General features: G+C 30.4%; 44 protein-coding genes and 1 other RNA gene. 18 read left to right on the forward strand and 27 right to left on the reverse strand.

Features of this window, described 5'->3' with window-relative positions; genetic code table 11:
- Positions 1–269: 269 nt before the first annotated feature.
- Both Q0T35_RS09195 and Q0T35_RS09200 read left to right on the forward strand, forming a co-directional pair.
- A complete protein-coding gene (locus Q0T35_RS09195) occupies positions 270–2,096 on the forward strand; it encodes a tetratricopeptide repeat-containing sensor histidine kinase (protein WP_293916948.1) in 1,827 nt (608 codons plus the stop codon).
- A gap of 19 nt (positions 2,097–2,115) precedes the next feature.
- Positions 2,116–2,778: a response regulator gene (locus Q0T35_RS09200; protein ID WP_293916949.1), complete on the forward strand. Its 663-nt coding sequence runs from the start codon at positions 2,116–2,118 to the stop codon at positions 2,776–2,778.
- Between the two features lie 44 nt (positions 2,779–2,822).
- Here the strand turns inward: Q0T35_RS09200 and dinB are convergent, their stop codons facing one another.
- Complete coding sequence (gene dinB, locus Q0T35_RS09205; RefSeq protein WP_366519847.1) at positions 2,823–3,911, reverse strand: DNA polymerase IV; 1,089 nt, start codon at positions 3,909–3,911, stop codon at positions 2,823–2,825.
- A gap of 295 nt (positions 3,912–4,206) precedes the next feature.
- Here dinB and Q0T35_RS09210 point away from each other — a divergent pair, with 295 nt between their 5' ends.
- Complete coding sequence (locus Q0T35_RS09210; protein WP_295842721.1) at positions 4,207–5,154, forward strand: polysaccharide deacetylase family protein; 948 nt, start codon at positions 4,207–4,209, stop codon at positions 5,152–5,154.
- Positions 5,155–5,309: 155 nt separating this feature from the next.
- Here Q0T35_RS09210 and pth read toward each other — a convergent pair whose 3' ends face one another.
- The 9 genes from pth to Q0T35_RS09260 all read right to left on the reverse strand — a co-directional run bounded on the left by pth (position 5,310) and on the right by Q0T35_RS09260 (position 18,287).
- Positions 5,310–5,876, reverse strand: coding sequence for an aminoacyl-tRNA hydrolase (pth, locus tag Q0T35_RS09215; protein ID WP_295842723.1), 567 nt, complete (start codon positions 5,874–5,876; stop codon positions 5,310–5,312).
- A 40-nt stretch (positions 5,877–5,916) separates the two neighbouring features.
- On the reverse strand, positions 5,917–6,651 hold the full coding sequence (locus Q0T35_RS09220; protein ID WP_293916954.1) for a glycosyltransferase: 735 nt from the start codon (positions 6,649–6,651) through the stop codon (positions 5,917–5,919).
- Positions 6,652–6,672: 21 nt separating this feature from the next.
- Positions 6,673–8,061 (reverse strand): DUF6056 family protein, encoded by a 1,389-nt coding sequence (locus tag Q0T35_RS09225; RefSeq protein ID WP_295842730.1) that lies wholly within the window; start codon positions 8,059–8,061, stop codon positions 6,673–6,675.
- Positions 8,062–8,116: 55 nt separating this feature from the next.
- Complete coding sequence (mfd, locus tag Q0T35_RS09230) at positions 8,117–11,431, reverse strand: transcription-repair coupling factor (protein WP_295842773.1); 3,315 nt, start codon at positions 11,429–11,431, stop codon at positions 8,117–8,119.
- A 776-nt stretch (positions 11,432–12,207) separates the two neighbouring features.
- Positions 12,208–13,551, reverse strand: a complete 1,344-nt coding sequence (locus Q0T35_RS09240) for a lipase family protein (protein WP_295842732.1) — start codon at positions 13,549–13,551, stop codon at positions 12,208–12,210.
- Between the two features lie 259 nt (positions 13,552–13,810).
- Positions 13,811–15,136 (reverse strand): lipase family protein, encoded by a 1,326-nt coding sequence (locus Q0T35_RS09245; protein WP_295842734.1) that lies wholly within the window; start codon positions 15,134–15,136, stop codon positions 13,811–13,813.
- 433 nt (positions 15,137–15,569) lie between these two features.
- Positions 15,570–16,640, reverse strand: a complete 1,071-nt coding sequence (locus Q0T35_RS09250; protein WP_295842736.1) for an endonuclease — start codon at positions 16,638–16,640, stop codon at positions 15,570–15,572.
- Between the two features lie 317 nt (positions 16,641–16,957).
- The gene (locus Q0T35_RS09255) at positions 16,958–18,064 is read right to left on the reverse strand and encodes a CapA family protein (protein ID WP_295842737.1); all 1,107 of its coding nucleotides are present in this window, start codon (positions 18,062–18,064) and stop codon (positions 16,958–16,960) included.
- Positions 18,065–18,104: 40 nt separating this feature from the next.
- Positions 18,105–18,287: a hypothetical protein gene (locus Q0T35_RS09260; RefSeq protein ID WP_293916967.1), complete on the reverse strand. Its 183-nt coding sequence runs from the start codon at positions 18,285–18,287 to the stop codon at positions 18,105–18,107.
- Positions 18,288–18,332: 45 nt separating this feature from the next.
- Here Q0T35_RS09260 and Q0T35_RS09265 point away from each other — a divergent pair, with 45 nt between their 5' ends.
- The 4 genes from Q0T35_RS09265 to Q0T35_RS09280 all read left to right on the forward strand — a co-directional run bounded on the left by Q0T35_RS09265 (position 18,333) and on the right by Q0T35_RS09280 (position 25,012).
- Complete coding sequence (locus Q0T35_RS09265; RefSeq protein WP_295812941.1) at positions 18,333–19,151, forward strand: DUF6427 family protein; 819 nt, start codon at positions 18,333–18,335, stop codon at positions 19,149–19,151.
- A gap of 298 nt (positions 19,152–19,449) precedes the next feature.
- Positions 19,450–22,035 carry a DNA mismatch repair protein MutS gene (mutS, locus tag Q0T35_RS09270; RefSeq protein WP_295842738.1) on the forward strand — a complete coding sequence of 862 codons (2,586 nt, stop codon included), beginning with the start codon at positions 19,450–19,452 and terminating at the stop codon, positions 22,033–22,035.
- Positions 22,036–22,358: 323 nt separating this feature from the next.
- A complete protein-coding gene (locus Q0T35_RS09275; RefSeq protein ID WP_293916969.1) occupies positions 22,359–23,930 on the forward strand; it encodes an FGGY-family carbohydrate kinase in 1,572 nt (523 codons plus the stop codon).
- Positions 23,931–23,965: 35 nt separating this feature from the next.
- Entirely contained in the window at positions 23,966–25,012 is a 1,047-nt protein-coding gene (locus Q0T35_RS09280; RefSeq protein WP_295842741.1) for a hypothetical protein, read from the forward strand.
- Between the two features lie 289 nt (positions 25,013–25,301).
- Here the strand turns inward: Q0T35_RS09280 and ssrA are convergent.
- Positions 25,302–25,703: a transfer-messenger RNA gene (gene ssrA / locus Q0T35_RS09285) on the reverse strand.
- A gap of 433 nt (positions 25,704–26,136) precedes the next feature.
- On the opposite strand from ssrA, the gene dnaN reads away from it, so the two are divergent.
- From dnaN to trpS, 9 genes are all read left to right on the forward strand, one after another.
- Positions 26,137–27,252 carry a DNA polymerase III subunit beta gene (gene dnaN, locus Q0T35_RS09290; protein ID WP_293916973.1) on the forward strand — a complete coding sequence of 372 codons (1,116 nt, stop codon included), beginning with the start codon at positions 26,137–26,139 and terminating at the stop codon, positions 27,250–27,252.
- 87 nt (positions 27,253–27,339) lie between these two features.
- The gene (gene pheT, locus Q0T35_RS09295; protein WP_295812929.1) at positions 27,340–29,760 is read left to right on the forward strand and encodes a phenylalanine--tRNA ligase subunit beta; all 2,421 of its coding nucleotides are present in this window, start codon (positions 27,340–27,342) and stop codon (positions 29,758–29,760) included.
- Positions 29,761–29,772: 12 nt separating this feature from the next.
- The gene (locus tag Q0T35_RS09300; RefSeq protein ID WP_295842743.1) at positions 29,773–30,549 is read left to right on the forward strand and encodes a Rossmann-like and DUF2520 domain-containing protein; all 777 of its coding nucleotides are present in this window, start codon (positions 29,773–29,775) and stop codon (positions 30,547–30,549) included.
- Positions 30,539–31,066, forward strand: a complete 528-nt coding sequence (locus Q0T35_RS09305; protein ID WP_295842776.1) for an HAD family hydrolase — start codon at positions 30,539–30,541, stop codon at positions 31,064–31,066. The genes Q0T35_RS09300 and Q0T35_RS09305 overlap by 11 nt, the downstream gene beginning before the upstream one ends.
- 439 nt (positions 31,067–31,505) lie before the next feature.
- Entirely contained in the window at positions 31,506–33,005 is a 1,500-nt protein-coding gene (gene cls / locus Q0T35_RS09310; RefSeq protein WP_295812924.1) for a cardiolipin synthase, read from the forward strand.
- A gap of 217 nt (positions 33,006–33,222) precedes the next feature.
- The gene (gene ileS / locus Q0T35_RS09315) at positions 33,223–36,618 is read left to right on the forward strand and encodes an isoleucine--tRNA ligase (protein WP_295842746.1); all 3,396 of its coding nucleotides are present in this window, start codon (positions 33,223–33,225) and stop codon (positions 36,616–36,618) included.
- Between the two features lie 2 nt (positions 36,619–36,620).
- Entirely contained in the window at positions 36,621–36,998 is a 378-nt protein-coding gene (locus tag Q0T35_RS09320; protein ID WP_293916980.1) for a TraR/DksA C4-type zinc finger protein, read from the forward strand.
- 5 nt (positions 36,999–37,003) lie between these two features.
- Positions 37,004–37,645 carry a lipoprotein signal peptidase gene (locus tag Q0T35_RS09325; protein ID WP_293916982.1) on the forward strand — a complete coding sequence of 214 codons (642 nt, stop codon included), beginning with the start codon at positions 37,004–37,006 and terminating at the stop codon, positions 37,643–37,645.
- A 128-nt stretch (positions 37,646–37,773) separates the two neighbouring features.
- A complete protein-coding gene (trpS, locus tag Q0T35_RS09330) occupies positions 37,774–38,739 on the forward strand; it encodes a tryptophan--tRNA ligase (RefSeq protein ID WP_293916983.1) in 966 nt (321 codons plus the stop codon).
- Between the two features lie 181 nt (positions 38,740–38,920).
- Here trpS and Q0T35_RS09335 read toward each other — a convergent pair whose 3' ends face one another.
- From Q0T35_RS09335 to lnt, 16 genes are all read right to left on the reverse strand, one after another.
- Entirely contained in the window at positions 38,921–39,589 is a 669-nt protein-coding gene (locus tag Q0T35_RS09335; protein WP_293916985.1) for a head GIN domain-containing protein, read from the reverse strand.
- A gap of 102 nt (positions 39,590–39,691) precedes the next feature.
- The gene (locus Q0T35_RS09340; protein WP_295842748.1) at positions 39,692–40,051 is read right to left on the reverse strand and encodes an arsenate reductase family protein; all 360 of its coding nucleotides are present in this window, start codon (positions 40,049–40,051) and stop codon (positions 39,692–39,694) included.
- Between the two features lie 725 nt (positions 40,052–40,776).
- Positions 40,777–41,493, reverse strand: a complete 717-nt coding sequence (locus tag Q0T35_RS09345) for a hypothetical protein (RefSeq protein WP_295842750.1) — start codon at positions 41,491–41,493, stop codon at positions 40,777–40,779.
- A 5-nt stretch (positions 41,494–41,498) separates the two neighbouring features.
- Positions 41,499–42,128, reverse strand: a complete 630-nt coding sequence (locus tag Q0T35_RS09350) for a hypothetical protein (RefSeq protein WP_295842752.1) — start codon at positions 42,126–42,128, stop codon at positions 41,499–41,501.
- The gene (locus tag Q0T35_RS09355) at positions 42,103–43,503 is read right to left on the reverse strand and encodes a hypothetical protein (RefSeq protein ID WP_295842754.1); all 1,401 of its coding nucleotides are present in this window, start codon (positions 43,501–43,503) and stop codon (positions 42,103–42,105) included. Before Q0T35_RS09355 ends, Q0T35_RS09350 begins: the two co-directional genes overlap by 26 nt.
- Before the next feature lie 675 nt (positions 43,504–44,178).
- Entirely contained in the window at positions 44,179–45,348 is a 1,170-nt protein-coding gene (locus Q0T35_RS09360) for an AAA family ATPase (protein WP_295842755.1), read from the reverse strand.
- Positions 45,349–45,444: 96 nt separating this feature from the next.
- The gene (locus Q0T35_RS09365; protein ID WP_295842778.1) at positions 45,445–45,600 is read right to left on the reverse strand and encodes a winged helix-turn-helix domain-containing protein; all 156 of its coding nucleotides are present in this window, start codon (positions 45,598–45,600) and stop codon (positions 45,445–45,447) included.
- A gap of 71 nt (positions 45,601–45,671) precedes the next feature.
- A complete protein-coding gene (locus tag Q0T35_RS09370) occupies positions 45,672–46,160 on the reverse strand; it encodes a Fic family protein (RefSeq protein WP_295842757.1) in 489 nt (162 codons plus the stop codon).
- Positions 46,161–46,374: 214 nt separating this feature from the next.
- Positions 46,375–47,745, reverse strand: coding sequence for a tRNA uridine-5-carboxymethylaminomethyl(34) synthesis GTPase MnmE (gene mnmE, locus Q0T35_RS09375; RefSeq protein WP_295842758.1), 1,371 nt, complete (start codon positions 47,743–47,745; stop codon positions 46,375–46,377).
- Positions 47,746–47,765: 20 nt separating this feature from the next.
- Positions 47,766–48,368 carry a peptide deformylase gene (def, locus tag Q0T35_RS09380; protein WP_295842759.1) on the reverse strand — a complete coding sequence of 201 codons (603 nt, stop codon included), beginning with the start codon at positions 48,366–48,368 and terminating at the stop codon, positions 47,766–47,768.
- A gap of 16 nt (positions 48,369–48,384) precedes the next feature.
- On the reverse strand, positions 48,385–48,846 hold the full coding sequence (locus Q0T35_RS09385; RefSeq protein ID WP_293918980.1) for a hypothetical protein: 462 nt from the start codon (positions 48,844–48,846) through the stop codon (positions 48,385–48,387).
- A 21-nt stretch (positions 48,847–48,867) separates the two neighbouring features.
- On the reverse strand, positions 48,868–49,824 hold the full coding sequence (ftsY, locus tag Q0T35_RS09390; protein ID WP_295842764.1) for a signal recognition particle-docking protein FtsY: 957 nt from the start codon (positions 49,822–49,824) through the stop codon (positions 48,868–48,870).
- A gap of 90 nt (positions 49,825–49,914) precedes the next feature.
- Positions 49,915–50,067: a DUF4295 domain-containing protein gene (locus tag Q0T35_RS09395; protein ID WP_293918982.1), complete on the reverse strand. Its 153-nt coding sequence runs from the start codon at positions 50,065–50,067 to the stop codon at positions 49,915–49,917.
- Positions 50,068–50,079: 12 nt separating this feature from the next.
- Entirely contained in the window at positions 50,080–50,262 is a 183-nt protein-coding gene (gene rpmG, locus Q0T35_RS09400; RefSeq protein WP_055425117.1) for a 50S ribosomal protein L33, read from the reverse strand.
- A gap of 16 nt (positions 50,263–50,278) precedes the next feature.
- Positions 50,279–50,518, reverse strand: coding sequence for a 50S ribosomal protein L28 (gene rpmB, locus Q0T35_RS09405; protein ID WP_293918984.1), 240 nt, complete (start codon positions 50,516–50,518; stop codon positions 50,279–50,281).
- Positions 50,519–50,613: 95 nt separating this feature from the next.
- Positions 50,614–52,263: an apolipoprotein N-acyltransferase gene (lnt, locus tag Q0T35_RS09410; protein ID WP_295842766.1), complete on the reverse strand. Its 1,650-nt coding sequence runs from the start codon at positions 52,261–52,263 to the stop codon at positions 50,614–50,616.
- A 47-nt stretch (positions 52,264–52,310) separates the two neighbouring features.
- On the opposite strand from lnt, the gene Q0T35_RS09415 reads away from it, so the two are divergent.
- Both Q0T35_RS09415 and Q0T35_RS09420 read left to right on the forward strand, forming a co-directional pair.
- A complete protein-coding gene (locus tag Q0T35_RS09415) occupies positions 52,311–52,889 on the forward strand; it encodes a rhodanese-like domain-containing protein (protein WP_293918987.1) in 579 nt (192 codons plus the stop codon).
- A gap of 23 nt (positions 52,890–52,912) precedes the next feature.
- A complete protein-coding gene (locus Q0T35_RS09420; protein ID WP_295842770.1) occupies positions 52,913–53,650 on the forward strand; it encodes a hypothetical protein in 738 nt (245 codons plus the stop codon).
- Positions 53,651–55,233: the final 1,583 nt, after the last annotated feature.

The following is a 55,233-nucleotide window of genomic DNA, read 5'->3' on the forward strand; positions in this document are numbered from 1 at the left end:
TTAGCAGAAAAAATACTCAAAATTCCATAAGAAAAATGGATGTCAGCGGGGAAACTGCTCAAAATCCTGTACGGTAATCATGAATAAAATATAAAAAAGATCAATAAAAATTATTTAATTTCCATTATTAAAATTTTAAATGGTTTAATACTAAAGACAAGGTATCCCTTGTCTTTTTTTTATTAATTTACTTTTATATTAAATAATAAAATATAAATATTATAATTACATAATAAGTTTTAATATTCTAAGTTTATAATTTTATATTCATGGATAAAATGATAGATTTTATAAAATTTTTATTTTATGCAATTATTATATTGATGAATTTAACATCTTGCAAGGATAGTAGTATAATAAAAAATAAGCGAAATCATAAAATATCAACCAAATCACAAAAAAAAAACAGTATTATTAATAATGACACTATTCCATTTGACTATAAAGAAATATTTAAGCTCAAAAAAAATAAAAATATTTCAAAATTAGCATATATTTATTTCAATATGGGGCTTTATTTTTTAAATAAAAGTAAAAGCGACAGCGCGTTCTATTATTTTAATCATTCTAAAGAAGCTTTTTTAATTGAAAATAATTATAAATTTATTGGAAAAAGCTTAATAAACATAGCTATTACACAAGCTAATGAAGGTGATTATATCGGTAGCGAAGAATCTGCAGTTGAAGCGTTAAGATATATTAAAGATTTACAAAATAACACTTTATTATCTGCCGCATATAATTGTTTAGCAATTTCTAAAACAGAATTAAAAGATTATGACGAAGCTATAAAGTATTACAACATGGCTTTACAGTCTTCTACTAATAAAATATCTTCTATAAATATTAAAAATAATGTTGCAGTTGTTAACATAAAAGCTGGAAATTACATAAATGCTATAAAAATATTAAATAATCTAAATAAAGATCCTTTTTTAAGCAATCTCCCCCTTCATCAAGCTCGAATTATAGATAATTTAGCTTATGCTAAATGGCTACTTAATCCTTATTTTAAAGCAGATAAAGATTTTTATTATTCCCTTAAAGTAAGAGAACAATATTCAGATTTATTAGGACAAATTGCCAATCATTATCATTTATCAGAATATTACGAAAATAATAATGCTAAAAAGGCTATTTTTCATGCCAATAAAATGTATGATATAGCTTTAAAATTAGGAAATCTAGATGATCAGCAAGTAGCTATAAAAAAAATTATCCCGATAACCTCACAATCTAGTAGTATAAAATATTATTTCAATTTATACGAAAAAATAAGCGATTCGATAAATTCAAAAAGAGTTCAAGCTAAAAATAAATTTGCTTTAATGAGTTATGAGGTAGAAAGAAATAAAGAAGAAAATGCCTCATTAAAAGCTGAAAATGCGCAAAAAAGTTACCAACTATTAAAGCAGAGTGTGATATTTGGATCTTTATCTTTCTTAGCAATTTTAATTTTGGTGTTTTTAATATTCTGGTATCAAAGACGAAAAGCCAAATTCCGACAAGAAAAAACAGAAGAAGTGCATCGTACTAAATTAAAATATTCTAAAAAAATTCATGATGAAGTTGCTAATGGAATTTACTTCCTTATGGTGCAATTAGAAAATAACTCTGATATTAGACCTACTAAAATAATTGACGAATTAGAATTATTATATCAAAAATCGAGAGATATCTCTCATGATGCAGAATTTAATCTTGATTTAAAAGATGATTTTTCAATCACTTTACGAAATATGATAAAACCATATGGAGCTAAATATACCAAAATAATATTGATTGGAAATGAGCCTCATATTTGGGAAAATATATCAATCAATAAAAAAGAAGAGATATATTATATATTGAAAGAGTTGATGACTAATATGAAAAAACATAGTAAAGCGGATATTGTGACTTTGAAATTTAAAAAAGAAGATTCTACAATAATTATAGAATATTCTGATAATGGTATTGGTCTGTCCGGCTCTTTCATTAATTCCTATAAAGATTTAACAGATATAAAAAAACGATTAAATCCTATCCAAGGAAGTTATTTTATTGATAGTGAAAAAAAAAGAGGTTTTGCTATAAAAATTATTATTTCAATATAATTTATAACAACCATTAATAATGTTTAATAAAATTCTAATTTCAGAAGATTTCGATAGTTATAATATAGGCATTAAAAAAACTGTTGAAGAATTAAAAATCCCAATCATTGACCAAGCTTTTTATTGTGACGAAGCATTGCTCAAAATTAAACGAGCTATTATTGATCATGAACCCTATGAGTTATTAATTACCGACCTATCTTTTGCTTCAGATTATAGGAAACAAAAATTAGAGGGAGGAGAAGATTTAATACAAGCTGCAAAAACTGAACAACCTAATCTTAAAGTAATTGTATTTTCGATTGAAAATAGATTCCACAAAATTAAATCAATGTTCGATAAATATAAAATCAATGGATTTGTAACCAAAGGAAGGAGCGATACTAAAGAATTACAAAAAGCTATCATATCTATAAATCAAAATGAATCTTATATTTCCAACGTTAATTACAAATCATTTCAAAATAATTTATATGAATTAAATGATTATGATGTTTACTTATTAAAATTACTTTCACAAGGATTTACCCAGAAAGATGTAGAGCAGCATTTCAAAGAAAAACAAATAGTCCCCAATAGTGAAAGTTCAATAGAAAAGCGTCTTGCCCTACTTCGGGCTTCTTTCAATGTTAAAGACACCAAACAATTATTAAGTCTAGTTATTGAATTAGGAATTATTTAAAATAACTATCTTTAAAAATATAATATTTTATTATAAATTTTTAATTAAAAATTTTCAAACTCATTAAAAGGAATTTTTAATTGATAGTTTTTATTTATCTCAATTTCAGGTTCTGTATCAGAACTTTTAATACTTAGTCCAATTAATCTTACTTTTTTATTTAGATCGACTAAATGCAATAACTCTAATGCCGATTTATACAAAGCTGTATAGTCAGATATAATAGTTGGATAAGTTTTACTTCTGGATATTACTTTAAAATCTGCATATTTAATTTTTAAAGTAACGATTCTTCCTTTAAAAGAATTTTTATTCATTCTTTTAATAACATCTCTTGAAACCGTTTCTAATTCTATATATAATTTAGGCAAAGAATTTGTATCTTCCATAAATGTATTTTCAGAGCCAACCGATTTTCTTATTCTGTTAGGATTTACCTCACGGTAATCTTGAGCTCTTGAATTTAAATAATAGATCTTTCCATGCTTACCAAACAATTCGATCAGTTCATCTTCTGTTTTCTGTTTTAAATCCCACCCTGTATTAATTCCTATCTGATGCATTTTTTCAGCAGTTTTTTTTCCAATACCAAAAAAATCCTCAATTTTAAGTTTCTCCACGAATTTTTCCGCCTTTTGTGGAGTAATTATAAATAAGCCATTGGGTTTGTTATAATCGGAAGCTATTTTTGCAAGAAACTTATTAAATGAAACTCCAGCTGAAGCCGTTAGATCAGTTTCTATAAAAATTTTATCTTTTATCTCTTTAGCAATATCCATAGCAAACTTCATATTTTTAAAATTGTTGGTTACATCCAAAAAAGCCTCATCTAAAGATAAGGGTTCTACTAAATTTGTATATTGTAAAAAAATATCTCTTATTTGTCGAGAAATTGAACGATAAACTTCAAACCTAGCAGGGGTAAAGATAAGATTAGGACATCGTTGTAGAGCCTGTTTAGAGGACATTGCGGAATATATTCCAAATTTTCTTGCTTCATAGCTAGCAGCTGCCACTACACCTCTTTCTCCTGCAAACCCAACAGCTAGAGGTTTACCTCTGAATTCTTCATGATCCCTTTGTTCTATCGACGCATAGAAAGCATCCATATCTATATGAATTATTTTACGCACAATGACAAAGTTACAAAAGGCATTTGTTTAATTAAAATCAATAAAATATTTCATTATTAAATTACATCTTAAACATTTACCATTATAAATATAGTAAATTCAAATTTTATATAAAATTATGAAAATTGAAATACACATTATAAAATAACAACCTAATAATTAATATTTTTTTATAATTTTGTACAATATAATTACAAAAAAACAAAACAAATATGGCATGATTTATGTTATGCTAATTTCTTGATTAAATTTTAATTTAATTAATATTTTAAAATTTTAAAACTACTGATAACATATGAAATTATATTGTTTCATCCTACTCTTATTTATAGGACTATTAAGTTGCACTAAAGACAATAACGAGATAAAAAATAAACCTAAAGAATCCCATATTTCCAATTCTGATCTCAATTCTTCTTCAAAAAAAACAGATAAAACAAAAAATCATAAAACAGATGATTCATTAATTCAAATTAAAAATCCTCATAAATTAGATAAATCCACAAAAAATAATAAGGATTCTTTAAAACTAAAAACGCATAAAGGTTTAGCCAAGGATTCTTCTAATAAATACTATGTGTACCTATCATTAGATGACGGTCCTCAATTACCTGGTACTAATAACTGCAGAAATATATTGGAAAAATATAATATTAGAGCTACTTTCTTTATGATAGGTCAGCATAATTCGGGAATAGTACAAGAAAAATTAGTGGATTCTATTAATAATAACCCTTTATTTATAGTTTGTAACCACAGCAATTCTCATGCAAATAATAAATATTCCTTATTTTATAAAAACTCTAAAACAGCATTACAGGATTTTATTACCGCGGAAAACAAATTAAAACTGAAACATAAAATCGCTCGACTTCCGGGTAGAAATACTTGGGCTGTAAATCACGAAATTAAAGGTGAATCATCTGCATTTAATGTAGCAAAAAAACTTGACTCAATAGGTTATTCAGTTTACGGTTGGGATTTGGAATGGAGATTTGTTCACACTAATATACCAGTTGAGAGTGCTACTGAAATGATAAGAAAGGTAAAAAATACTTTAAAATACGGAAAAACTCACAGTCCAAATTCTATTGTTATTTTGGTCCACGACAGAATGTTTAATAAACCGCAGTACGCAGATTCTTTACAAAAATTTATTTCTGTCTTAAAGGAAGATAAGCATTACATATTTGAAACTCTTGATAATTATCCCTCTTTATCATCCGTCGAAAAAAATAAGTAATATTTATAAACTTAATCAGACCTGATAACTGAATATTTCGGTATTAGTTTTATTAAATTAATTAGTCATGAATTTTTATTAAAAATATTTTGATCTTATTTTTTGGAAATTCTTATAAAAAATTAGTATCAAATATTTTTTCTAATAAAATTGATTTATTTACCGTTGTATTGATTCATCGTATTGTTTATACCTGAAAAAATGAAAGACATTACTGCTTCCACACTTTTATTTATTCTATCACTAAGCATCATTTTCTCTTTCTCATCCCACTCTCCTAAAACATATTCAATTTGTTTCCCTTTTAAAAAATCATCACCTATTCCAAAACGAAATCGTGGATATTGCTTCGTTTGCAATAGTTCTTCAATACTTTTTAACCCATTATGTCCAGCACTGCTTCCTTTAGATTTAATTCGTATTGTACCAAAAGGTAGGCTTAAATCATCACAAATTATCAAGCAATTTTCTAGTTTAATTTTTTCTTTTGTAACCCAGTACTTAACTGCATTTCCACTTAAATTCATATAAGTATTCGGTTTAAGAATAAATGTTTTTCTTCCCTTATATGATGTTTCACAAAGTTGTCCGAAATTGGCAGATTTAAAATTACCTTCTAACTGTACAACTAATCTTTCAACTATCAAAAAGCCTATATTGTGTCGAGTATTGTTATATTTTTCTCCTATATTTCCTAAGCCTACAATCAGGTATTTATTCATAAAATTTATATTAAATATCTAACAATATATAAGAAGAGCATTATGCTTTCTTATAATATCTTTTTATTCTAAATAACTCAAAAGGGAGCTTCAATGAGTAAGAAAATTTAACTTTTGAATCTCCAACATCTCTCCAAGCTTCTAAAGGAATTTCTTTTGCTCTTATTTCAACATTGTCTTTACCTACAACATTTATAAATTTAAAGAAAATTTCGATATCAAAACTCCAATTTGAAATAAATGGATCTGTAAAAATATTTTTAGCTACTTCATTTGAAAATGCTTTAGCTCCACACTGAGTATCATACACAGGTAAATCTAACATTGTACTGGATAAGGTAGCAAAAATTCTTCCAATTAGATGTCTATGCAATTTTCTTTTAATATGGGAACCGATTCTCCTCACTCTTGAGCCGAATACAAATATAATGTTTTCATTCAGATAGGAACATACACGACTATATTCTTCTACTGAAGTAGCAAGATCGGCATCCAAATACCCAAAAATATCAAAATTTTTCCAATTAAAAGCTTCATTAATACCAGTAAAAATGGCTGCTGCTTTGCCTGCATTCTGTTTTTTATCTACTACTAAAACTTTTTCGGGAAATTTTTGATACAAATCATTTAAGATCTTTAATGTTTGGTCTGAGCTACCATCATTAACAAAACAGAAAAAAAGGTTATTTTCTTCAACAAGACTTTTTTCAAAATCTTTAACTGGCAACCTGAATTCTTCATTATAACAAGGAACAACTACACAATTAGTTTTCATGGTTTATGTATTATATGTTTATTATTTTTTTATGATCGCTTTTTTATTAAAAAATTCAGCCATAGATGCGTTATAAAAATGCTTCGGATCTTGGCTTATATCTGAATGATAAATGATTTGCGGTTTTGCTTGTAACGGAGGCAAATATAAAGTATCCTCCTTTGAGCTTTGTATAATGTTATATCTTTCATGAACTTCTTTATTATATTTCTGAGCTTTACCGCTTAATATATCTTCATATGCGTTATAAATATTATTACTAATATCATAAACATTTTTATCGCCTATGACAAAAGTATAACCTAAAACTATAATTAGCAAAATAATAATACTTAAAATCTGTGGTACCTGTAATTTTTTAGTTAATGGACAAGAAACTAATTTGTAACATACTATCATTATTAAGATCAAAACCGCAAAAAAAATCACATTTACTGTTCGTAAAGGCGGATAACTTCCTAAACTATATATACTGGGGAAACATCCAATAAAAATTATAACAAAAAATAAGGGAATATAAATTAAATAAGGCAATGTCAACATCTTTAATTTAATATTCTGTAAGGGCTTTCTTAGATTATAGAAAGTCAGAAAAGTAATTATAAAGGAAATTAATGCATATCTAAAAATTAATACAATAGTTTTTCTTAACGATTTTAAAAAAAATTCTGATAATGACAATGGATTGATTATAGAATGAGATCGCTCATAATTCCCAGGTGCAATGAGTATAAAAAATGTCAAAAGAACGGTCCAAGTAAAAAGATAAAAATGTAGAGTAAAAAATCTACGAGTTGTATAATAATTATAGCTTAAAAAAAGAAAATTATATAGAAGTAAATAAATCATGGATATTTCATTACAACCAACTATCAGAAAAATTAGAATAAAAAGACTTATTGTTAAAAAGATCTTATTTTTTTCTGCAATCTTAGCAGAACAACCTATATACATTAAAAAAAAAATGTTCCCTAAATGATAAGTAGCAGAACCTGAAAGCCAATAAAAAGCAGAATCAATTCCTGGTAATAAGAAAATATACACAAAAGATAATAGTGAAGCAAGTTTTATCGATAAAATTTTCTTCTTTGTTATTTGATAAAACATAAAATATGAAGCGTATATAAAAAATACGATCATACATATGGATATTATTTTATAACCGAAAAAATAGCCCCAATGAATAGGATTGGTAATTAATACAGCGGTTGCAGTATATCTACTTCCCCAATGCATATATTCATAATATTCTATATTAAAAAAAGAATCTTTAAATAATTTTATCGCATAAGCATAATCATCTGCTGATGGTTCATTATAAAATGAAAGAAATAGCAGAGGAAAGGTCGCTACAATTAGTAATAAGATTAAAAGCTTATCAAAACTATTAAATAAGCGTGATTGAAACATAAACTTTTAAAATATAATAATAAATGCGAAGATACATTTTTTATACGGACTTCTTTCATGAATTGATAAATGTATTGATACTCACCATAAAATCTAAAATGTCATCCATTTTCATTATATTATCTTTTCTTAAATAAAGCTGTAAAGTATCGTTAATATTTTTTTGTTTTAAAGATGCTTCAGATGGATTATTTTGCAAAAATTCAAGAACCTTTTTAAAAATATCTGATTGATAATATTTAGATTGCGCATTCATGGGAAAATATGCTAATAAAACTCCATTCTTAATTAATAATTTTTCAAATCCTAATGATTTTGAAATCCATTTTAATTTTACACTCTTTAATAATTCCTGGGTTTGTTTAGGTAATTTTCCAAAACGATCGATAAGCTCATTTTTAAAATTAATAAGCTCATCTTCGTTTTTAATTTCTGATAATTTTTGATAAAGAGAAAAACGTTCCTCTACTTTATTTATATATTGATCCGGTATTAACAATTCGAAATCCGTATCGATCTGCACTTCTGACACAAAATCCTTTTTCTCATTTTCTTCGACAAACAAATCAGAAAATTCATCTTCTTTTAATTCTTCAATAGCTTCATTCAAAATTTGTTGATACGCTTCAAATCCAATTTCAGCAAAGAAACCACTCTGTTCAGCCCCAAGCAAATCCCCTGCTCCTCTTATTTCCAGATCTTTCATTGCTATATTAAATCCGGAGCCTAAATCAGAGAACTGCTCTATAGCTTGTAAACGCTTTCTAGCTTCAGAAGTTATGACATCTAATGGCGGTGTAATAAGATAGCAAAAGGCTTTCCTATTAGACCTTCCTACTCTTCCTCGCATTTGATGCAAATCTGCTAAACCAAATTTCTGAGCATCATTGATGAAAATAGTATTTGCGTTAGGAACATCTAATCCGGATTCAATAATTGTAGTTGAAATTAAAACATCGTAGTTTCCCTCCATATAATCTATCATTATTTTTTCAAGTTTTTTTCCTTCCATCTGTCCATGTCCAATGGCTATTCTAGCCATTGGTACCAAACGTTTAATCATGCCGGCGAGTATGTCTAAGTTTTCTATTCTATTGTTAATAAATAAAATCTGCCCATCTCTATTAAGCTCATAAATGATTGCGTCTCGTATTTGTTCTTCATTAAAACCTATAAGCTGCGTTTGAACGGGTTGCCTATTAGGCGGTGGAGTCTTAATTACAGACATATCTCTAGCTGACATTAATGAAAATTGAAGAGTTCTAGGGATAGGAGTAGCAGTTAATGTTAATGTATCTACCGTCGTTTTTATAGTTTTTAATTTATCTTTTACTGAAACTCCGAATTTATGTTCTTCATCAACAATCAATAAACCTAAATCTTTGAATTTAACATCTTTTCCTATTAATTGTTGAGTGCCAATAATAATATCTATTTTACCCTCCGCCAGAGATTGTATTATTTCTTTTTTTTGCCCAGCTGTTTTAAAGCGATTTAAATATTCAACACGAACCGGAAAATCCTTTAACCTGGAAACAAAAGTTTTATAATGTTGTAAGGCCAATATGGTTGTCGGTACCATAATAGCGCTTTGTTTTCCATCTGTTGCTGCTTTAAAGGCAGCTCGTATGGCAATTTCCGTTTTACCAAAACCTACATCTCCACAGATAAGCCTATCCATAGCAATAGGTTTTTCCATATCATTTTTCACCTCCTGTGTAGCTTTTTCTTGATCAGGTGTGTCTTCATACATAAAAGAAGCTTCCAGTTCGTTTTGCAAATAACCGTCAGGCGAAAAAGAAAATCCCGGTTTTGTCTTCCTATCCGCATATAATTTAATAAGATCAAATGCTACTTCTTTAACTTTCCTTTTTGCTTTATTCTTAAGATTTTTCCAAGCTGCCGAACCTAATTGATTCAGAGTAATTTCTCCGCCCTCTTTACCTGAAAATTTGGAAATTTTATGTAGTGAATGGATGTTTACATAAAGAATATCATTATTTTTATAAACGAGTTTAATGGTTTCTTGTAAATTATCATCATTTTTTATTTTAACCAATCCCATAAATTTACCAATCCCATGGTCGATATGCGTTACATAATCTCCGACTTTTAAATCGGTAAGTTCTTTTAACGTTAAAAACTCCGATTTCGAAAAGGAATTACGTAAATTATAGCGGTGATATCTTTCAAAAATTTGATGATCTGTATAGATTTGGAATTTAGAATTATGATCTACAAAACCTTTATTCACATTTGCAATAAATCCGGTAAAAGGTATTTCTTTTTCTATTTCAGAAAATATATCTTGAAGTCTACTTTCTTGCTTTTCTGACTGAAATGTTATGAAATTTTTATATTTTAATTTTTCTTTCTCAAGCAAATCTTGCCCTAATAATTCAAACTGTTTATGAAAACTGGGTTGTTCCGTTTGATCTAATCGAACTGATTTAAATTCTTTAAAATATGGAACGGATGAAAATTCAATACAAGAATGAGATTGTAATTTGGAAATAAATTCATCCGGCTGTATATATAAATCATACGGTTCACTTCGTTTTATAGTTTGCGATAAGGTAGCATAGATTTCTTCTGCTTTATTAAATTTTTTTTCTATGGTTGATAATGATACAGATAAATCTTTTCCTATAAATAGGGCATCGGAAGGTAAATAATCTAAAAATGATACTTTTAGCGTTTCAAGATTAGAAGCATCTATATTTGGGACGATCATAAATTCATCAACTTTTTCTTCAGAAAGCTGAGTTTCAATATTAAATTTACGTATCGCTTCCACTTCATCTCCAAAAAATCCTATACGATAAGGTTTTTCGTCAGAATAGGAAAATACATCCAAAATACCTCCTCTCAATGAAAATTCTCCTGGTTGCGTTACAAAATCGGTTCTTTTAAAGTGAAAGGTAAATAAAGTTTCATTAAGAAAATCCGAATTTATTTTTTCACCTACTTTTATCTTTAAGCTTATCGATTTTAGTTCGGATTTAGTGATTATTTTCTCTGTGATCGCATCAGCATAGGTAATAATAATCTTAGGGCTTTGCATTTGCGTTATACTGTTTATAACTTCAGTTCGTAAAACCACATTTGCATTTTGTACTTCTTCAAGTTGATAAGGAATTAAATGTGAAGTTGGATAAAACAAAACTTTTTCTTTACCAAAAATGCCCTCTATCTCATTCAAGGCGTAAGCCGCTTCTTCCTTATCTGAAAAAACCATAAATATAGTTTTATTCAACAAGTTAAATAAATAACTGCTAAAGATATTAATATAAGAACCTGCAGATCCTAATACAGATATATTAATGTTACTTTTATTTTCTAAAAAAATTTGTACTTCCGAACTTAAAATACTCTTTTCTAAAATCGGAAAAATTGAGTGTATAATAGAATTTGTTTTCAAAACAACGTAAAGGTACAAAATTTGTTAAAAAATTAATTATTGGCTTATTTAAGTAATTAGTATATAATTTATTTATTTTATTTTTACTATTGAAAAAAGAACAAATATCTTCTTATACTTTTAAAGTTATAATTATTTTTTAGTTTATCAACAAATTCATTTATTAAACATAAATATATAAAAACTTAGATATAGTGATTGGGCTAATAAAATATATGGATATATATCCGTCATGGACAGAGCCGTATTTTTTAATTAGAATTATTCGTTAATACAGAAAATCAACGAAAAAAATTAAATTCTTTAATTATAAACTTGTAGACATCAAATGATAATATATTTTCCATATCTATTTTATGGTGATTTCCAGGGAATGACCATATTTCCGTTTATTTTTATACGTTACAAATACCTAAAACACAACAAAATATTAATTAATCATGAAAAAATACATTTGAGACAACAGCTGGAAATGCTTTGGGTCTTTTTCTTTATTTGTTATTTAGTAGAATATGTAATTAATCTTATAAAATATAAAAACACAAATATAGCGTATCATAAAATTAGTTTTGAAAGAGAAGCATATATAAATGATAAAAATATGAAATATTTAAATAAAAGAAAAATTTGGGCTTTTATAAAATATTTAAAATAATCCTGACTTATCAATAAAAAAGCAGACCTATATTTAATAAATCTGCTTTTTTGATAATAAATTAAAAAAATTATTTATAAAGAGCCGTATAAAAAGTCATTTTATCAAAATACGGTTTTACCGCTATAATATGATCTCCCTCTGTAGGAATGAAAGTTACTTTTCCTCCATTTTTATTTTGTTGAATTGAAAAATCATAGGCGTTTTGATAATATACAGAAACATCAGATGTCCCATGGGTCATTATAAATCTGCATTTATTTTTCCAAGGTTTTACACTATTTTCATTAAGTATATCATTCATATACGCTAAACTTGGATCTGTATCAAGATATTTAATGAATTTTTCAGTATACATTTTCTTAGGATATTGAGAAAAATAAGCGTTTACTTCTAGATCACCATGTGTGCCATCAAAATAAGATAAGGAAGTCGAGGCATATGGCTCTTTTAAGAAATCTTTAATATTTATATTAGGATAGGCATTCAACTTATATCCCCATAATCCATAAGTAAGAAAATAAGTATGTTGAGTTTTTTTCGAAGCTCTTACGATGTCTGTAATTTGTTTCAAATTACAAGGAGTTCCCCCTGTAAATAATAAATTGGACGTATATCCCAAAGAAGGATTCGTTTCAATTTCTCTAGCTATCGATGCAGCAACAAAACCACCCAACGAATAACCGGTAATAATTAATTCAGATTTATATCTATACCCTTCAGATGAAAGTGTGTTTTGAGACGCTTTTAATAAATCTAAAGTTGAATTAACCATAGCTTTGGAATCTAAATACGGATGTTGGCATTGTTTATACGAATCTCCGAATCCAGGATAATCAGGGAAGAATACAATAAATCCGTTACTTGCTTGAAGCGTAAAGAAGGCTAAGAAATTAAGCTGAAAATCATTATCTTTTAATTTTGATTTAAAATTTTTAAATAAATTTGTCGGCGCTTCATTATTAAGCGTATAAGTAGGAGGTGTTGCAACCATAATACGAAATTTCTGTAAATCGGTAAAAATAGTTTTTGATGGAAGCAATAAAACTCCTGAAACATCAATATATCCTCCCGAGCGATTAGGATGTGGAGTTCTAGTTGTCACTTTCAATGCTTTCACATATGGCAATAAACCAGGTAATTTGGTTTTTGAAGATTCTGATTTATCAATTTTAAAACCCGAAACATCAATACCTAATCCCGCTAATTTATTTTTCATAGTCACTAAATCACTCGAATCAAAAGTCGCTATAACTTCTGATTTAACAGGTACTTCATCCAACTTTGTATTGGAAGCTTTTTCAACTGAATTAGAAGAAACATCAGCTAAGCTGTCTTCATTGTTACAAGATTGAATAGTTAGCATTATACCCATTAAGGATAATACTAAAATTTTATAAATTTTTTTCTTCATAACTATAAGGTTATTTTATTTTTTATCAAACAAAATTAACAATTTAAATACAATTATTTAACATAATTTTAATCATAAAAAATATCAATTTAATTTAATTACATCTATTTATATACCTATTTATCTTCTAACAAAATATTATTATTTACTAATAAAGCCTACCTCAGATTTATTTAAAATTGGATATTTACAGAGCTTAAAAAAATAAAAAAACAGGCTCTTTTTTATAAAGCCTGTTTTTTCCCATCAATTACTAATGTTATTTATAAATCGCCGTAAAATAGGATGCATTAAGATAATAAGGAATTACTCCTTCTTCATGCTCTCCTACAGTAGGTATAAAAGTGACCTTCCCTCCTATTTGATTTTGTTGTTTTGAAAAATCAGAAGCATTTTGGTAATTAACTGACAGATCGGAAACGCCATGCGTCATTATAAATTTACATTTATTTTTCCAAGGTTTTACACTATTTTCTACAAGAATATCATTCACATAAGAAATAGTAGCATCCGTATCTAATGATTTCATAAATTTTTCAGTATAAATATCTTTAGGTCTGTTTGAAAAATACGAATTTACATCTGAATCATAGTGAGTTCCATCGAACCATGAAAGTGATTTAGAAGCATATGGTTCTTTCAAAAAATCAGTAATATTTATATAAGGATAGGCATTTTTTTGATACCCCCATAGTCCATAGGCAATAAAATAATTATGTTCAGTTTTTTTCGAAGCTCTTATTGAATCGATTATTTGTTTCAAATTACAAGGAGTTCCTCCTGTCACCAATAAGTCAACGCTTAAACCATGAGAAGGATTGGTTTCAATTTCACGAGCTAAAGAGGCTGCAATAAAACCTCCTAAAGAATACCCGGTTATAATTAAGTCTTTTTTAAATTTATATCCATTCTTGGTTAAAGTTACCTTTGCTGATTTAAACAAATCTAAAGTAGAATTAACCATTGCTTTGGAATCTAAAAAGGGGTGTTGACATTGTTTATATGAATCCCCAAACCCCGGATAATCAGGAAAGAAAACTATAAATCCGTTATAGGCTTGAATAGTCCAAAAAGCCAAATAATTAAAATGCAAATCATCATCCGTCCATTTAAAACCTTTAAATGCATTAGATGGAGCTAATTTATTATAAGTATAAGTAGGTGGAGGTGCAATTATTATACGATTTTTTAATGAACTACTGGGAATTAAATTAGTAGGTAACAAAAACACCCCTGATACATCTATAGTTTTACCTGAACGATCAGGATGAGCAGTTTTAGTGCTAACTTTAAGGACTTGTACAAAGGGTTTGATTTTATCAGACTTTGAAGGTTCCTTTAATTCTAAATCAGGTAAATTAATTTTGGCCTTATTTAGCTTATTCTTTATTTCAATTAAATCATTATAATTTAATGTCCTTATTTTTTCTGATTTATTAGACAAGCCAAAAGTAGATAGTGTTCCATCGGAAGCTGTTGACAACGAGGAAGAATCTAACAGGCTATCCTCATTACTACAAGATTGCATTATTAACATTATCCCTAAAAGGGAAAAGGTAAAAAACTTAAAAGTAAACTTTTTCATGGTTATTAATTTTATATTTTATTTTTTAATAAGCAAAAATAATAATAAATAAATAATCAATGAGAACAAATATAGTTTTTTTTTAATTTATTAATTATTTAAAACTAATATTAATATTAATTATATACTTTTTTTATTTCATGAATAACAAACAATCTTTAGCTATAAATTTATCAAATTAGCATAAGTAATTATATTAAAAATAATTTATTGAAATTTTAAACCAATTAACCTAAATTAATTATTTTCGTCAAGTCACATAATTAGAGAGTACCATTGAAGAACATCCTATCAGTTAATTATAATAATAAAAAACACCTTCATTAGGTTTTCAAATTATTACATTTATTAATTCACACTTTTTTTACATCTAACAGTAAAACATTAGTTTTCAAATAATTTCCTTTATATTAACTTCAAATTATATAAATTACTAAGGTTTTCTAAATATTTTAAAATTTTGATTTCCTTTATCTGTAACCAATTTTATAAAATAAATACCTACTTGATTAGGAATTGGAATTCTTTCATCATTAATGTATGTAATGTAATTGAGTAGATTACCTGAAATGTTATAAATATATATAGCTTTAATATTAGCTCCTTTTACATAAACAAAATTATCAGAGGTAATCGTTGGATAAACTTTACACTCAGCCGAATTAATAAGTTCTTCAACTGACATATAACCCCATGTATTTAATGCACTAGGGCCTCCCCAAAGAAGAGTTGCTATATAAGGATTGTCAATAAACGGGTTTCTATTTCCTTGTATGTTGTAAATAACTTCATTTCTTAACTTTTCAAATAACGATGGATCCTTATCGGCATTCCATTTTATATATAAATCTGGCATTTCAGCACTATATGTATAAGAACTTTCTGCCGTATTTTTTGCTTCGCATTGATACGGATATCTAACATGCATATACATAATTATTCTCGCTATAGCCCCTTTCCATTCATCTCCAGGATAAAAACCTGTAGATGAGACATTGCCTGAGTTTCCCGATCCGTCAGCAAAATTTCTATTGCTGCGTCGTATATTATATTGTTGATCAACAGCCCTTAAATTATGAGCATCAGTTCCGGGGCCTCTTGAAGTAGTGATTAGTTTCGGATATGCTAGTGATTTTGCAAAAACATGTTCCCTCGTCCAAAGCCCTTTGCAAGAAGATTTATGGCAAGATGAATCTACACTTCTGGTCCGATTATGCATGAGATCCTCAGGATCGTCATGATACCCATATATCAACAAAACAGTATTTTGTTGGACATTTTCCGGATCCAAATCTGATAATTTTAAAGTTTTCCAAACATCCGGCTTTTTTGCATTACTATAGTATAATAAAGTGGTATGGGTAGTAGTGAGTAAAGATGAAATATCTGCCTTCAACTCCTCCTTATTTTTTGAAAAATCTATTGAACTGTAATAGCTTGGAATTTGGGCCGATAGCATTAATTGAGCTATTACCCATAAAAAAAAGATATATTTTATTTTCATTAAATAGTATACTTAGTAAGACTGACATAAAAATAAAATATAGTTTTAGATAAAAAAAACAATTATCCAATTATTTTTTTCTTTTTTATCAACTACTTCCTAAGTGTATAGATATCAATGCTAACGCATTTAAATAGCTCAATTGACGAACCAAGACACTATACCAGCAGGTATATAAGAAAAAATAAAATAATTATTCTCCTTTAAATAAATAAGGTAACTTTTCAACAAATTCAAACTAAATAATACAATAATTTAAATCTAGATTCTCCTTGGCTTTGTAAAGAAGTGAATTTAATTTTATATTATTTTAGTTACTAATGATTTGTTTTAATTTCTCCTGATGCTGAAAATTTTAAACGACTATTGGGGAAATCTGTATTACTCAAGTATTTAATATATTTCAATGCCCTATGTTCAGGGTCGATTTCCGGTCCGTTTTTTGATCCTTTACTTTGAAATGTTGAAAGCACTTTGCATGAAATGAAATTCCCTTTAACATCAGTTTTAATTTTAAGAATTGGAGCATTTCCATTAGGACCATTAAGCGTAATTTTTCCGTAAGTAGCGAAATTACCCAAACTGTAGGCAATAAATTTATTATTGTAAATCTCAACTGCTCTTGTTACATGAGGACCGCTACCTATAATAAGGTCAGCACCGGCATCAATACAAACGTGAGCAAATTCAACAACATTTCCACGGTCTTCGCCGGCATAAAATTCTCTTTTGAAATGTATACGCTGATAAGAAGCTCCTTCTCCTCCTCCATGAAACATGACAATGATTATATCAGCTTTTGGACGCACTTCTTTTATTATTCTTTTCACATCATCATATTTAGTTGAGCTAACCAATCCGAGATTATGCCCTGCTCCTATAAAAGCATACCGTATTCCATTCTTTTTTTTAATTGCATACTCACATTGATTCAATATTCCTGCATATTGTATTCCCAGAATATCCAGATTTTTTTTGGTTGCTTCTCTTCCAAATGTCCCGAAATCATTACTATGATTATTGGCTAAACTCAAAAAATCAAACCCTGCCTGTTTTAAATACTTTCCATAAGAAGATGGTGTTCTGAATACAAAACAATACGCTGGATTGGAACATCTTTTCGGTTTCCCTCCGGAATCAAATAAGGTTCCTTCTAAATTACCTATAATTAGATCTGATTTTTCTTTAAGAGTAGGAGTAATTCCTTCAAGTATGTTAACTTCCGGCAAATACGTGAATGAGGGATAATTACTTCCCAACATAATATCTCCAACCGCGGTAATCGTTACTGTATCAGATAGAAAAAATAAAGAGTCGCTAGAAATTCCGGAACGGTTTGTTTTTAATTTTAATTCCTTAATCTTATTATCTTCACAAGCTAAGATTAGAAAAAAAGTGGATATAAAAATGAAAAAAAATCTCATAAATATATAGCAATGAGTACTAAGATCTACTAATCAATTATTATAGATGGTCTCCGTCATATTTATTGTCTTTTTGTGTAAAACCAATAATTCTTTTACACCAATACAATAAAAATAAACAAAGAACCACCACATAAAACCAATCCACAAAATGACCAATAATAGGCAATATTTTATAAGACCATGTAAATAATTTCCCAATTCCAAGAATTAATTCAGTCATGATTTAATAGGTTTTTTTATATTTTTGTAGCAAATATATAAAAAAATGTACTCGAACTCCCCTTTTAACAAATATTTTTTTCCCGTTTTCGGCTTGTGGATCATTTTTTTAGGAGTTATTATATTTTATTTGAATTCAAAAATTACTTCTGTTTCTGAGATATGGACAATTGCAACTATCAGCTCGCTATCCTATGCTTTAAATCTCATTACCATCTTATGTTCAAAATTTAGAAAAAAAAGAAAAATTTGGGGAGTAGCCATCTATAATCTTTTATTTATACCATCATGTAATGAATTCTCTAATTTAAACATTGGAATTACCTATTTACTGCTTTCATTAGCGTTATTGTTAATGTTGGGTATCTTTAAAAAATCTTCTCAATTGAAATATTTTAATATTGGTATGCTTGCTTCCATTTCAAGTCTTTTATATTTTCCCACCATTATTATTGTATTTTTATTTCTGTTTATGACTATTGTTAATTATAAAGAAAAAATAAATATATCCCAATATATTGCAGGAGTATTAGTTACGGGTATCCTTGCACTTGAAATAACTCTACTTACCGATTCATTTTCTTATCTTGCTAACTGGGCTAATCAATTAACCATTCCCAAATTTCATTTCGAATATCAAATACCTATTTTATTAATCCTCTTAGTAATATTGATTTTTGGCTGGATAAGCCAATATTCAAATAAAAATATTTCTGAAGATTTATATATTTCTTCACAACATACTATCTTGGTTTTTTATTTATTATTCTGGATTTTAATATATGCTTTTTTTATGGGAGATAATTACGAATTGCTAATATTTGTAAGCCTTCCGGTAAGTCTCATCACTTCAAGGTGTATATAAAAGTATTGAAATACCAATACTTAACAATTCTTAATTTTTTTAGCTTAACCATTTTATATTGATGAGTTATTCACATAGCCCCTATCCTATTTTAATTATTAAAATGATAATATCTTATTTTATTATATCTCTGCATGACAAAAGTCATAAAAAAATGTTCAAATCCGATTTAAAAGAATTGTTCTACATGGAAAAAAGCCTTCGCTCATTTAAAATGGCAATTTTTTAAAATCATTAATAAGTGGTAATTTAGCAAATTCATGTAAATTAACACCTACTATCTATAATCTCATAAGTAATGGGTAAGACTAAAGAAACTCCTTTAATGAAGCAATATAACAGCATAAAAGCGCGATATCCGGATGCTATGTTGCTTTTTCGTGTTGGAGATTTTTATGAAACATTTGGAGAAGATGCCATAAAAGCTTCCAAAATTTTGGGAATTGTACTCACTAAAAGAGCTAACGGACAAGCTACTCATACTGAGTTAGCCGGGTTTCCACACCATTCATTAGATGTATATTTACCTAAATTAGTACGTTCAGGACTTAGAGTTGCCATTTGCGATCAGTTGGAAGACCCCTCTATGGCAAAAGGAATAGTTAAACGCGGAGTTACAGAATTAGTTACCCCTGGAGTTACCTTTAATGATAAAGTTTTAGAGGCAAAAAGCAACAATTTTTTATTGTCCGTACACCAAGAAAAAAATTTATATGGTATGGCTTTACTTGACATCTCTACAGGTGAATTTCTTGTTGCTGAAGGAGATGAACACAAGCTCCATCATCTGATTGATAATTTTAAGCCTACCGAAATCATTCATCAGCGAAACCGCCCCCTACCTTTTGCACATCAAGCATATGCTTTTCAATTGGACGATTGGGCATTTCAGTATGATTATGCTTATGACAAACTAACTACACATTTTAAAACCAAATCTTTAAAAGGTTTTGGTATGGATCAAATGAAAGCAGCCATCATTGCCGCCGGTGCAGTTTTTGCTTATTTAGTTGAGGATACACATCATAAACTACTTGATCACATATCCAATATCCAACGATTGCCGCAAGAAACCTTTGTTTGGATGGACGATTTCACCATAAAGAATTTAGAACTTATAGGCACTTCCGATCCACAATCGGTTTCGTTATTAAAAATATTAGATAGAACCCATACGAATATGGGAGGAAGAATGCTGCGAAGATGGCTTCTCACTCCTTTAAAAGAGATAAATATTATAAACCGTAGATTGGATGTAGTTGACTTTTTTTTAAAATTTCCGGAAATTACTTATAGTATTTCCGAGGAACTTAAAGGCATATCAGATGTTGAAAGGTTGTTGGGAAAACTGGCCGGAGAACGTATTTCTCCTAAAGAACTTGGATATTTAAAAGATTCTTTAGTTAACTACCTTCAAATTGAAAAAATCCTGAAAGATGAAAATCATAAAACGCTTAAGAATTTTGGAGAGTTTAAAGATTTAAAAGAGGTAGTTTTACTGTTACAAACCCAACTACATGATGAATTACCCGTAGCTTTATCGAAAGGAAACGTTATAAAAGAAGGTATCTCCGAAGATCTCGACAAATTACGAGAACTTAAAAATCACGGGAAAGAATATTTAGAGAATTTATGCTTACGTGAATCGGAAAAAACGGGGATTCCTAGCTTAAAAATAGATTTTAATAATGTATTCGGATACTATTTAGAAGTTAGAAATACGCACAAAAATAAAGTCCCCTCAGATTGGATTAGAAAACAAACTCTTGTTAACGCTGAAAGATATATAACTGAAGAATTAAAAGAATATGAAACACAGATTCTGGGAGCCGAAGAAAAAATAAGTATTTTGGAATCCGAATTATTTAAAAACCTCTGCCAAAAAATAAAAAATAATTTGATTGATATTCAACATAATACTTCTCTAATTGCAACCATCGATACCTTACTTTCATTCGCAGAAGCAGCACAGGATAATTCTTATACTCATCCGCAAATTACTGACACTAAAACCATTGACATAATAGAGGGCAGACATCCGGTTATAGAAAAACAGATCCCTTTAGGAGAGTCTTATGTAGCGAATTCAGTTTATTTAGATGATCAAAAGCAACAAATATTGATGATAACAGGCCCAAATATGGCGGGAAAATCAGCGTTGCTAAGACAAACAGCACTTATCGTTTTAATGGCACAAATAGGCAGTTTTGTACCGGCAAAAAATGCAAGTATCGGGATTGTAGATAAAATATTTACCCGGGTAGGTGCTTCAGATAACTTGTCTAAAGGTGAATCTACCTTTATGGTGGAGATGAATGAGACAGCAAGTATACTGAATAATATATCCGATCGTAGTTTGATTTTATTAGATGAAATAGGAAGAGGAACAAGTACCTATGACGGGGTCTCCATAGCTTGGGCAATTGCCGAATATTTACATGAACACCCTTCTCACCCTAAAACACTTTTTGCAACTCATTATCACGAGCTTAATGAAATGACTACCTCCTTTCTCAGAATAAAAAATTTTAATGTTAGCATTAAAGAATTGGACGGGACCATTGTATTTCTTAGAAAACTCATACCCGGAGGAAGTGAGCATAGTTTTGGTATACATGTAGCAAAATTAGCGGGTATGCCTACTGTTTTAACTCAAAGAGCAGAACAAATTTTGAAAACATTGGAAAACAATAGTTCTAAAGAAGAATTTAAAGAAAGAACAAAAACCTTAACAGACGAAAACATGCAACTGAGTTTTTTTCAGTTAGACGATCCTGTATTAGAAAATATTCGAGAAGAGCTATTAAAAACAGATATCAATACATTAACACCTATAGAAGCCTTAATGAAATTAAATCATATAAAAAAGATGCTCGGAGGATAATAATACTTATGCTTCTAATAACAAAACACATATCATAATTTTAAAGGATAAACTCTATTTCTATTAAAAAAATAAAACCTTATTTATATATTTTAATTATAAAAAATCAATAAAATTATCTATTTAAAAAAAACAAAAAAGAGTTTGTATATTATCCCATTCACAAAAATCAATTTTTAAATTCATTTTTCTTTCGATTAAATTATAATATTACAAATATTAGTAAAAAAAGTTTCGTTTAATACTTGCATAGTTTCGATTTAGTAAATATATTTGTTTAATTGACTTTCAATTAAACTAAAACCACAAAAAAATTATAAACTATGGACACAAAAAAAGCACATGACGGTCCTTTAGTAATTGCTATCGATTCTTCAACTACGTCTACCAAAGCAATTATTGTTGATGAAAACGGACATGTTTGGCATACTGCTAAAAGAAATATACAACTTCATACACCTGCTATGGATTTTTATGAACACAACCCGATCCGTTGGTGGGAAACTACTAAAGAGTGCATTGGAGAAGTATTGTCAAAACTTTCTTCTAAAGACAGAGAAAGAATTTCAGCTATTGGGATTACCCATCAACGAGAAAGTTTTGCTCCCTTCGATAAAAACGGCATTCCCTTACGCAATGGGATTCTCTGGCTGGATGGTCGTGCAACAAAGCAAATCAGAGCCTATGGTTCTCAGCATATACACGATCTTTCTGGAAAACCTCCTGGTGTTACTCCCGGAATATATAAAATTGCCTGGTTGAAAGAAAACGAGAACGAAATACTAAAAAAAGCACATAAAATCGTTGAAGTACATGGATATATCGCATGGAATCTTACCGGAAAATGGATTTCTTCAGTAGCTGCCACGGATTCTCTAGGATTATTAGACATCCGTAAATTTGACTATAGCGATGAACTATTAAATATAGCTGGGGTAAAAAGAGAACAAATGGCTAATTTAGTACCTCCCGGAGAGATTATGGAAGTATTGAAATCGGAACTCGTTGCAGAATGGAAATTATCCAAACCTATACCTGTCATCGCGGGATTAGGAGACGGACAGGCGGCAGGAATTGGTGCAGCTGCTGTTTCCCCAGACATAGCTTTTTTGAATCTAGGGACTGCCGTTAATGCGGGAGTAGAAAGTACAAATTACAAATGCGACCCAATCTTTAGAACTCATGTTTCAGGAATTAAAGGAAATTTCGTTTTCGAAATTTTACAATCCTCCGGATCTTATCTGGCCGGATGGTTTCGCCAATCCTTAGGAGACCCTAAATTATTAGGAGAGCCTGATCCTAGATTAGATGAAGAAGCTTCTAATATTCCTCCTGGATGCGAAGGACTTGTTACTTTACCTTATTGGAATGCTGTACAAAGCCCTTATTGGGACTCTGTAGCAAGAGGAGCAGTAGTAGGTTGGAGAGGAACCCATTCTAAAGCACATATGTATCGATCCATTTTAGAGTCTATCGGATTTGAAATGAAATTTAATCTGGAATCTATCCAAAAAGGCACGGGAGTAAAATTAAAATCTATTCGGGCTATGGGTGGAGGAACTCGTTCGAAATTATGGCGACAAATTATGGCAGATTCTATAGGACTCCCTATAACAATTTGCTCAGAAGATGAGATTTCTGCTTTAGGCGCAGCAGTCATTGCTATGGCGGGAATAGAGGCTCACGGGGCTAAAAATGTAGCCAATGCAGCGAAATATATGGCCCAGTTTGGAGAAACCATAGAACCCGATCTAACCCAATCTGAAAGATACAAAGAAGTTGCTGAAATACAACACAAATTATATCCGCAATTAAAAAATGTATTTGAACAACTTTACATTCTTTCTGAAAAGTATCCATCCACTAGGCCGGAATCACCTAAATCAGAATTATAAATAACTAAAATTTACAAAATATAAAAACTAAAAAAATGTCAATAATCACAATATTAGGAGCTGGAGCCATGGGATCAGGCTTATGCACCCCACTATGTAAATCAGGCTGGGAAGTACGGCTATGGGGGACATGGTTGGATGATCATTTAATTGATGCATGCGAAGCAGGAAAACCTCATCCGCGAACTAAAGTACCGCTTGCGAAAGGAGTTAAACTATATCGTTCAGATGAACTAAATAAAGCACTGGAAGGAGCTGATGTCGTTGTAATGTCTGTTGCTTCTGTAGGTGTACCCAAAATTACCGAGATGGCTTTGGAGGGGATCTCAAAAGGAAAAGCACTTTGGTTAACATCAAAAGGATTTTGTCCCAATCAAGAGGGTAAAATCCAACTTCTTCCAGAAGCCATTCGAACTATCGCACGTCAAAAAGGAGTATCAATACCTCCTATTGTTGCAATTGCCGGTCCAGTAAAAGCCAACGAATGCGCAGAGGGCAAACCGACTGCCACTATTTTTGGATGCAAGGATATAGAGGTTTCTCAGATGTATGCTAGAGAAGCAAGAACGGATGTATACTGCATAGAAGCCACCGATGATGAAACCGGAGTTGAGATCTGTGCTCCTATGAAAAACGTATATGCTATTGCTCTAGGAATTGCAGATGGATTAGAAGAAGGAACGGGATTTCCTCACCACAATTTGAAAGCAGCTACTTTTAACCGTGCAATCAAAGAAATGTCTTTATTGGGACAGGCTTTAGGAGCACGAATGGAAACTGCCTTCGGTCTACCGGGAGTAGGTGACTTGGAAGTTACAGGATTATCCGGCAGAAACAAAGTATATGGTGTAAGAATAGGAAGGGGAGAAAAAGCTAAAGAAGCATTAGCAGAAATGGACCGTTTAGAGCAAACAGTTGAAGGTGTACCGGCAGCAGGACTCGCTGCAAAATTAGTGGAGCAATCAGCACCGCACTTGAAAGAAGAATTGACCTTATTAAAAGCAGTAAATGAAATTTTAGCCGGAACAGACAGACCTGTAGTTCAAGTTATCTCCGAAGCGGTTCTTCCCAAAAGACCCTAAAGAAATAGCTGGTTAATTTCATCATATTTGTACTATTTAATTTTAAAAGTTCCTGAATGATCAGGAACTTTTTATATATCATACAATAATTATACCCGCCTCTTATTAATTTTATGTTTTTCTCTTTTTCAGTTAAAAATACCATACGGTTAAATTATTATGTAGAACTTAATTGATAGAAATATCAAAAACATGCAACTACATGGCACAATCTAATAAATTTAAAACGATAAAATCTTTGTTATACTCGCACATAAAAAGAAAGACCCGCTATTTGAGCGGGTTAAAAAAGTGGAGATGGAGGGATTCGAACCCTCGTCCAAACAAGCAATACGCAAGCTTTCTACATGCTTAGTGAATTGTTAATTTTCGTCCGCTTGCTGAGAATTCACACTCTACAAAAGGCTTATCATCAAAATTTTCGAACAGAATCCGATGCTTACTCTGTTCTATCTCCACATTCCCGTGCCTCTTTACCAAACGCCGCAGAGAAGGGCTTTTGAGAGACATTTAGCTTCCTTACCTTGTAAGGAAATCGCTTAGACCTACTATGATTCAGTCTTAATTAAGCAGCTAAAGCGTATTCTTCGTTGCCAGTTATAATTTTGTAATGGAAGATTTACGAGATTACACTACGTGACTCGACATGCTTACTTACCCATTGATCTTGCTGTCAAAACCGGTCATCCCCAATGGATATTTTAGATTTTTTTAGTCTGCAAATATAACATTTTTTAATTGTAAGAACGCATTATCTTAAAAATTGTTTATATAAAAAGTATTTCACATATATTATTACTATTCACAATTTTTATTAAAAAAATAAATTATATTTAGATTTCTTCATATCAAAAAAATTACTTATTATAATCATTTTAATTAAAAACCTCAAAAACAAAATTATCAACTGTTTAATTGAAAAATATTTTGAAAATAGAAATTATCTTTTTATCATAATAATAAGATTTTTTTTTAGACAAAAGAATGAAATACATCATAAAGAATTTTTTATTTATACATTTATCAAAATAGATACTCAAATTTTTTCAATAAAAAATAAAAAAAAAGAGTTTGATTTAGAACTAAAAAAACTAATTTTGTAAATATTAAGAAAAAATTCATATATGAAATTCATAGTTTCAAGCGGAGAATTATTAAAGGCATTACAATTAATAAGTGGAGTTACCGGAGGAAATTCATCTTTACCTGTATTAGAAAATTTTTTATTCGACCTAGATTCTGATAAACTAACCATTTATGGATCTGATGGTGAAACTACTATGAAAACCAGCATCCAGGTTCAAAGCACAGATAAAGGCAAAATTGCAGTTCCTTCAAAGCTACTTACCGATACAGTAAAAACGTTTTCCGAACAACCACTTTCCTTTTCCCAGGAAGGAAATCAATTGGAAATTGTGGATGAAAAAGATAACTACTTCATAGCACTGGATGATGTAGATCAATACCCTGTATTGCCTGAATTAGACACAGATAAATCCATAACTATGAAAGCATCTGTGTTAGGAGAAGCTGTAGCTAATACTATTTTTTCAACCGGAAATGATGCCATGCGTCCTGTAATGACCGGCGTACTTTTTCAATTTACCGATTCCGAATGTCGATTTGTTGCAACAGACGCACATCGTTTGGTAAAATATACTAGAAAAGATGTTTCCGCCAATGAAGAAGTTGAATTCATCATGCCGAAGAAACCGCTGACCTTATTAAAAAATGCTTTGATTGCCTATGATGATGATGTGATTATTGAATTTAATGAGACCAATGCACGATTTACCCATAATGAAACCCAGTGGGTATGTAGATTGATAGATGGTAAATACCCCAATTATGATGCGGTAATACCAAAAGAAAATCCTAATGTATTGACTATAAATAGACAATTATTCTTAAGCTCTTTAAAAAGAGCCTCCTTGTTCTCTAATAAATCAACTTCGCAGGTACGCTTAGCATTAAACGGAAATTTACTTAAATTAAGTGCTGAGGATATTGACTTTTCAAATAAAGCTGATATGAGCCTTCCTTGTGATTATAATGGTGAAGAATTAAAAATAGGATTTAATTCTAAATTCTTAAATGAAATGTTAAATAACATTTCATCCGAAGACATTACTCTTGAAATGTCAACTCCCAATCGTGCTGGAATTATAAAACCGGCTAACGGACTCGATGAAAATGAAGATATACTGATGTTGGTAATGCCTGTGATGCTTAATAGCTAAAATAAATTTAAAATATAAACCACTTTTTTCTTCTTATGTAAATTATTTATTTACATAAGATTTTTTTGATATAAATAGATAGAATCAATGAAAATTTCTTATAACTGGTTACAAAATTATATAAAGACTGAAATACCTGTTGAAAAATTAGCATCTGTACTTACCGATACAGGTTTGGAAGTGGAAGATGTAGAAGTAATTGAATCAGTAAAAGGTAGCCTTAAGGGTGTTGTGGTAGGAGAAGTTATTGAATGTGAAAAACATCCGAATGCTGACAAGCTAAAATTAACCAAAATAAATATAGGTAAAGAAATCGTACAAATTGTATGTGGTGCACCTAATGTTGAAAAAGGACAAAAAGTTCCTGTAGCAACTTTGGGTACTCTATTATATACTGAAGACGGTAGCGAATTTAAGATTAAAAAAAGTAAAATACGAGGAGAAGAATCTTTTGGAATGATCTGTGCTGAAGATGAATTAGGCTTAGGTAAAAGTCATGAAGGAATTCTTGTATTAAATAATGACTTAGAAGTAGGTACTCCGCTTAGCGAAGTATACAAGATCTCTAAAGACTACTGTCTGGAAATAGGATTAACTCCTAATCGTACAGATGCGATGTCTCATTATGGAGTTGCACGCGATTTATACGCAGCTTTAAAGAGCCGAAAAATAAAGGCTGAATTACAAACGATCTCCGTTGAAAATTTCAAATTGGATGAAACCAAAGGAAATCCGATTACCGTAGAGATAGAAAATCCACAACTTTGCCCTAGATATTCCGGTATATATTTAAAAAATATTGAAATTAAACCTTCTCCTGACTGGCTTCAAAATCAATTAAAAGTTATCGGTTTATCCCCGATAAATAATGCTGTAGATATTACTAATTATATTTTACATTCCTATGGACTACCGCTTCATGCTTTTGATGCAGATAAAATAAATGGTCAAAAAATAAAAGTAGGAACTGTACCTGATGGAACTAAATTTATCACATTAGACAAGGTGGAAAGAATTCTGTCAGGTTCGGAATTAGTTATTAAAGACGCACAAGATACTCCTTTATGCCTAGCAGGTGTATACGGAGGACTTAATTCAGGAGTTAATCAAGAAACGAAAAATATTTTCTTAGAAGCTGCCTATTTCGATCCTGTCTCAATTAGGAAAACTTCTAAAAAAGAAGGATTGAACACAGATTCATCTTTTCGTTTTGAGAGAGGCGTAGATCCAAATTATACGATTCTTGCGTTGAAAAAGGCATGTGAACTTTTTAAAGAACTTGCCAATGCAACAATCGTCGGAGAGATCATAGATGAATATCCTACTCCTATTAAGGATGTAAATACTGTTGTAAGATATCGCAAGATTGATTGTATTTTAGGAAAGAAAATTCATCGAGAGCAGATAAAAGAAATCTTAAAATCCTTAGAATTTACTATTATTAGCGACACCAATGAGGTGCTAGACCTTCTAGTTCCAGCGTACCGTGTTGATGTTACAAGAGAAATAGATGTTATTGAAGAAATTGCAAGAATTTACGGATATAATCAAATAGATATTCCAGAAAAATTTTCATTCGCGTATGAAAAGAAAAATGCATTCGATGAAGAATTTCTTGAAAATACTATCGCAACTCAACTTAAATATAATGGCTTTAATGAGATTATAAATAATTCATTAACTACTCGTAGAAGTACTGATACCAATTTTGTTGAACTGATTAATCCACTAAGCGCAGATTTATGTGTGATGAGGCAATCTTTGGTTTATGGAGCTTTACAAAGTATTTCATTTAATAATAACCGTAATCAAAAAGAAATCAAATTTTATGAATTTGGAAAAAGCTATTATAAAACTTCTGATGAGACTTACATAGAAATTAAAAAACTTTCGATAGCCTTATATGGGAATTATCAAGAAAGCAATTGGATTATCCCAAATACTTCCTCTTCCTTCTTTCATCTCAAAGGGGTAATATCTCAGCTAATAAAAGGATTTAATCTACAGCTTGACGAAAAACCGTTATTATCTTCTCCAATATTTAAAGAGGGCATTGAATTATTCGTTAATTCGATTTCTTTAGGAAAATTGGGAAGTGTGAATCCTAATCTTTTAAAAGAATTTGGATTAAAAGGAAATGTATTTTACGCGGAAATCGAATGGGAAAAGCTTGTGGATTTCGCTTCTAAAAAGAAACCATATAAACTAACCGAAATACCTAAATTTCCTGGATCTACAAGAGATTTAGCATTGCTATTGGATAAAGAAACCAACTATTTTGACATTTATGAAGCTGCTTTTAATACAGAAAAAAAATTACTTAAATCCGTAAATCTATTTGATGTTTATGAAGGTAAGAATTTACCGAAAGGTAAAAAATCCTATGCCTTGAATTTTTTCCTTCAGGATGAAAATAAAACTCTTACAGATCAGGATATTGATAAAGTAATAAAGAAATTGTTGGATTGTTTTTCAACACAATTTCATGCTGAATTAAGAAATAATTAATGTCAAAAACCTATGCATATAGATGTTGTAATTTTAGGTGCCGGAAATGTTGCCTATCATTTAACCAGAGCCTTGCTTGAAAATACGGTAAACGTAGTCCAGATATTTAACAGAACACTGGATAAAGCACAAAATTTTGCCAATGAGTATAATATAGATTATACAGATAAAATTTCTGAAATCGTTAAAGCGGATATCTATATTATTTGTACTGCCGACAAGGCCATATCGGAAATTTCCTACTATGTACCCTTTGAAGATTGTTTAGTTGTACACACCTCAGGCTCAACACCTCTATCTGCCCTTAAAGGAAAATATAGAAAAGGGGTTTTTTATCCGCTGCAAACATTTTCAAGAAAAAGAGCGTTAGAATATGATAAAATTCCTTTTTTTATTGAAGCAGAAAATAAAAATGACGAAAACACTCTTCTCAACTTGGCTAACAGAATTTCAGACGAGGCGTATATTGTAGATTCAAATAAACGATTACAAATACATATGACGGGAATATGGGCAAACAATTTCACTAATCATTTGTTTTACATCGCTAATGAAATTTGTCGAAAACAAGATATATCTTTTGCTATTTTAAAACCCTTGATTAAAGAAACTGTTGAAAAAATCAATGATGATATTTCCCCTTACGATGCACAAACAGGACCAGCAAAAAGAAATGATTCTCTTGTGATTCAAAAGCATTTGTCAATTTTAGAATCCGATTCTAATTTATATCAACTTTATTCATTACTAACTAATTCCATTCTAAATACTTATAATGATAAATTATAAAGAAAAGCTCAACCATATTAATTCATTTGTATTTGATGTAGACGGAGTCATGACCGACGGATCAATCCTTCTTATCAATAACGAAATGATACGAAATATGAATACTAAAGATGGTTTTGCCTTACAATTTGCCATAAAAAAAGGATATAAAATTGCTGTTATTACAGGCGGTAGAGATGCCTCTGTAGTGAGCCGCTTAAATTATTTAGGAATAACGGATGTATATCTTGATTCAAAATACAAATGGAATGATCTAGAGGATTTCCTTTATAAATATGGATTGAAACCTCATGAAATCTTATACATGGGCGATGACCTACCTGATTATGAAGTTATGTCAAAGGTAGGAATTGGTGCAGCCCCTAAAGACTCATGCCCTGAAATTCTTTCCATTGCCGATTATATTTCTCCCTATAAGGGAGGAAAGGGATGTGTAAGAGATGTCATTGAACAGGTATTACGAGTTAGAGGCGATTGGGATTACCTTGAAAGCGGAGACGAAACAGCTTCCATATAGAGTTCATCCCTACTTATCTTTTTTTTATTATAGCAAGATATAGAAGTAAATGTATCTTTGTAAGAATTTCATAATTCACATTTACGTACCAATTAAATTACTGTTAAATTTATTTACATATTTTTCATCTCTCAATTAACATTAAATATAAAACTTATAGTAATATTATTAGTAAAAATAAGAAGATTATTACTCATTTAAATAATTCATCTTAACTATTAAAATTTATCAGATCAATAAAAAAATCATTTTTTTTAATTCATAAAATTTATACTAAATATTGATAAGGTTTTTATTTTAAATAACAATTAACCAAACATACACACAACAAAAGATAAAATACAACCTAAAAATATAAAAATTGTATCCATAAACAACAAAATAATAATTTATTTACATTTATTAAATTTATATTGAATATTTAGTTACAAGCAATAATATGGATAAATTTATAGAATGGTTTAAATCTTTGAACTTTGAATTTCTATCAATAATAGGTGCTATTATTTATTTCATTGTTATTATTTATACGATCTTTAAAATCATAAAAAATACTGTAAACCCTTCAAAAGCTATCGGTTATTTGCTTATAGTCGTTATACTTCCTATCATAGGCGTTATTTTATATTTTTCCATAGGCATGAATTATAGATTGGAAAAACTCTATAAAAGGAAATATACACACGATCGAAATTTCTATCAAATAATCAGAAATGAAATAAATGAACATACAGAAAAAAGAATCTTAAGATATAATAAACTTCTAGAAGGTAAAATACACCCGATTCGAATGTTATTAAATGATAGTTCTTCTGCCCTTTATATTGCTGATAGGACTGAACTCCTTATAAACGGTGAAAATAAATTTAGGAAAGTTCTTGAAGAATTAAAAAAAGCAAAAAAACACATTCATATTGAATACTATATTTTTGCCGATGATAATATCGGGAATGAAATCAAAGAAATTCTTCTGGAAAAAGCGAAAGAAGGAGTTACTGTGCGATTCATTTACGATGATTTCGGGAGTCATTCTCTTAATAAAAGAATGATTAAGGAACTACGTGAAGGAGGAGTACAAGTCGCTGCTTTTTATAAAATTAAGCTCTATGCATTTGCAAACCGTATGAATTATCGTAATCACCGTAAAATAATAATTATTGATTCAAAAGTGGGATTTATCGGCGGAATTAATGTAGACGACCGATATATAAATTCCTCTAACAGTAAATTATATTGGCGCGATACTCATTTTATGGTTGAAGGTGAAGCTGTAAATGGATTGCAATATAATTTTATAACTGATTGGAATTTTTGCTCGGGAAATGATGTTGATCCTTTTGATAAAGATTATTTTCATAAATCATCTCCGGTGTTCGCAATAGATAAAAATCCAGAACTTATGCAGATTGCTGCTAGCGGCCCCGATAGTGATAGAGCAACGATCATGCTGGTCTATAACGGCATTATAATGTCAAGCCGGAAAAGACTTTATTTAACAACTCCGTATCTCATCCCTAATGAAACGATCGTTAATGCATTAAAATATGCAGCCTTAAGCGGAGTAGATGTACGGATACTAGTTCCCTATAAATCTGACAGCATCATTGTCAACGCTGCTTCTTGCGCTTATTATAAAGAGCTCCTAGCTTCCGGTGTGAGAATCTACAGATATACTAAAGGATTCGTCCATGCGAAAACGATCATTTCAGACACTAACCTATCCGTTATAGGATCAGCTAATTTAGATATGCGAAGTTTTGATTTAAATTTTGAAATTAGTGCCTTAGTTTATAGTGAGACCATCAATCAAGAACTTTATGACGCTTTTATGGAAGACATTGGGAATAGTACGGAAGTAACCTATAGGGAATGGATTAAAAGAAATAAACTTGTTGATATGGGTAATTCAATTGCTAAGCTTATTTCTCCTTTGTTATAAAAATTTTATTTTATATACCCTATTTATGAGCTAAATTTTAATGAGTAGACATAAATTTTTAACAAAATTAGCATTATTATTTTACTTATTTGATCAGTTATAAAGAGTTGATTGTAATAAAATAAATAAGATTTCCCTTACAATTTAAGTCCATTTAGGATAGACTTTTTTTTCGTATATTCGCAAATCAATTTTTTAAGATTTGTTTTAAAATAAAATGAGCAATAAATTTAAAGAATATAAAGAATTAAATCTAAATAAATTTGCAGATGAAATTTTAGATTTCTGGGAAAAAAACAATATTTTTCAAGAAAGCATAAAATCTCGTGAAGGCAATCCAAAATATGTATTTTTTGAAGGACCTCCCTCCGCCAACGGAATGCCTGGAATACACCATGTAATGGGACGTACTATTAAAGATATTTTTTGTCGATTTCAGACATTAAAAGGGAAACAAGTCAATAGAAAGGCCGGATGGGATACTCATGGATTACCGGTAGAACTAGGAGTGGAAAAAGAGTTGGGTATCACAAAAGAAGATATTGGCAAAAAAATTACTGTAGAAGAATACAACAAGGCTTGTAAAGAAGCCGTAATGCGTTATACAGGCGCTTGGAACGAATTAACCAAAAAAATAGGATATTGGGTGGATTTGAATCATCCTTATATCACCTACGACCCCAAATACATGGAAAGCATTTGGTGGCTTTTAAAACAAATTTACAATAAAGGGTTATTATATAAGGGTTATACAATACAGCCCTATTCTCCAAAAGCCGGAACTGGTCTTTCTAGCCATGAGCTAAGCTTACCCGGTGCCTATAAGGATATTACCGATACCACTATTGTTGCTCAATTCAAGGCCATTAAAGAAAGCACCAATTTATTTAATGAAATTGACGGAGATGTTTATTTCCTAGCTTGGACAACTACTCCATGGACATTACCTTCCAATACCGCCTTAACAGTGGGAAGCACCATTGATTACGTATTAGTGAAAACATTTAATCAATATACTTTTGAGCCGATTCATGTAATCTTAGCTAAAGAATTGGTGGGAAGTCAGTTTTCAGGAAAGTTTGCACCTGCAGAATCAGATTCAGATTTTAATGAATTTAAACCTGAAAATAAAAAAATACCATATCGAATACTTTCTGAATATAAGGGAAAAGATTTAGTCGGAATTAAATATGAACAATTACTTGCTTGGGCCTTACCTTATGAAGACGCAGATAAGGCGTTTGTGGTAATTGACGGAGATCATGTTACTACCGAAGATGGAACAGGGATCGTTCATACAGCTGCGACTTTTGGTGTAGATGATGCTAAAGTCTCTAAGGAACATGGAGTTCCTGCCATGTTAGTCCTTGACGAAAATCAAAATCCTGTTCCTTTAGTGGATTTACAGGGAAAATTTATCAAGAGTTTACCTCAACCTTTTGCAGGCAAATATGTACGTATTGAGTACTATAATGAGAATGAAGCTCCTGAAAGATCTACTGATGTAGAATTAGCCATACTTTTAAAAACGGAAAATAAAGCCTTTAAAGTAGAAAAATATAACCACAACTATCCTCATTGTTGGAGAACTGATAAGCCAATCTTATATTATCCACTTGATTCTTGGTTTATAAAAATTACTCAGGTTCGTGAAAGGATGACGGAACTTAACCAGAGCATAAACTGGAAACCTAAATCCACAGGAGAAGGACGATTTGGAAACTGGTTGGAGAATGCAAATGATTGGAACCTTTCTAGATCAAGATATTGGGGTACTCCTTTACCAATCTGGAGAACAGAAGATGCTAAAGAAGAAATTATCATCGGCTCACTTAAAGAATTGATAGAAGAAATGGACAAATCTGTAAAAGCCGGATTTATGTCTAAAAATATTTTTGAAGATTTTGTGGTGGGTGATTATTCTGAAGAAAATTATAATAAAATAGATCTTCATAAAAACATTGTAGACCAAATTATCTTGGTTTCCGAAAGCGGAAAGCCTATGAAGCGTGAAAGTGATTTGATTGATGTATGGTTTGATTCAGGAGCCATGCCTTATGCACAATGGCATTATCCTTTTGAAAATAAAGAATATATTGATACCTCAAAATACTATCCTGCTGACTTTATATGCGAAGGGGTCGATCAAACTCGCGGATGGTTCTATACCTTGCATGCCATAGGAACTATGATTTTTGACAGTATCACATTTAAAAATATAGTTTCCAACGGACTAGTTTTGGATAAAAAAGGAAATAAGATGTCCAAAAGTAAAGGAAATGCCGTTGAACCTTTTGAAACTTTGGCTATGTATGGACCGGATGCAACTCGATGGTATATGATTTCGAATGCTCAACCTTGGGACAATTTGAAATTTGATTTAGAGGGCATAGATGAAGTACGTCGTAAAATATTCGGTACTTTGTATAACACTTATTCTTTCTTTGCCCTATATGCAAATGTAGATGGGTTCTGTTATAAAGAAAAAGATATTCCGTTTGAAAATAGAAACGAATTAGATCAATGGATACTTTCTGAACTAAATATCTTAATTGAAGAGGTAGATTCATTTTATTCCGATTATGAACCAACTAAAGCATTACGAGCTATCAATGCCTTTGTTATAGATAATTTAAGTAACTGGTATGTGCGTTTATCAAGAAGACGTTTTTGGAAAGGGGAATATTCCAATGATAAAATATCTGCCTATCAGACTCTTTATAAATGTCTGGACACTATTGCTAAATTAATGTCGCCGGCCGCTCCTTTCTATTCCGATAGATTATATCAAGATCTGAATGCCGTAACCGGCAAAGAACCTTTTGTCTCTGTACACTTAGCTAATTTCCCTGTTAAACAGGAAAATGAGATTGATTATCTGCTATTGGAGAGAACTCATTTAGCTCAAAAGGTAACCACGATGGTATTTTCTTTACGTAAAAAAGAAAATATAAAAGTTCGTCAACCTTTACAAAAAATTATGATTCCTGTCTTAAGTACATCAGACAGAGAAAATCTTGAATCTATCATCCCTATAATAAAACAAGAAGTCAATGTCAAAGAGGTACAGTTGTTAAATCCTGAAGAGGCCTCCGATATTATAATAAAAGCAGTAAAGCCTAACTTTAAAGCGTTAGGCCCTAAATTAGGAAAAGATCTGAAAGTGGTCAGCCAAGAGCTTCAAAATTTATCTTCTTCTCAAATTGAAAAATTTGAAAAAAACGGATCCATTCAAATTTTAGGCTATGAGCTAAATTTAGAAGAGGTTGAAATACGTACGCAGGACATTACGGGATGGTTAGTTGCTAACGATGGTAAACTTACTGTTGCTCTGGATATAACGATCACTCCTGAATTGAGATCGGAAGGAATTGCCCGTGAATTGGTAAATAAAATTCAAAATCTGAGAAAAGATCATGGGCTGGAAGTTACTGACAAAATATCTTTAGTGATACTGGCAAATGATGAAATTGAAAGATCTGTTAACGATAACATGGAATATATATGCTCTGAAACATTAACACATAAATTAACTTTTACAAGTGACACTACCGAAGGAACGGAATTAGACATTAATGAGATTAAAATTAAAATCGCACTAAAAAAATTATAATTATGGCTGAAGACAGACTTAGGTACTCTGACGAAGAACTTGAAGAGTTCAAGATACTTATTCTTGATAAAATAGAAAAAGCGGAAAATGATTTAACCATGTTAAAAGAAGCTTTTGTTAACGATTTGAACAATGGTACGGATGATACCTCCCCTACTTTTAAAGCTTTTGAGGAAGGTTCGGAAACCATGAGTAAAGAAAGTAATTCACATTTGGCTGCACGTCAAGAGAAATTTATCCGTGATTTACGAAATGCTTTGGTAAGGATAGAAAACAAGACGTATGGGATTTGCAGAATTTCAGGTAAATTGATCGGTAAAGAAAGATTGAAAGCTGTTCCTCACGCCACTTTAAGTATTGAGGCTAAAAACAATCAATAAGTAAAATGAAGAAAGTCTTATGGATAACTTTTTTTATCCTTTTAATTGATCAGGCATCAAAAATTTATATAAAAACACATTTTCATCTTCATGAGGAAGTTAAGGTTTTCGATTGGTTTTACTTTACTTATGTAGAAAACCCAGGTATGGCATATGGTGTACAATTGGGGGGATTCATCGGTAAGATAGGACTTAGTTTATTGCGTTTGGCATTAATCGGTTTAATGGCTTATTACATTAATAAATGGTCTAAAAAAGTAAACTCATGGTATTTTTCTATTCCCGCGGGTTTGATTTTTGCAGGCGCAATCGGAAATCTAATTGACAGTACCTTTTATGGAGTGATATTCGACAGCGGTACTACTTATAATCATCTGGTTAAAGATTGGTACGGATATTCGGGCATATCAAAGCTCAATTTTAAAGGATATGCTCCGCTTTTCGGAGGCTGTGTTGTCGATATGTTTCGCTTTCCCCTTATAGATACTTATTTACCTCAATGGGTTCCCATCTGGGGAGGAGAAAGAATACAATTTTTTAATTACATTTTTAATGTGGCTGACTCTTCAATTACCATAGGAGCTATATTTTTGATACTTATTTATTTTTTCAAACCGGGTATTTTTCCTAAAGAGTGGATGAAATAAATTAAAAATGAAATAGTAATTAGGCTGGGAATGTACATAAGCAAATCATCGTAGCTAGAATAAATGCACATTCTATTTTTCTCTTTCTATTTTAAATGTAAATTTGCATTCATTTATTAAATACGCACATGAGAGTTTTAACAGGGATACAAAGTACAGGCACTCCTCATTTAGGAAATATATTGGGAGCTATAGCACCGGCAATAAAGCTAAGTAATGATCCTAATAATGAATCCTTTTTCTTTATTGCCAATCTGCATTCGATGACACAAATTAAGGATTCTGAAATCCTTAAAAAAAACACTTATGAAATAGCTGCTACCTGGCTTGCTTGTGGATTAGATATCTCTAAAACTTATTTTTACAGACAATCAGACATCCCTGAGGTTACCGAACTCATGTGGTATATGTTATGTTATTTTCCTTATAGTCGTTTGGCTTTAGCACATGGCTTCAAAGATAAAGCTGATCGTTTGGAAGATGTAAATTCGGGATTATTTACGTATCCTATGCTTATGGCTGCTGATATTCTTCTTTACGATGCTCATGTTGTTCCAGTAGGAAAGGACCAATTACAACACCTTGAAATGACCAGAGATGTTGCTCAGAAATTTAATAAGGTACATGGAGATGTTTTGGTTCTGCCGGAAGCAAAAATTCAGGAAAATACTATGTATGTACCCGGAACCGATGGTAATAAAATGAGTAAATCCAGAGGTAATACCTTACAAATTTTTGCTCCTGAAAAAGAGCTGAAAAAGCAAATTATGTCCATTGTAACCGATTCTACTCCATTAGAAGACCCTAAAAATCCGGATACCTGTAATGCTTTTTCCATTTATAAATTGGTGGCTACCCCTGAAGAAATTGAACTTATGAGGCAAAATTATTTAGCCGGAGGATATGGTTACGGACACGCAAAAAAAGAACTGCTAAATGTTATTTTACGTGAATTTAAAGATGCCAGAGAAAAATATAATTACTATATGAATCATTTGGATGTATTGGAAAATATTCTGAAAGAAGGTGCAGATAAAACAAGGGTAATTGCATCTGAAACTTTACAAAGAATTAGAAAATCACTAAAATTTTGATTCTTCATTAAAAAAAATTGCAGCAAAAAAAATTCTTTTGCTACAATTTAAACTAAACTAATTAAACTAATATTTAAATTCTTGTGTAAAAGGATACAATTTTAGTTTAATTTTTTTTTTCTCACAATTAACAACTATAAGTTTTTTTTATAGAGCTATTTGATTTTATAATATACGTTCATTAATAGACACTTAGATACCCTCCTTCTATTGCCTTTTTTATTATCACCGCACCTCCGTATACATTAATATTTCCTCCATCTATTATTTTAGCTGCGACCGAACCGTTTGCATTTATGGTAGCCGTTCCCCCTGAGAAGACTTTTACATTAACCTTATTAGAACCAACTCTTTTTGCATCATAAGTTCCATCAGAATTTATATGTATTCTCTGATTGCTAGCCGAACCTGAAACTTTTATTTCTCCTCCTTTATCTAATTTGGCATGTATTTTGTTAACTCCAACAAGTAGTGTAACCTTGGCACCTTCGGTTGCCCCGATATTTAATAAATTCGATTCTAGCTTATCACTACCAATAATGGATGCCCCTTCATAAGCGTGTATATTCTTTAACTTTTTATAATATACTTTTACATTTACATCACCATCATTCAATGGTTGTACTTGATCCATTTCAATGATTAATTCTCCGCCTTTATTAAATATTCTTACTCTTTCTTTTTTTATCCCGTCCACCTCAACTTTTTCTTCTGTAGAGGATATTAATGTTACCGGTATTTTGTCGAAAACGCGTAAAACGGTAAAATTATTACATTTCTTAATTATTGCCTGAGCAGAAACAATTTTAAATAAAATTATAACAAATAAAACTAATAGATTTTTTTTCATGTTCTTTTTGATATAGAAATCAATAATTAAGCCATAAATACAGCATAATATTTCTATAAACATCAAACATATATCCATAAAGGATTACAGAGCATAAAAATTTCAGCTAATTAAATTTTGTTTCCATTCTTCTTCTTTAAATCCTACTAAAATAAAATTATCAGTAATAAGCAAGGGACGTTTTATTAACATACCGTTACTAGCCAAAAGTGAAATTATTTCCTTTAATTCTAAGGTTTTTAATTTATCCTTAAAATGTAATTCTTTGTAAAGCCTTCCAGAAGTATTAAAAAATTTATTTAACGGCAATCCTGTTTTTTGAATCCATTGTTCTAACTCCTCCACGGTTGGATTTTCTGTAGTTATATTTCTTTCACTAAATTTCACGTGGTTTTCTTTTAACCATTTTTGTGCTTTTTTACAGGTACTACAGGCTGGATAATGTATAAATTGTATTTCCATATATTCAATTTTATATTTATAATTTTAAATATAGCTTTTTAGGTTCACCTATCTCTTTTAGTAATATTCGTTTATTAAATAATGAATGTTTGGGTTTTCCCGACCCATCTTTCAATTTCAAACTTTTAAATGATTTACATGTTAAAAACAGCTCTTTTTCCTACAAATTAAATATTTGTATATAAAAGAAGTTACAACAATTTAGATGATTTAAAAAAAACACATTATTTATAACAATCATAAAATTATGATTATTATTAAAGATCGTAAAATTATTTTTTGCTGCTTTTTTAATGAACGGTATATTTATCCTTTTTTAAATAAGTTTTATTTATTTTTGATATCTTAAATTTCAAATCAATAAATAAAAATCTTATGCTAATAAGTATAAGGTTGCAAACAATCAGAAAGTAAAATATTCGTATAACACTTATTTAGAAAGATATCTACTTATCGACTATTTCTCTTGAATTTTTTTAATGCTCCGGTCTATTTTCCGATGCAAAAAGTAAAGCAACCTTTCATCCTAAGTGTTCTTTGTTCCAAATACATTAAACTTCCATAAAAAGTAAATATTTCTTTACCCCAAAAAAGATTTTAATGTCTAAAATTAAAGTGAGCTAACTAAACGAAATTATAGTGTTTAGAAAATTTAACTTTAGTTTTTTTATTGCCTATTATTCAAACTTAAAATCAACTTAAAGTGAAATAATCAGGACCTAATCTTATATAATATCTCTTTCTTCTTTTATACCATTTATTATTTCTTTAATTACTTCTAATTTACCTTTATCGTTATAACCAATCTTAATTTTAAATAAATAATACTTTTCTTTCTCAAGAAACATATGTCCTTTTGATAATAACTCATACTTTACAGGAATAACTACTTCATAATTTTGAAATTCCTTACTAATCTTAATAGGATGATTACTATAATAATTAACATAAAATTTCATCCATTTATCCAAAGGATCGTAAATTTTTATAACATCTATACTATTATTACAGACATCATAATCATATGCCAAATATTTAGGAGCATATAAACTATCCGATCTCTCAAGTGAAGAAATGTAGCTCATATCATATTCAACACCTAAAAATTTTTTTGAATCCTCAAACACCCAATATTTTTCAGATAATTCTTCTCTTAATTTTTTTACAGAAATACTATCTTTAACTACTTGAACATTATAAAAATAATCACCTAGTGGGCTACCTATTGAATAATCCATTTTTAATGAAGTAGTATTAATTCCCACTATATGGCATTTCTTATTGCTCTTAAATTCTTCAGAAAGTATTATAGATTTATACACCTCTGTTTTTAAATAATCAATTGGGTTAATTCTTCCTTTCTCCTTTCTTTCTATTATCTGCCCTTTTAAGAAACAGACAAAAACAAGACTAAGCAAAGTCAAAAGTTTTATCTTTTCCATTGTATTTAATTTACCACTTTTACAGATTCAATCTTTCCTTCTTTTGAGAAAGTTACTCTATAAAGCATATATTTTTTATTTATTTCTTCATTATTTTTTATGCGAGTATATAAAATAGGAATAATTTCATAAGGCTCTCCTTCAGTAACATTAGATAAGTAAAAATAAAGATTAATCCAATTGGTTAATGGCTTATATATTTGAACATAGGTATAATCAGTAATTTTCCAATCATAATATTCGAAAAATGATTGCTGAAGCATTTCTCTTCGCCTATCGTATTCAATATATTTTCCTTCTTCTAATTCTCCATATATTTTATAATAATAAGGAAGCTCTTTTGTTAATTTTTTAATCGAAATAGTATCACTCTGTTCTTTAATTTTATCATAAAAAAATACAACATCCATAGCAAAAATTTTATTCAAATCAATATCAAGGTCAAGAGTCTCAATATTTATCAGATAAAATTCATTCTTTCTTTTTATCTCTTTTGATAAAAGTATAGATTTATAAACTTCTATTTTAGTTGAATCTATTAATTTTCTGTTTAAACATTTGTTATAACAATTTTGTCCTTTTAAAACAGAAATATTCAGTAGTAACAAACTAAATAAAATCAAATATATTTTCATTGTACTTGCATTTTATTGTAATATTATAATTTACATTGGATATTTTTAACACATTTTCTAAACTTATTACAGTTTCACCTTCTACATCAGGACATTTTGATGCCGGTTCAGGTGCTCCTGGCCATCTATAAGAATCTTCATTTTCTTCACTACATCTTTCATGAAAGCCAAATACTGTTATCATTACTTTTTCTTCTATATTTTTATCCTTATTATATGTACTTGCAATTTTGGATTCTTTCCTTTCAGCAATCCCTATCTCCTTTCGTATAACATTTCCCAACAATTCTTCTATTTCTGTAGCTCCAACTTTATGTATAGGAGGATGATCAAAATAACCTAAAATAACATGTCCAATAAATTCATGTTCCAACCCTCTGGCTAATCCCATATAACGATTAGAAAATTGAGGTTTTTCTATGCTATAAATATCATAAGAACTATCACGCTGCCTTAGTTGATATTTAACCCCTAAAGGTTGTAAATCATCATCATAATCACCTAAATCAACAAAGGCTATTGAATGCTTTCCCTTCATTTTTGGACAATCCCCTAGGAAAACCGGAAAAACTTCATTAGCATTATTAGGAATAGGTTCTTTCCATTCAGAATAATTACTGGTAATCTTATACCCAAAATTATATCCAAAAAGCAATTTCCCTTTAGAAGTCTGTGCCGGGTCTAACTCTCTTTTCCAATGTTCTATGGCTGTAGGCGATACTTTCTCATAGGCCGGTTCGCAATCTCCTTCGTAATATAACATCTCATTTTCCTTATCATACCCTATTTTTATGCCGTATTCTTCATTAAAGGCTTTATGTAACTTCTGGGGTATCTCATATACTTGTTGTCCTTGTTCATCATAAAATCTCGTATGAATTCCACCTACTTTTAATTTTAAATTTGCCTCTGATTTTCCTTCTTCTTCTATATTTTCAATATAAGCATAAACCGTAATTTTATCTGATAATTCCGTCTCTGAAATATCCAAAGTTACTTCTTGTTTTCCCATCACCTGAGCTACAGGCATAGGTTTTTCTTCATTATGCTGTATTGACCATTTAGTCTTTCTCAACTCTATCGGTGTTTTCACTTCCCTATTAAACCGGGTAATCTTAAATTTATAGGATTTCCCTTTCTCTACTACTGAAACCTTTTCTCCTTCTTCATTAAATGGACCTTCTAACTTAATTACCCGTAGAGATTCAGGCGGCTTATAATTATTTAGGTATTTTACTCCTCCATCCTTACCTACCATAGTAACCTTTTTTGCATTAAAAGTAAGATCTCCTCCATTGGCTGTAAGGGTTATAGAGCCTTTTGCCCTTTTTATGTTTTCTCCTCCTATGGTACGAACTATTTTTCCTCCTTCCATTTCTTAAATATATATTTTATTTATACTTATGTTTATTTAATCAACAGTAGAATCTTTCCTTTACTAAAATATATACATTATCCCATTTGAGCAAAATTATTTTTCTCAATTTTCAATAAATGCTCCTATTATTCCTCCTAAGATACAATAATGCTTTTTAACCTGTTTTTTAAATATATCAGTACAATCAAACAACCTCAGGTTATTTTTGTGGAAACTTTCGCCACTTTCAAAAGGAAATTTAAATTATCTTGTGTATTCTTTTGTATTTTTTCCTGTTTTTATAATGGTAAATATTTTGTTTTTACGCAATTAACTTCGTATATCTATTATTCTAATTCTTTTGTTGTAGTATTATTTACAGGTTTCTTTTTATCAGACATAGATATCTCTGTTTCAAATTTATTATTGGAATCCGTACTAAAATATATGCCCTGGGATAAAAAGTTAATAAATAATCAATAAAAATTTTGGATGAATAAGTATAGAATTACTAGCAACCAGAAAGTAAAATATTCCTATAACCCTTATTTAGAAACGTATCTACTATCGGCTATTTCTCTTGGATTTTTTTTAATGCTCCGGTCTATTTTCCGATACAGAAAGTTATTTTTGTTGTATAATATCCTTTTACTTTCCTTTGTTTTCAATATTTGTAATTTGTTTAAAACGAATTCAATACGTTAACCCCAATTGCCACAATGGGATAATATTTAAAAATCCGTTTTCTATATCATCTTTTACAATATATCCGTTTTCAATCTCTTTAATCTGTTTTTGTCCTTTGTTCTTGCCTCCGACTTGAAAAGTTTTGTCAGCAATCATAAAATCAGAAACAGGTGATGTAAACACATCATGTTTCACTCGCATTTGATTTAAAAAGAATGTCTCCCGAATATTTCCGATGTTAGACGTGTCTTCCGCAAGGCTGTATATCAGATTGGTATTGTCCAAATATATTTTAGCCACCTTACCCAATCCTCGAATACCGCCCGTATTATCTCTCAGTTGAGCTATCATGCCCGCTTCTTCTATATACAGGCAATAATCCGAAATGTTGTTTCTACTAGCTGATAACAGTTCTGCTATTTTGCTCATATTGGGTTTGAATGGTGTACTTTTGGAGATGATAGCAAGTAATTGTTTAAGCTTTCTCCCTGTTGCTACATTCATATTCGCATACATCGGAATATCATTTTCCAACGTTTGGTTAATTATCTGCCCTAAGCGTATATCAAAATGCTCTTCCAAAACAAACGGATAATATCCTCTTTTCAAATAATCAGCAAAAAGAGGTAAAGGGCGGTCCATTTCTGCAATCTCAACTTTGTGTTGCAATATTTCTTCTAAAGAATATGTATTTGCATATATATTGTGAAACAGTTTCAGATATTCACGAAAAGATAAGCCTTGCATATTATAAATAATGGCTCTACGGCTTAGGTCGGAAGTTCCTTTCTTTATATCCAAAACAGAAGAGCCTGTAAATACAACCTTCAAATCTTTATGATAGTCATAAATCAGTTTTAGTTCCTTAGCCCAATCCTTATATTTATGAATTTCATCTATAAACAAGTATTTACCTCCGTATTTAACAAAAGTATCTACCAATTCTGTAATCCTATTGTCTACAAAATAAAAGTCCTCTGCTGTCACATAAAGCGTTTCAGTCGGGTTTAGATTCTGTTTGATATATTGTAATACTAAGGTCGTTTTACCTACACCACGAGGTCCTATAAGACCAATCATTCGGCTTTGCCAATTGATCTCATCGTACATATAGCGTAAGAAACCTGTATCAGTCTCTTTTATTAGTTTGTTGGAATATTCAAATAACTTTTCCATGAATCATCTATTTTCTACAAATATAAGATTATTGCACTCAAATAGAACAAATATTTACATTATTTGCACACTTATAGTGCGTTTGCTGAGCTAATCTTATGAAATAATCGCCCAATAACCATTCCTAGCTGTACCATGATGAATAATAACACCTTCTGCTGCCATTTTTTGAAGGTGATATTTAACACCATCGGGGGGTATGCCCAAAATAGAAGCTAGTTCGTTACGCGTAATCTTAGGATTGTTACGTATTTATTCTAAGATTTTGTCTCGTGTTGAGCGTGGAGAACTGCTTTCAAGTGCCAATGTTTCATCAATCACACCTAAAATAAACTCAATGAATGGCGTACATCCAATTTCTCCTCCGCTAATTGCAATTGTGCATTATAATACTCCTTTTGATATTTATAAACAATATTTTCAATAGGTAAATTCTTGAACACAGGTCGCCAATAGGAAAGAATGAGAGTTTGCCACAATCTACCTGTCCGCCCGTTACCATCCGAAAAAGGATGTATAAATTCAAATTCATAATGAGAAATATACAGCTCTTTATCAAAAGGATGCTCTTCTGTGTTATTCAGCCATTCGAAAAGTTCTTTCATTAATTGAGGTACAAGATGTACAGGTGGTGCATAATGAATAATCTCTTCACCGGAAGCAACACCAACGCCTCCTGATCTAAAATGTCCTGTATCATTAATCAAGCCTATCTCCATTGTAAGATGTGCTTTAAGGAGATCATCTATATTGTTAGGATTCAATTTATCAAGCAGTTCATAGGCTTTGATGGCATTGCGTATCTCTTGCACTTCATTGATCGGCGCGATAACAGGTTTGCCATCTAAAATTGCTGTTATTTAATCTGTCGTCAAGGTATTACCCTCGATAGCCAAAGAACCTTGAATGGTTTTGATACGGTTTATTCGGTGCAATCTCAATTCCTCTTGAGCATAGAAACTGCCGACAGCTTATTATATTTATATTTTCTTTTTATAGCACTTTATTTTCCCTTGTTTTCTTAGTCTATTTACCGATGCAGAACTTACTAAAAATATTTCCGAGAAGCTCGTCGTTAGAAACCTGACCAACAATTTCTCCCAAGGCTTCTAAAGCACGGCGTAAATCAATTGCAACCAGCTCGCTGCTAATTCCAGTTTTTAGGCCTTCTTCACATAATAACAATGATTCGCGGGAACGGATGAGAGCATTAAGATGGCGCACATTGTTTATAATGGTTTGTGAAGCAACTTTTTGAGATTCTATATAAGAATGCATACTTTCCTTAAGTTCTGAAAGATTTGAGTTTTCTTTAGCAGAAATAGTGAGAACAGTATAATTTTGTGAAATATCTTCAGGAATTTCAGAAGTAGTAAAACTGCAGATTGTATCCAATTTAGTCAAACATATAAGTATATGAACATTATCCCGTTGGAATTTATCCAAATCTGATTTTATTTCTTTCCAGTCCAATTGCTGTAAATCTGCCAAATATAAAATAATAGAAGCTTCCTTTGCCTTTTGCAGTGCTTTAGCCACACCAATCGCTTCTATTTGGTCTTCAGTATCCCGCAATCCGGCAGTATCTATAAACCGAAAATGAATTCCATTAATAATCAAGGATTCTTCAATGGTATCTCTAGTGGTTCCAGCAATTTCACTTACAATAGCTCGCTCTTCCTGCAACAAAGCATTTAACAGGGTAGATTTTCCAGCATTTGGTTTTCCTAAAATAGTTACCGGTACTCCATTTTTAAGCGCATTTCCATAGGAAAAAGATTCAATCAAAGGATTAATTACTCCTAAAATTTGATCCATTAACTGTATAAGTTGAGAACGGTCCGCAAATTCTACATCTTCTTCAGAGAAATCCAATTCCAATTCCAACAGAGAGGCTAAATCCAACAATTCTACCCGCAGCTCTTTTAAAAGCGAAGAAAAACCACCTCTCATCTGAGATAGAGCCATATCATGGCTCGCTTTATTTTCGGCTGCAATTAAATCTGCCACTGCTTCAGCCTGGCTCAGGTCTATTCTTCCATTGAGAAAAGCCCGTTGAGTAAATTCTCCGGCAAAAGCTAAACGACAGCCTTTTTTTAATAACAAAGCTAATAGCTGCTGTTCTATGTATTGAGATCCGTGACAGGATATTTCCACCAGGTTTTCAGCTGTAAAAGTTTTAGGAGCTAAAAAAATAGAGACCATCACCTCATCTATAGTTTCATCCTCATCTACAATAAATCCATAATGGACGGTATGTGAAGGCACTTCATTGAGATTTTTACCCTTAAATACCCCATTTACAATCGAAATAGAATCTTTACCCGAAACTCGTATAATTCCCAACGCACCTATTCCATTCGGGGTAGCCAATGCACATATAGTATCTTGAAACATTTTTGTAAAAACTTAAAAAACTAATTAGATTTACACGGTTTATCAATATAAAGCTTTCCTTGAATATGATCATATTCGTGTTGGAATATGGTTCCTGTATAATCTTCAGTACGACTACCTCCTAAAAATTTATGAGTGACTTTTTTCTTGTTTTGGTCAATATATTCAACTTCAATCCATGAATAACGTCGAGAAGCTCCATATTTATCAGGAACCGATAGGCAACCGTCCTTTTGGAAACATATAAATTCCGGAGAATAAGAAATGATACGCGGATTAATCGCTAATTCAACAGTTTTTTCCTCCTTATCTAAACGATAGAATAAAAATACATTACGATTAATGCCTATCTGGGGAGCTGCTATCCCTACTCCATTTTCCTCCAACATAGTAAGATATAATTTTTTTACTAATTGTTCCAAATCTTTATTCTTTTCTATTTTTCTTACATCCTTTGATGGTTTTCTTAATAGAAGCGAATCTTTTTTATCGGATATTTTTAAAACTCTTGCAGGTGAATCGGGATTCGTATATAATATTTTCTTTTCTCTAGAACAAAAAGAACTTTTACATGCTGTAAAAATAATAAACAAAAATAGAAATCCAATTTTATTTATTTTCATAATCATTATTTTACTATTATTTTTCTGTCTTTTTTATGTTGTTTTTAATTTCTATGATGGTGGTAAAAAAACTATTCATTTTTTTAAATGCATTAGAATCCTCAACATTTATCAACAAATATTTCTTTCCGGAACATAAAGAAATAATGTATTTTGTATCTTTCCCATCATGAGGTAAACGGCTTTCTCCACTTTTCAGGGAATCCAACTGCAAAATATCTGCTGATGAATCTAATTTCTCCCATATAGCTGCAGGTGTTTTTTCAAATCCTTCTTCTCTTTTATGAGTGCGCCCTATAAGAGAGGTATACAGGATACTATCTTGAGTCAGTGTAAGAGTCTCTTTAAATCCTAACATTCCTCCATACTTGGAATATTCTATCTTGCAGAGCTTATCGTTTGCCACCGATATAGGTTGTTGCGATTTACATCCATAACAAAAGGCTAAAAAACATAGCAAGTAGATCACTCTTTTCACGATAGTAAGAGAATTTATAGTCTAATTTTTCTTAAAGAAGCTGTCCACGAATTCATACTTATTGAAGGGTTGCAGATCTTCTATTTTTTCACCTACTCCAATATATTTTACTGGTATTTTAAATTGGTCTGATATACCGATTACCACACCTCCTTTTGCTGTACCGTCAAGCTTTGTTACGGCTAAAGCGCTTACTTCGGTTGCAGCCGTAAACTGTTTTGCCTGTTCAAATGCATTTTGTCCTGTAGATCCGTCTAAAACCAAAAGGATTTCATGAGGGGCATCCGGAATTACTTTTTGCATAACCCTTTTAATCTTACTTAGCTCATTCATCAGATTGATTTTATTATGCAATCTTCCCGCTGTATCAATCAATACCACATCTGCGCCTTGAGCTTGGGCCGATTGGACCGTATCAAAGGCTACAGAAGCAGGATCTGAGCCCATGCTTTGCTTTATTATGGGAACACCTACCCTTTCCGACCATATGGTCAACTGATCCACTGCTGCCGCCCTGAAAGTATCCGAGGCTCCCAACACTACTTTTTTGCCTTGCTGTTTAAACTGATACGCTAATTTTCCTATCGTAGTCGTTTTTCCAACCCCATTTACTCCTACTACCATTATTACATACGGTTTTTTCCCTTCCGGAATTTCAAATTCCAAATCTGAATTTTTATTCTCAGCTAATAAACTCATGATTTCTTCTTTAAGAATCTGATCTAATTCCGAAGTATTCATAAATTTATCTCTAGCAGCTCGTTCTTCTATTTTTTTTATTATTTTTAATGTGGTTTCTATTCCTACATCGGAAGAGATCAATACTTCCTCCAAGTCATCAAGCACTTCTTCATCTACCTTGCTTTTTCCTGCAATAGCCCTCCCAATTTTATCAAAAAAAGATCGGTTAGATTTTTCCAATCCTTTATCTAATGTTTCTTTTTTTTCTTTTCCGAAAATTTTTTTAAACCAACTCATAGAGATATATAATATAACAAAAATAAAAAAAAAATCATTCACTTTATTGTGAATGATTTTTTAAAACCTTAAAAACCTATGTTATGAAAACTATTTCTGTTTTAAAAATGTGTCAACGTTATCCGCATTCACAACTTTTTCTTCAAAAACGTAAGCTCCTGTTTTAGGAGATTTTACCATTTTGATCACTTTGGTCATTTTTTTAGATTCTGTACGTAATGTTGCTACAACCTTCTTTGCCATGACTAAAATTTATTATTTAATTTCTTTGTGAATAGTATATTTTTTCAACACCGGATTGAATTTTTTCAATTCGATTCTTTCCGGAGTATTCTTTTTATTCTTAGTTGTTATATAACGAGACACTCCCGGCATTCCACTCTCTTTATGCTCAGTACATTCTAAAATAACCTGTACTCTATTACCTTTCTTTGCCATTTTTTAATTTTAATTTTTAGTAATTGATAAGACCTTGTTTGCGAGCTCTAGCTACAGCTTCTTCAATTCCTATTTTATCTATAATCCTTAAACCATGAGCAGATACTTTTAAAAATATCCAAGTATCTTCTGATGGTAAATAGAATTTTTTCTCCATCAAATTTATTTCAAAACGTCTTTTTGTTTTGTTATTAGCGTGCGACACATTATTACCTACCATTGCACGCTTTCCTGTTATTTGACAAATCCTAGCCATTATCTTAAATCTAAATAATATTCTTTTTCATTGAATCGGGTTGCAAAATAACAAATTATTTTTGACTCTTACAACTTTTTTACTTTTTATTTTTTCTAGTTTACTCTACTTTTTATAGTATTCCTACTTATCTTGGACAAAATAGCTTTAGATATAGCATATGCGATTATAATTCCTGCCAATAGTAAGGCTATTCTGGCAATTACATCTCCATATTTAACATAGATAGTTTGAGATGAAGTAAGGTTAATGTTGCCCTTTAAAGCCCCCTGCTTTCCATATGCCAACTGTTTTACAATATCTCCCCTTTGATTTATAAATACTGAAATTCCGCTATTTGCCGAACGAGCAATATCTCGTCTGGTTTCTATGGCTCTCAAACGCGCATATGCCAATAGCTGCTTATGTCCTTGGGAATTGCTCCACCAAGAATCATTAGTCATAATAAATAATGCATTAGCTCCTCTTTTTACAAATTCTGAGACATATTCTCCGTATATACTTTCATAACAGATAATAGGAGCTATCTTGGATTGATTTTCGGAATTTGTAAAGAGAATAGGCTCGTCTTGAACTCCCAGGCTTTCCATAGATCCTCCAAAATCCAACAAATACTGTCCTACTAACGGTTTTAGTATGCTGGAATAGGGAAAATGCTCCACTCCTACTACCAATTTCGATTTATTATAATATTGAGCGGAATCTTTTAAATTAATCTGTACCGCAGAGTTATACAGATCTACCCATTGATTTTGACCTTTAAGATAACGTGCCGTTGGAGTTTGTTGACGGGGAAAATATTTTGCCAATGATACTCCCGATACAAAGTTCAATTGCGGATAACTTTTTAACCATTCCTTTATATAATTTATATAAGCGTTGTTTTCAATATTGTTAATAAATACAAATCCATTTCCGGGAAATGCTGTTTCCGGGGCAACTACAAATCGGGTGCGAGGAGTAATTTCTTTTTCTACAGTGGTTAATAGATTTTTTAGAATAAGGGCTCCGTCTTTACTATACTTATCGGTATAAGGATCTAGAGCAGGTTGCGCCAATACTACTTCTTCTTTTTCGAATGATTTTTCTTTATATGATTGATACATAAGAAAGGAAATCGCAATAGGTAGTCCTAGTCCAGCTAGTGAATAGCAGAGGGATTTTCCAATATAATTCTTATTATGAGTGACTTGGTAAGCACGAATGTAGTAAAAGAAAATTAGATTGATCAGTAAAACCCATAAGGTTCCTCCAAATGTTCCTGTTATTTCATACCACTGGATTACTTGTGGATAATCGGCAAAGGCATTTCCTAAATTTAACCAAGGCCAGGACATTTCCCAGTTTAAATGAAATTTTTCAAAGCAAATCCATATAGTAGGAAAAAAAAGCATTCCTCCTCTCGTTCCGATTCTTCTTTTCACCAAATGATATAAGGTAAAAATAAGAGACATGAGTAAACTATTCACAAACAGAGGAAAGAAGAAGGCTATCCAGGAATAGGACCCGTCCGGGTTTTGAGAAAAATGAAGCCATTGGGTAGTCGCCCAATTCCATATCAAAAATGACAAGTAGGATAACCCAAAAACTTTCCAACCAGAAAATTTTTCTTTTTTTACAGTAATTTCATGTTCTACCAATAATAGGGGAACAAATGCAAAAAATAGCAAAAAGGGAAATCCATACGTGGGCCAAGATAAAGCGAAAAGCAATCCACTACCTAGTGCCCGAATAAATTTTTTCATATACTTGTAAAAATAGTTAACTTTGAATTCTTAATTGTTTCAAATCTATGAATAAATTATTTTTAATAATGTTATTCTGTTTGATTTTACTTTCCTGTAAAAGTCATACGGCCGGATCCGTAAATAAATATACCACACCTCCTGAAGTCGGAATTTTAATTACTGATTTACCGAGAAACAGTAAACCTCCGGCATCTTCAGCTCCAGCTAAGGTTAAATCAGTATTGTCTTCATTGAAAAAAGATAGTATGGTTACATCTATGGATACAATTTCTTCCTCATTACCCCATACTCAGGAAGAAGAAAACTCAATACAGACTCTTTCTGTACCTTCATTTTCCTGGGAAATTGGAATACGCCAAACACAGATAGTAGATGTAAGAACTTTATTGGAGTATAAAAACGGTCATATTTACGATGCTATTAATATTGGCGTGGATGATCCCAGCTTTGTAAACCAAATACAGAACCTAGATAAAAACAGCCCCATAGCAATCTATTGTAATTCAGGAATTCGCAGTATGTATGCTGCAAAAATTTTAAAGAATTACGGATTTCAAATCATTTATAATTTAGATGGTGGCCTTAACAACTGGCTAAAAAGTGGAAAAGATATTACAAAATAAATTATTTAAAAATTCACGCCAATATGAAATTAATACCCAAAATTTTATGTTTATTATTTTTAACCAAATTACTCATTAGCTGCACTATAACCGAAGAAATTACTTTTAATCAAGAAGGTAGTCTTTCGTATTCTTATTTAATGAATGCAAGATTGGCAAAATTAACGTCTGATTCCTTAAATACAGACTTCTTGTCCAAAGATACTATTTTTTCATTTAATAGTTTTTTTCAGGAAAAAAAAGATAGTATATTAAAATTACCTCTTGAAAAGCGAAAAAATTTGTATGCTCTTAAACCATTTTTTATTAAAGGCTATCGAGATAAAGAAAAAGACGAATACTATGTTCGGATTTACGGAGATTTTGCTAATAGCGATTCGCTAAACTCAGCACTTGCCGCTTTACACTATTTTAACAACCTTTATGAGAACATTTTAACTTTTGACATCCTTAATGATTTCATTTCAAATAGAGATATTGATTTTCTTACTATCTGTTCTTATAATTGGAATGGAAAAGAGTTAATAAAAAAATCTGTTGCTTCAGACAGTATAAAACATGAATACTTTGACCTAAAAGACTTTCCTGGATCTAAGTTTAAAATCAAATATATATTTCCCAGTAAAATAAAAAGAGTTGACAATCCTTTAGCTACTATTTCTAAAGATAGGAAAAGTATTACTATGGAATACGACGATATTGTTAATCCCGAATATACAAATTTAAAAGTTGAGCTAGAAAATATAAACGCCATAAATTAACGTTTTTTTCTATCTTATTTTATAGGAATTAAAATGAATGGTGTATAACTAGGTACCCTCCAAAAGTCGAAAATGTCAATTGCACAAAAGGATTAGCTAATTTTTCCAAATGTTGATAAAAAATTGCAATGTACATGTATGTATAATCTTCTTATAAATATTATAAACTATCTAAGTAACGCTTAAAAAGCATAATAAAAATTATAAGAGCATAAGTATATTTATGCTCTTATTTTTATGCAAAAATTTGATTGAAATGGTTGTAATAAAAACTGACTGATTAGTTGATTAGTCAAAATGTGTAAAAAAAGTAATTAAAAATATAATATCTTATAATTGCTTAAAATGCAGTTTAAACGTAGGAATACAGAGCGATACTCCACAAAAACAGCTAATAATCTATTAGCACATATTTATTGAATGACTGGGAAAATATATGTGTTGTAGTAGAAATATTTTTATTACCTGTTAAAATTAAATATCTTACAAAGATATTTTAATATCTATAATTTTATTATTATTTAAATTTGATATATTGTAAATCAAAATATTGAGTCAAATAAAATAAATCAATATTTTTTTATTATTTTTTATCTAATAAATCTTATCTTGAGAAATATAACATTAAATTCAGTTATTTTTCCATTATAAAAGTATAGTGTCAAATTGTAATTAAGAAAACAAACATTAAATCATATTTTAACATAAAAAAAATAAAGTTTTTTTAATTTTTATTTATCATTTTTTCATTTCTTTTTATTAATCAAATTTCAGTTTCAAGTACGATAATTTCCTCTAACCTATTTATTTTGGTTTCATCGGCTCTTAATTTTTTTGTATTTGCATATTATCAACTAATACAGCAAGAGATAACTTTTCTTTATATTTTTGTTCAATATTATTTTTACCTTTTCCACCTTTCCTATCAACAACCAAATTGGGTTAATATATATATAAGGGTATCTGGTATGATGTTTGCTATTACAACTGAATTTATTGTACTCTTTTTTACTGCTCCCTTCCCCCCTAGTTTATACCTATACTTTTAGTAAATTTTTTAAAGATAATATAAAATAAATATTGCGTATTTAATATAAATTAACTTACCAATTAAATTTCTATCTATTTATTTATATTTAGATTTTATTATAATTATTACTTTTTTAACCATACATAAATAGTTTCTATTAGATCAACAGTAAGAATAAATATTTTTATTGTTTTTTTTAATTTATTGTTCTATTTTAAAAGAGTCAGATCTTTCTATCAATAGTACATTTTCTTGACGTAAAGGTGTTATCTAATTTGATTCATCCTAGTAAGTTTCTATTAAAAATTATATTTATGATAAATATATAATTCCACACAATACTAATTTTTTTTAGCTATAAAAACTGATTACCAAAAAATATTTTATTCAACTCCTCATTTTATCATATTTATTATCCCTTTTAATAAACAATAACGATAATTAAACTTAAAATACACTATTTTTTATTTTTTTTTCTATTTAAAGTCAGCCTAACCTCTTATTCCGAAATACTCTAATTATTTACTCAACTTTTATAAATCATATATTTTAA

The sequence above is a fragment of the uncultured Apibacter sp. genome (genome assembly GCF_946479295.1).
Taxonomy (GTDB): domain Bacteria; phylum Bacteroidota; class Bacteroidia; order Flavobacteriales; family Weeksellaceae; genus Apibacter.

Bases quoted from the DNA above. Each gene is read 5' to 3' on its own strand.
- Q0T35_RS09255 (WP_295842737.1), bottom strand. From the start codon at position 18,064: ATGAGATTTTTTTTCATTTTTATATCCACTTTTTTTCTAATCTTAGCT.
- pheT (WP_295812929.1), top strand. From the start codon at position 27,340: ATGAAAATTTCTTATAACTGGTTACAAAATTATATAAAGACTGAAATA.
- Q0T35_RS09360 (WP_295842755.1), bottom strand. From the start codon at position 45,348: ATGGAAAAGTTATTTGAATATTCCAACAAACTAATAAAAGAGACTGAT.
- Q0T35_RS09280 (WP_295842741.1), top strand. From the start codon at position 23,966: ATGTCAATAATCACAATATTAGGAGCTGGAGCCATGGGATCAGGCTTA.
- Q0T35_RS09260 (WP_293916967.1), bottom strand. From the start codon at position 18,287: ATGACTGAATTAATTCTTGGAATTGGGAAATTATTTACATGGTCTTAT.
- Q0T35_RS09300 (WP_295842743.1), top strand. From the start codon at position 29,773: ATGCATATAGATGTTGTAATTTTAGGTGCCGGAAATGTTGCCTATCAT.
- Q0T35_RS09225 (WP_295842730.1), bottom strand. From the start codon at position 8,061: ATGTTTCAATCACGCTTATTTAATAGTTTTGATAAGCTTTTAATCTTA.
- ileS (WP_295842746.1), top strand. From the start codon at position 33,223: ATGAGCAATAAATTTAAAGAATATAAAGAATTAAATCTAAATAAATTT.
- trpS (WP_293916983.1), top strand. From the start codon at position 37,774: ATGAGAGTTTTAACAGGGATACAAAGTACAGGCACTCCTCATTTAGGA.
- Q0T35_RS09245 (WP_295842734.1), bottom strand. From the start codon at position 15,136: ATGAAAAAGTTTACTTTTAAGTTTTTTACCTTTTCCCTTTTAGGGATA.
- lnt (WP_295842766.1), bottom strand. From the start codon at position 52,263: ATGAAAAAATTTATTCGGGCACTAGGTAGTGGATTGCTTTTCGCTTTA.
- mutS (WP_295842738.1), top strand. From the start codon at position 19,450: ATGGGTAAGACTAAAGAAACTCCTTTAATGAAGCAATATAACAGCATA.
- Q0T35_RS09250 (WP_295842736.1), bottom strand. From the start codon at position 16,640: ATGAAAATAAAATATATCTTTTTTTTATGGGTAATAGCTCAATTAATG.
- Q0T35_RS09355 (WP_295842754.1), bottom strand. From the start codon at position 43,503: ATGGAAGGAGGAAAAATAGTTCGTACCATAGGAGGAGAAAACATAAAA.
- ftsY (WP_295842764.1), bottom strand. From the start codon at position 49,824: ATGAGTTGGTTTAAAAAAATTTTCGGAAAAGAAAAAAAAGAAACATTA.
- Q0T35_RS09335 (WP_293916985.1), bottom strand. From the start codon at position 39,589: ATGAAAAAAAATCTATTAGTTTTATTTGTTATAATTTTATTTAAAATT.
- Q0T35_RS09265 (WP_295812941.1), top strand. From the start codon at position 18,333: ATGTACTCGAACTCCCCTTTTAACAAATATTTTTTTCCCGTTTTCGGC.
- pth (WP_295842723.1), bottom strand. From the start codon at position 5,876: ATGAATAAATACCTGATTGTAGGCTTAGGAAATATAGGAGAAAAATAT.
- Q0T35_RS09200 (WP_293916949.1), top strand. From the start codon at position 2,116: ATGTTTAATAAAATTCTAATTTCAGAAGATTTCGATAGTTATAATATA.
- Q0T35_RS09350 (WP_295842752.1), bottom strand. From the start codon at position 42,128: ATGAAAATATATTTGATTTTATTTAGTTTGTTACTACTGAATATTTCT.
- def (WP_295842759.1), bottom strand. From the start codon at position 48,368: ATGAAAATAAATAAAATTGGATTTCTATTTTTGTTTATTATTTTTACA.
- Q0T35_RS09325 (WP_293916982.1), top strand. From the start codon at position 37,004: ATGAAGAAAGTCTTATGGATAACTTTTTTTATCCTTTTAATTGATCAG.
- Q0T35_RS09240 (WP_295842732.1), bottom strand. From the start codon at position 13,551: ATGAAGAAAAAAATTTATAAAATTTTAGTATTATCCTTAATGGGTATA.
- Q0T35_RS09220 (WP_293916954.1), bottom strand. From the start codon at position 6,651: ATGAAAACTAATTGTGTAGTTGTTCCTTGTTATAATGAAGAATTCAGG.
- rpmB (WP_293918984.1), bottom strand. From the start codon at position 50,518: ATGGCTAGGATTTGTCAAATAACAGGAAAGCGTGCAATGGTAGGTAAT.
- mnmE (WP_295842758.1), bottom strand. From the start codon at position 47,745: ATGTTTCAAGATACTATATGTGCATTGGCTACCCCGAATGGAATAGGT.
- Q0T35_RS09345 (WP_295842750.1), bottom strand. From the start codon at position 41,493: ATGGAAAAGATAAAACTTTTGACTTTGCTTAGTCTTGTTTTTGTCTGT.
- Q0T35_RS09340 (WP_295842748.1), bottom strand. From the start codon at position 40,051: ATGGAAATACAATTTATACATTATCCAGCCTGTAGTACCTGTAAAAAA.
- rpmG (WP_055425117.1), bottom strand. From the start codon at position 50,262: ATGGCAAAGAAAGGTAATAGAGTACAGGTTATTTTAGAATGTACTGAG.
- Q0T35_RS09415 (WP_293918987.1), top strand. From the start codon at position 52,311: ATGAATAAATTATTTTTAATAATGTTATTCTGTTTGATTTTACTTTCC.
- Q0T35_RS09320 (WP_293916980.1), top strand. From the start codon at position 36,621: ATGGCTGAAGACAGACTTAGGTACTCTGACGAAGAACTTGAAGAGTTC.
- Q0T35_RS09195 (WP_293916948.1), top strand. From the start codon at position 270: ATGGATAAAATGATAGATTTTATAAAATTTTTATTTTATGCAATTATT.
- dnaN (WP_293916973.1), top strand. From the start codon at position 26,137: ATGAAATTCATAGTTTCAAGCGGAGAATTATTAAAGGCATTACAATTA.
- cls (WP_295812924.1), top strand. From the start codon at position 31,506: ATGGATAAATTTATAGAATGGTTTAAATCTTTGAACTTTGAATTTCTA.
- Q0T35_RS09420 (WP_295842770.1), top strand. From the start codon at position 52,913: ATGAAATTAATACCCAAAATTTTATGTTTATTATTTTTAACCAAATTA.
- Q0T35_RS09210 (WP_295842721.1), top strand. From the start codon at position 4,207: ATGAAATTATATTGTTTCATCCTACTCTTATTTATAGGACTATTAAGT.
- Q0T35_RS09275 (WP_293916969.1), top strand. From the start codon at position 22,359: ATGGACACAAAAAAAGCACATGACGGTCCTTTAGTAATTGCTATCGAT.
- Q0T35_RS09395 (WP_293918982.1), bottom strand. From the start codon at position 50,067: ATGGCAAAGAAGGTTGTAGCAACATTACGTACAGAATCTAAAAAAATG.